The organism is Streptomyces radiopugnans (genome assembly GCF_900110735.1).
GTDB classification, from domain to species: domain Bacteria; phylum Actinomycetota; class Actinomycetes; order Streptomycetales; family Streptomycetaceae; genus Streptomyces; species Streptomyces radiopugnans.
This window is the reverse complement of record NZ_FOET01000004.1, coordinates 335,011-390,707: the sequence shown is the minus strand read 5'-3', so window position 1 is coordinate 390,707 and position 55,697 is coordinate 335,011. Positions and strand designations below refer to the sequence as shown.

The following is a 55,697-nucleotide window of genomic DNA, read 5'->3' as shown; positions in this document are numbered from 1 at the left end:
CCGTCGAGGGCCCACTTCACGAGCGCGGGGGTGAGGCGGGTGCGGACGCGCAGCTCGCGCGTGTTGCCGACGAGTTCGGCGGGCAGGGTCTCGTACGCCTCCGGGTGGGTGAGCTGCCCCGGCAGTTCGTAGGCGAAGGCGTGCGGTGTGGTCGGCCCCGACTGGAAGGCGTCGCCCAGGCCGGATCCCCTCAGCGCGACCCGTGACAGCTCGGTGAGGTGGGTCAGGTCGAAGCGGGTGTCGTCGTGGAGGACGCGCAGGGAGGTGAGCAGTTCGGCCAGCGGGGCGTTGCCGCCGCGCTCGCCGATGCCGCCCACGGTCGCCGAGATCCACCGCGCTCCCGCGCGGACGGCGGCGAGCGAGTTGGCGACGGCCATGCCCAGCATGTTGTGCGAGTGGATCTCGATCTCGGAGCCCTCGATCGCGGTGAGGTCGGCGATCACCTCCTCCATCTGCCACGGTGACAGGTACGCGACGGTCTCGGCGAGCCGGAACCGGTCGGCGCCGGCCTCGAAACCCGCGGTGACGTAGGGAACGAGCCGCTCCCTGGGCGTGCGGGCGCCGTCCTCGCCGCTGAAGGTGACGTGGAAGCCGCGCTCCTTGGCCTGCGAGATCGCCGAACGGGCCAGCGCGTGCAGAAACCTGGGGCTGGACGAGCCGAGCTTCAACGCGGCGTGCTGCTCGGACGTGGGTATGGAGTACATGATGTGGCGCACACCGAGCCGCTCGGCCTCGTCAAGGGCCTTGGCGACCTGCCGGCGGTCCCGCACCACCACGAGGGTCATGCTGCGCTCGGGGGTGACGGCCTCGTGGGTGGCGAGGACGAGGTCGGCGTCCTTGGAGTTCGGGCCGGACACCATGCCCACCTCGACCAGGGAGACGCCGGTCCTCACCAGCAGGTCGGCGATGACCGCGGCGTCCTCGGGGCCGAACTCGACGCCCGCCATGTGCGCGGAGTCCCGCAGGGTCGCGTCGGATATATGGGGCGCTCTCGGATATCTCTCAGGACTTTCCGAAGATGTCATTCTCCTCAACTCCTTCTTGCGGATTTGGCAGGTGAACCGAAGTCGGAGATTTCGGCGGGCGGCGCTCTACAGGATTCACCGGGCGGCGGTACGAGACAAGGCGGCCGAGGTCAGAACTCCGTAGGGAAGTGTCAAGGAATGTCAGACAGGAAAAGGACTGCAAGGCCGGTGTGCGCCGGACGTCATTTCGGCCGGCTCCGGCCCCCTCAGCCGCGGCGCGCCCCATACCGTGCCGCCATGGACCTTTTCTCGCTGCCCAGGCTCGGAGTCGTAGTCCCTCCGGAGAACCCCACCGCGGAACCTGAGTTCAACCAGTTGCTCGGTTCCCTTCTCAATGTGTACGCCTCCCGTTTTCCGGTGACGCCGGGAAAGAGCCTCAGGGCCATGCTGGAGACGTACAACCGCGTACTTCCCGATACGCTCGGCGCCTTCGGCGGCATGGAACTGGACGCCGCCGTGGTGGCCTGCAGCGCTTCGCACTACCTGCTGGACCCCGAGGGCGATCACGCGCTGTGCGAGGAGTTGTCGGCGCGCGCCGGCTTCCCCGTGCGTTCCTCGACGCAGGCGATACTCGCGGCCTGTGCGGCCCTCGGGGTGACCCGTCTGACGCTCGTCTCGCCGTACCAGCCGTGGCTCACCGACACCTCCCGCGCCTTCTGGGAGCGGGCCGGGCTCAAGGTCGACGGCGTGGTGACGGTCCCGGCGGCGCGGCACCCGGACCGTCAGGACCACTACGACCCGTACCGGGTGACCACGCGGGCGATAACGGAGCGGCTGCGCGAGCACCGGCTCCCCGACGGCTCCGCGCTGCTGTTCACCGGCACGGGCATGGGTACGCTCGCGGCCCTCACCGAGCTCGCCCGGGAGGACGCCTCCCGCCCCCTGCTGTCCTCGAACCTGGCATCCGCCTGGTGGGCGCTGCGTACGGCGGGGCGCGGCGCCGGCGCCGCGCATCCGCTGCTGCGGCGTCTGGAGGACCGGACGGCGTGACACGTCGCGGGGCCCCGGGCGGCATGCCGCCCGGGGCCCCGCGACGGGGTGCGCGGACGCTCAGCCCGCGGATGTCTCCGGCATCTGCCAGGCGTGGCCCATGCGGTAACCGACCCCGCGGACCGTGATGATCCAGCGGCTGGATCCGAGTTTCGCCCGCAGGCTGCTCACGTGGGTGTCAATGGTGCGGCTGGTCTGCACCCAGGAGCTTCCCCACACTCTGGCCATCAGCTCCTTCCGGGACACCACGGTCCCGGGGTCGGCGGCCAGGGCGTAGAGCAGTTCGAACTCCTTCGACGTGACGTTGACGACCCGGTCGCGCAGACGCACCTCCCGCGTCCGCGGATCGATGTGGAGCGGACGCAGGGAGATGGTCTCCGGTGTCGGCGGCTTGGGGCGGACACGACGCAGTACCGCCTCGATGCGGGCCCCCAGCTCCCGGTGACCCCAGGTGGTCGCGACGCAGTCGTCGGCGCCCGCTTTCAGGGCGAGGATCCGCTCCAGCTCGCTGTCGGTGTGGGTGAAGGCGATCAGGGGGACGTTGCTCTCGGCCCTCAGGGAGCGGCACAGTTCAGGGCCGTCGATGTCGGGCAGGTCCAGGGAGAGCAGCACCAGACCGGCGTCGTGGTGGGCGCGCAGGGCGCGTGCTCCCGTGTCGACGCTGTGGGCCGAGTACCCCTGCCGGCGCAGATCGCGCACCATGGCTTCGGCGGCGGAGGCCTCTCGCTCCACCACGAGTACGTTTCTCATGTGCCCAGAACCTCTCTCTCGGCGGCCGGTCAGCCGGCGGCTCTGGTCGGTGCCGCGTGCGGCACCGGGGACATGGCGAGGGAGCGGGCGGCGCCGTGGAGGTGCTGGTGGACGTAGGCGGCCGAAACCATGGTCATGTGGTGGTGCCAGCCGGGAAAGGAACGGCCTGCGAAGTCGAGCGCGCCGAACTGCTCCCGCAGTGTGGTGACGGCGGTGCGGACGGCGGCGCGGCTGCACACCAGTGCCATGGTCTCTTCCACACACCGGTCCGTCAGGCTGGTGATCCAGTACCGGGCGGGCTGCCGGCCGTCCGGATCGCGGAGCTCCAGGAGCCGGTAGCGTTGTGAACCGCCTTCTCTGTCGGTGTCGTGCCGTGGCAGACGCACCGTCCCGGCGTACGCGCGGATCGGCGCCGTCCTGGGGAGGCTGCCCGCCGCCTGGCGCTCCGCCGTGTACGGCCGCCGGGTGCGCCGCATCTCCAGCAACCGGCCGGCGGTGGTCACGGAGGACGCGTGGTGCCCGGCGAGCACGGGCTGGGCCGGTCCGACCTCGCACACGACGTCGAACCGGTGCCGGGCGAGCCCGGCCAGCAGCCCTCCCGCGTCCTCGCACCGGGCGAGGTCGAGGACCCAGGGGACGCGGGGCAGTCGTGGCTGCGCGGCGACGGCTGCCGCGTGGTCGAATATGTAGGAGCTCATGGGGCGCGCGGTCTCCGCCTCCGGAATGCGCGCCCGGCGTCTGCGCTGCCGGTCCCGGTCCCAGGCGTCGTCGAGAACCAGGCTCCAGCCCACCGGGAAGCAGTGGGCGTCGGCGGAGAGGAAGAGTCCCACGGCCTGCTGGCAGTTGATGAACCGACCGGTCGCGGCGTTCAGCCGGCGGTGCACCCCCACCGAGTGCACCCCGCGCTTGGGAATGGTCAGTTCGGCGACGACCCACGCGCGGGGGGTCGTGTTCGCGGCGACCCATAAGGCCAGTCTGCGGCGCACCGGTTCCCAGTCCCACGGGCTGGCGTTGATGAACTGGTGCAGGCCGTGCGCCGTCGCCGGAGGCATCAACTCGGTCCGCGCCATGCCCCGCGGCGTCTTCCTGCCGGACGCGTGGATCAGGCCCTGCAGGTACGCCCTTGCCCAGCGGCGCTGCTCCGCACGGTGGAGCGGTTCGAAGACCTCCTCCAGGAACTCCTGTGTGCGCGAGCCTCCGTCTGACACGGTCGTAGGCACTCCGCTTGACGACATGTAACGCTACGCCCCCTCATACTCGCGTCGTTCGCACCTGAAGCCGGTGCACGGCAGTCTGTACGAGGGATAAAAATACCTTCTCGAAGGAAAAATTTTCGGGCTGATCGCCGAGTTCGCGATTTCCTTCTCTGACCTGCCCGAACGCCGTCCGGTGGGGCGCCCGTCCAGAGGGCCCGGCCGCAGGAATCGGCGCCCTTCGAACGGAAGGAGGCGTATGCGGGGGCGAACCCGCCGAGGGGCCGCCCGCCCCGCACGCGGGCGGCCGCCGAAGGCCGGGGATCGGTGTGCCTTCGGCGGCCGCCCGGGAGACCGGAGCGGACCCGGTCTCCCTGCGAACCCGTCTTCGTCCGGAAGGGGACCACGGCCGACGGCCCCGGACCCCGCCGACCGGGATCCGGGGCCCGCCCTACGCGCCGGGCCGCTTGGCGGGGAAGCCGTGCTTGTGCGCCATGAGGACGACCGCGAGCACCGGTGCCAGGAGCAGCATCACGGCCCAGGGGAAGGATTCGCTGCCGACCACGTCGAGCAGGACGCCGCCGACGATGCCGCCGCCCGCCATGGCGACGTTCCACAGTGTCACCAGCATCGCCTGCGCCGCGTCGGCGGCCTTGCCGCCGGCGTCGCCGGCGGCCGTCTGCAGCAGTGTGGGCACGCCGCCCCAGCCCAGGCCCCACAGGGCGGAGGCGAGGTACACGAGGGCCGCGTTGTCGGCGACGACCGCGAGCAGCGCGGCGGCCACGGCGACCAGCAGGACGCTGGCGACCGTCAACGAGCGCAGCCGGTGGTGGATCTGCGCGCCGACGATCCAGATGCTGACCAGCGAGGCGCCACCGAAGACCAGCAGCACCAGATCGGTGTCGTCGCCCATGCCCAGGTCGTTGACGAACGTGGCGATGTAGGCGTACAGGATGGTGTGGGCCAGGACGAAGACCAGGACGACGAACAGCACCGGGGACACCCCCGGGACGCGCAGCGCCCCCAGCATCTTCGGCCGCTCACCGCGCGCCTGACCCGGATAGTCGGGCACGCCCATGAAGATCCACAGCAGCAGCACCACCGTGAGGGCCGTCATCGACAGGAACGCCGCGCGCCAGCCGAGCGCCGAGCCGAGGAAGGTTCCGGCAGGCACACCGAGGGAGAGTGCCACGGGGATGCCCGCCATGGCGATGGCGATGGCCCTGCCCTGCAGGCGGACGGGCGCCATGCGCCTGGCGTACCCGACGAGCAGGGCCCAGGCCAGACCGGCGGCGACGCCCGCGACGAACCGCGCCACCATCGTCAGACTGTAGACCGACGAGAGAGCCGTGACGGTGTTGGCGACGGCGAAGCCCGTCATCGACGTCAGCAGCAGCCGCTTGCGCCGCCAGCCCGCTGTGGCCGCGCTCAGGGGGATCGCGGTCAGAACGGTGCCGATCGCGTAGATCGTGACGGTCTGCCCGGCCGCCGACTCCCTGACGTTCAGCCCCTCGCTCATCGCGGGGAGGAGACCGGCGGGAAGGGTCTCGGTGAGGCTGGTGATGAAGACGGCCGTGGACAGGGCCAGCAGGGCGAAGAGAGGCAGCTTCTCCCGCTCCTCGCCCCCGCCGTTCGCAGGCGGCGCGGCACGGGTGCCTGGGCCGGGAGGATCCGCGATCTCGGGTGAGGTGCTCATGTGATGTGCTCCGGGTCTCGGGGAACGTGGATGTCTTTGAAGCGGAGTGCGGTCACGGATTGCCGAGGCCGCCGTCGACGGGGAGCCGGACGCCGGTCGTGAACGTCGCGTCCGTCGCCAGGAACAGCGCGGCGCGGGCCACTTCCTCGGCGGAGCCGAGACGGCCGAGCGGCGGCAGCGGCGCGGTATCGTCCGCCGATGCCTCGATGCAGCTCGGTGCCACCGCGTTGACGCGGATGCCGCGGGAGGCGAGCTCGGCGGCGAACTCGTGCACGGCGGCGGGGGTGGTCAGCACGACCCCGCCGCCGTCCCTGAGATACGGCAGCAGCGGGCGCGCCGTGGCCACGGCGTCGGCGAACACGAAGTCGACGCCCTGGCCGGCCGGCCAGGGGCCGTGCTCGACGGCGCCCGGGGCGACGACCCGGGCGGCGGAACCCAGCTCGGCGCTCGCGTACGCGCGCTCCCGAGGGGTGCGGGCGGTCAGCAGGACCTCCGCGCCCCCCTCCACGAGACGCTTGGCGATGGCCAGGTCGATACCGGTGGCCTGGCCGACGACGACCGCCCTTCTCCCCGCGTACCTGGTCATGCCCGCCGCTCCCTTCCGGCGCCCTGTACCTCGTACTTCCGGGAGCGCCACGTCATCCGGCGGACAAGACTGTGCGCGAAGGCGCTTCGGACGGGCTTCGGAGCCGCTGACGGTCCGCTGACGGCCTTCCCCGGATGGCGGGTGCGACGGGTGCGGGAGGGCCGGGATACGCGGGCGCGCGGCGCGGACCGGACGTGTACCGTTGCTCACATGCGGTTTGGGTTACTCGGGCCACTCGCGGTGTGGGACGACGAGGGGAAGGCGATCAGGGTTCCCGAGGCCAAGGTCCGGACGCTGCTGGCGGACCTGCTCGCGCACGGCGGGGACCCGGTGTCCGCGGACCGCCTCGTCCACGACCTGTGGGGCGACGAACCGCCGGGCAAGCCGGCGGGAGCCCTCCAGGCCAAGGTCTCCCAACTGCGCCGCGTCCTGGGCCGGGACCGCGTGGTACGGGAGGGGCCGGGCTACCGGCTCCGGCTCGACCCGGCCGCCGACGAGGTGGACGCCGACCGCTTCCGGGCACTCGTGGCCGAGGCCGGGCCAGTACGCGATCCCCGCGCACGGGCCGCGCTGCTCACCGAGGCCCTCGACCTGTGGCGGGGGCCCGCGTACGCGGACTTCGCGGACGAGGAGTTCGCGCGGGGGCCCGCGCACCGCCTCACCGAGCAGAGGCTGTCCGTTCTGGAGGAGCAGGCCGAGGCGCGGCTGGCGGCGGGAGACCATGTGCTCCTCGCGGGGGAGCTGGCCGACCTGGTGGCCCGGTACCCGCTGAGGGAGCGCCTGCGCGCCGTCCAGATACGGGCTCTCTACCTCGCGGGCCGCCAGAGCGAGGCCCTGGCGTCGTACGAGGACCTGCGGGCCCATCTGGTCGGCGAACTGGGCGTCGATCCCGGACCCGAACTCGGCGCGCTGCACCAGGCGGTGCTCCGCCAGGACCCGATGCTCCACCGGGATCCGCTCCCCCCGGTGCCGTCCGCGCCGGGCCCCGTCCGGGCGGGGACGGCTTCCGGGTCGGCTTCCGGGTCGGCCGGGCCGCCGCCCGCAGCGGGGCCCGACTCGAACCTGCCCGTCCCGCTCACCTCCCTCATCGGCCGGGACCAGGCCCTCGCCCGGCTCTCCCGGCTCCTGGGCGTCGCGCGCCTGGTGACCCTCACCGGGCCCGGCGGCGTCGGCAAGACCCGCCTGGCCGTGGCGGCGGCCGCCGCCACGGCGGCTGACGCCACGGCCGGCGGGCACCCCGACGGCGTCTGGCTCGTGGAGTTCGCCGGCGTTCGCGCCGGAACCTCCGCCGACCTCGCCCAGGTCGTCGCCGCCACCCTCGGCATCCGGGAGGACGCCCCCTCCGCGCTGCCGGGCAACGGGACCGGTGCCGGGGAGCGGCCACCCGCACAGCGCCTCGCCGCCGCACTGCGGGACCGCCGCGTCCTGCTCGTCCTGGACAACTGCGAGCATGTCGTCGACGCCGCCGCCGAACTGGCCGAGCTGCTGCTGCGCACCGCGCCCGGCCTGCGCGTGCTGGCCACCAGCCAGGAGCCGCTCGGCCTGGCCGGAGAGGCCGTGTTCCTGGTCGAGCCCCTGCGGACCGCCGACGCCGTACGCCTGTTCGCCGAACGCGCCGCCGCGTCCACCCCCGGTTTCCGCCTCGACCGGGAGGCGTCCGACCAGGAGGCCGTCGCCGAGATCTGCCGCCGCCTCGACGGCATCCCGCTGGCCCTCGAACTCGCCGCCACCCGCGTGCGCGCTCTGGGAGTGCGGGAACTGGCGGCCCGTCTCGGCGACCGGTTCCGGGTGCTGACCTCCCGGCAGCGGGGCGCGCCCGCCCGCCAGCAGACCCTGCGGGCCATGATCGACTGGAGCTGGGAGCTGCTCAGCGCACCCGAGCGGATCGTCCTGCGCCGCCTCGCGGTGCACAGCGACGGCTGCGACCTGGAAGCCGCCGAGGCGACGTGCGCGGGCGACGGCGTCGCCCGTGAGGAAGTGCTCGACCTGGTGACGCGTTTGGTCGACCGGTCACTGGTGGTCGTCGTGGACGGCCCCACCGGGCCGCGCTACCGGTTGCTGGAGTCCGTCACCGCGTACGCGGCGGAGCGGCTGGACGAGATGGAGGACCTCACCGCCGTACGCGACCGCCATCTGCGCTACTACCTCGCACTCGCCGAGCGTGCCGAGCCCGGGCTGAGAGGTGCGGACCAGCGGACCTGGCTCGCACGCCTGGACGCCGAGGCCGGCAATCTACGCGCGGCACTCGACGAGGGGATCCGCCGAGCGGCCGAGGGGCGGGCCGCCGAGGCGGTGAGGCTCGCCACCGCACTGTCCTGGTGGTGGCTGCTGTGCGGCCGCTTCACCGAGGCCCGCCGCAGCCTGGCGGCCGTCCTGGCCGCCGCCGGGGGCAACGCGCCGGAAACCGTTCTGCTGCACGCCGCGTTCGCGCTGCTCACCGGCGACCGCACCGAGGCGGACCTCGACGCGGCCGCCGACGCCGTCCCCGACCCCGTGCGCAGTGCCCGCGCCCTGTGGCTGTGCGCGTACGGGATGTTCAGCGCGGGCGAAGCCGCCGCCTGTGACGGACTGAACGCGCGCGCCCTCGGTCTCTTCACCGCAGCGGGCGACCGATGGGGGACCGCCGCCGCCCTCGGCCTGCGGGCGACACTCGCGCTGATCCGCGGCGACCTCGCGGGACTCGGCCGCGACGGCCTGCGCAGCGCCGAACTCTTCCGCGAACTGGGGGACCGCTGGGGGGAGTTGCAGACCGTCTCACCGCTCGCCGCACTCGCCGAGATCAGGGGCGACTACGACGACGCGGCACGCCGTCAGCGTGAAGGGCTGGGCATAGCGCGGGAACTGGGCCTGGAGACGGAGGTGTCGGCCCGGCTGTCCGGGCTCGGCCGGCTCGCGCTGCTGGCCCGCGACTGGGAGCGGGCCCGCGATCTGCACGAGCGGGCACGCCGCATCGCCGTGGAACAGGGCTACAAGTACGGCGAGATCCATTCGGAGATGGGCCTCGCGCTCGGCGCGCGCCGCTCCGGCGACCTCGACGGAGCCGAGGCGCACCTGATGCGCATCCGCGACGGCTACGCGGACGTGTCCTCGGAGGCGGGCGACCACCTGCTCCTCGCCGAACTCGGCTTCGTGGCCGAACTCCGCGGTGACGCGGACCGGTCCGTCGCCTGCCACCTGCGCGGTCTGGACATCGCCCGCTCCCTGGGCGAGCCCCGAGCTCTCGCCCTCTCCCTGGAAGGCCTCGCGGGGGCGGCGGCGCTGCTCGGTAACGGGAACGGGCAGGCCGCCGCGTGCGCGGCCGTGCTGCTCGGGGCGGCGAACGCGGCGCGGCGAGGCCTGGGAGCTCCGCTGCCGCCCGCCGAGCGCGGCGATGTCGACCGCATCGCGGCGGCGGCCCGGAAGACCCTGGACGAGCTCGCCTTCACACAGGCGTTCGAGCGCGGTGCGCGGCTGACCGCGGAGGAGGCGGTGCACCACGCGTGTACGGCACTCGGCTGGCCGACCGACGGGGCCGGGTGAGGACGCCCCGCGGCCCTGGACCGCTCCGCGCCCGGTGCCGCGTCCACTCGCGGCCGGGCCCCCCGCCCTTCAGCGGTGCGGGGCGGACGGGCACAGGTCGATGTCCTCCTCGGCGCAGGGGATGATCGTCCGCAGCATCGCGATGGTCCGCTCCGGGAGATCGGCGTGGTTGTTGAGCACCCAGGAGATGTGCTGCGCGCCGAAGAAGGCGGACACCAGGACGGTGGCGAGCGTGGTGGGGGAGGGGGAGCCGTCCCGCGGGCCCGTCCTCTCCTTCCTCGCCAGCCAGGAGGTGATCAGATCCGTGTACGCCTCGTACGGGACCGGGAGCCGGATGCCGACCAGCTGCCGCTCCAACTGCAGACGCGCCCCGGCCTGGAGCACGGTCTCGTCGCGGAAGGCCACGGCCGTCCGGACCAGGAGCTCGACGACGGAGCTGACCGGCGGGAGCCCCAACTCCTCGACGGAGTCCGCGATGGCTGCGATCCGCCGGTAGAACAGGTCGGTCACCGCGACCGCGAGGGCTTCCTTGTTGTCGTAGTGGAAGTAGACCGCGCCCTTGGTCATCCCCGCGGAACGGGCCACGTCCAGGATGGTGACGGCGGGATAGCCCTTGACGGCGAACGCCTTGGCGGCGGCGTCGAGCACGCGCTCCCGCGTCCGTACCGCGCGCTCCTGCTTGAGCGTCTTCTCCTGATGGGACGCCAGCGGCCACGGGGTCACGCGATTTACCATCCCGATGCTCTTCGCAGAAGTGATTTCCTGATGTCCGCCGACGCGATCCGGCGGGCTCCTGTCCGGCCGGCACACCGGCACCGTGCCGCCCCTCCCGGCCACCGCTCCGCCGGACGGAATCCGTACGGGCCCCGATGAGCCGCGGAGGCGGGGGCGGAACCGCCTTCCTCCCGTCCCCGCCCTGTGTGCGGCGGGGTGTTCGGGCCGTTGCCGCCCTCTCGTCGGGAAACAGAACAACCCATGCCTTGCCTCTCCCCAGGGTCTCGGGCATGGTCGGCGGTCCGGTTACATACCGTTGAGAAGGAATCTTACTTCAGAATGGCGGAAAACCGAAGGCTCCAGTATGGCGCGACCGCGGTGGGCTGTGGCGCCCGAAGTGCCCGCGCCGTCCCTCCGTTCACCGGATAGGCCGCTGTTCCGCGAGCCCACGGGCTTCACGCGGACATTTCGGTCCCCGGTCACGGAAGCCGGGAACGGACGGCCGATGACGCCCCGTGGGGCACGGGCGATGCCCGGCGTGACCGGAAGCTGACGGTAGGTGCGCGGTGGCGCCACCGTCCGGCGGGTGGGTTCTCCTCACGTTCGGGCCGGGGCCGTCCGCCGTTCCCGGGGTGCCGGAGTCGTCCGGCGCCCGACGGGCCGGTGCTCACCGGGCGGGGCAAGGCCCTTCGGGCCGGTCGGCCGGCGCCGCGGTGTTCCGCGAGAGCAACCGCAGCACCTGGCAGACCTGTTCGGCGCCGTCGCAGGGGCCGTTCGGCGGCGTCGTGTAGTACGTACCGAAGATCAGCGACAGGACCAGTGAGCTGATCAGCTCCGGGCTCTGCGCGGCGGTCAGCTCCTCCTGCTCCTGGGCCTCGCCGATGATCCGGGTCAGCACGGCCGACAGGTCGGCTATCACCACCGGGACCTTTCCCCGGGTGCACGCCTCCTCGCAGACGAGGCGGAGGCCGGCGCGGAAGCGGATGTCCGTGTGCATGCGATGCATGAAGCCGGCCGTGATGCGGTGCAGGTTCGTCAGCGGCGGGTCGCTGTCGCCTATCTCCTGCAGCAGTTCGCGCCATATCTGGTCGAACTCGGCGGTGAACACGGCGGCGAGGGCGTTCTTGGACGGGAAGTGGGCGTACAGGGCGCCCTTGGTCATGCCGACGTGGGCTGCGATGCGTTGCAGGTTGGCCCCCGCGTAGCCGTGCCGCGAGAATTCGTCGGCCGACGCGTCTAAGAACCTCTCCTGGGTCCTGAAGGCTCTCTCTTGTTTCGTCACGATGCCCCTCCGGAAACGCTTGATCACGCAGAATAACAGTCTATGGAGAATTTTTTGGCCCGGGGCTCCGAAGGCGACGGGGAGCGGTGCGGCCACAGCGGTGTGGCCGCATGGGCGCTCGTGTCGGCGGGAGTTCCCGAACGCGGTACCGGTGTGTGCGCGCCGCTGCCGGAGAGGCAGGGGAAGCCGAGCGTCGGCCGGAACTCCCCGGATTCTCCCCAGGGCTGATCGTGCTGGTGCCCTCGGGGTGTATTCGTCCGGAGTCGACCGTGGATTGCAAGGCCGGGGCTTCCGATAGCCTGTGAAAATGCTTCCCGAAGTCACCGCCACGCGCTACGTGACGCCCCTGCGCGAGGGCGGCTCGCTGCCCGGCATCGTCGAGGCCGACGACCTGGGCACCTATGTCGTGAAGTTCACCGGAGCAGGGCAGGGCCGCAAGACCCTGGTGGCCGAAGTGCTGTGCGGGCGGCTCGCCCAGCGGCTCGGCCTGCGCGTGCCCGATCTGGTGCGCGTGCGGCTGGATCCGGTGATCGGCCTGGGCGAGCCCGACCAGGAGGTGCAGGAGCTGCTCAAGGCCAGTGGCGGGCTGAACCTGGGGATGGACTTCCTGCCCGGCTCGATGGGCTTCGACCCGCTCGCCTACCGGGTGAGCGGGGAGGAGGCCGGGCGCGTGGTGTGGTTCGACGCCCTGACGGGCAACGTCGACCGCTCCTGGCGCAACCCCAACATGCTGGTCTGGCACGGCGACCTGTGGCTCATCGACCACGGTGCCAGCCTGATCTGGCACCACAACTGGGCCACCGCGGACAAGGCGGCCGACAAGCCGTACGACGCCTCCGACCACGCCCTGGCGCCCATGGGGCCGGACATCGCCTCGGCCGCCGCCGAACTGGCGCCGCGGGTGACCGAGGAACTGCTGGCCGAGTGCGCGGCCGACATCCCCGACGAATGGCTGGCGGACGAGCCCGGCTTCGACACACCGGAGGCGCTGCGCCGCGCCTATGCCGAGGTGCTGGCCGCCCGGGCCGGTACGGTCCACGAGCGGATCACCGTCGGCGCCCCGAGCCAGGACGGGCCCTCCCGGGCTCCCGGCTGGCTGAAGGACTGGGCGGACGCCGTCAGCGGGCTGAAGAAGGGCGGAGGTGCGCGGTGAGCGGGCGGTACAGCGGACGCGACGTCTTCGAGTACGCCGTGCTGCGCGTCGTCCCCCGTGTGGAGCGCGGCGAGATGATCAACGCCGGGGTCGTCGTCTACTGCCGTGCCCGGTCCTTCGTCGCGGCCCGCACCCATCTGGACGTCGGACGGCTGCGGGCGCTCGATCCGCACGCCGACGTCGAGGGGGTCCGGGCGGCCCTGCACGCGGTGGAGTGCCTGTGCCGCGGCGGGGCGGAGGCCGGGCAGGCCGCGGCCGACGACGCCGGGCGGCGCTTCCGGTGGCTGGTCGCCCCCCGCTCCACCGTCCTCCAGCCGGGGCCGGTGCACACCGGGCTGACCGCCGACCCCGAGGCGGAGACCGAGCGGCTGCTGGAGGTGCTGGTGCGCTGAGGGGCGCACCGGAAGCCCCGGCGCGCTCGGCGTACCGGGAGGCGCATAGGCCCGGACGTGGGCTGGGCCTCACCGCGCCTGTGGCCGTTGACACAGCGTGTCCGTGCTTCTAGCGTCACGTCTGCCGAAGGTACTAAGCGGTTGCTCACCCATTCGAGTGCGAGGAGAACCAGCATGCCCACCACCGAGCAGCGTGTCGCGATCGTCACGGGCGGAGCCCGGGGGATCGGCGCCGCCACCGCCGTCCGGCTCGCCGCCGAGGGCCGGGCCGTCGCCGTGCTCGACCTGGACGAGTCCGCCTGCGCGGACGTCGTGGAGAAGATCACCGCGGCGGGCGGCAGGGCGCTGGCGGTCGGCTGCGACGTGTCGGACACCGAGCAGGTGGAGGCGGCCGTCGCGCGGGTCGCCGACGAGCTGGGCGCACCGACCGTCCTGGTCAACAACGCCGGTGTGCTCCGCGACAACCTGCTGTTCAAGATGAGCGACTCCGACTGGGACACCGTCATGAACGTGCACCTGCGCGGTGCCTTCCTGATGTCCCGGGCCTGCCAGAAGCACATGGTCGACGCCGGCTTCGGCCGGATCGTCAACCTCTCCTCCAGCTCCGCCCTCGGCAACCGGGGCCAGGCCAACTACGCCGCCGCCAAGGCCGGTCTGCAGGGCTTCACCAAGACCCTCGCCAAGGAACTGGGCAAGTTCGGCATCACCGCCAACGCCGTGGCCCCCGGCTTCATCGTCACCGACATGACCGCCGCCACCGCCGCCCGCGTCGGCATGGGCTTCGAGGACTTCCAGAAGGCCGCCGCCTCCCAGATCCCCGTCCAGCGCGTGGGCAGGCCCGAGGACATCGCGAACGCCATCGCGTTCTTCACCGGCGAGGAGGCCGGTTTCGTCTCCGGCCAGGTGCTGTACGTGGCCGGCGGCCCGCTCGACTGACGGCCGCCGACGGCCGCACCGCAAACGACGGAACGGAAGAGAAGTTCATGGCAGTGCAGGACAGCGGCAGGGTCGCCCTGATCACCGGAGCGAGCCGCGGCATCGGCTACGGCATCGCCGAGGCGCTCGTGGCCCGCGGTGACCGGGTGTGCATCACCGGCCGCAACGAGGACGCCCTCGCGGAGGCGGTGAGGCGGCTCGGCGCGGACCGGGCCATCGGCGTCGCCGGGAAGGCCCACGACGAGGCCCACCAGGCGGAGGCCGTCGAACGCACCATGGAGGCGTTCGGCCGCGTCGACCACCTGGTCAACAACGCGGGCACCAACCCGGTCTTCGGGCCCATCGCGGAACTGGACCTGAACGTCGCCCGCAAGGTCTTCGACACCAACGTCCTCTCCGCGCTCGGGTTCGCCCAGCGCACCTGGGCGGCCTGGCAGAAGGAACACGGCGGCACCATCGTCAACATCGCCTCCGTCGCAGGGCTGTCCGCCTCGCCCTTCATCGGCGCCTACGGCATCAGCAAGGCCGCGATGGTCAACCTCACCCTCCAGCTCGCCCACGAGCTGTCGCCGGGCGTGCGGGTCAACGCCATCGCCCCGGCCGTGGTGAAGACGAAGTTCGCCGCCGCGCTCTACGAGGGGCGCGAGGAGGAGGTGGCCAGGCGCTACCCGATGGGGCGGCTGGGCACCCCCGAGGACATCGGCGGAGCGGCCGCCTTCCTCACCTCCGACGACTCCGGCTGGATCACCGGCCAGACCCTCGTGGTCGACGGCGGGATCTTCCTCAACGCCGGGGTCGAGTGACCCCAGGGCCTCCGCGCACCGCGACGGCGCGCGTCCCGGCCCGCACCCCTCCGGCGCCGTGCCGCCCCGCCGGGGCGGCACGGCGCCGGTCCGCGTCCTGACACGGCTCCCGCACTCTGCGCGACCACCGGGGCCCCGCCGGACGAAGTCCTGATCTTGCCCGGTCCAGAAGCCTGTCAGCCCCGTCATATGCTGCGGTAAGGTCTGCCACGTCCTCGGCACGACAGGCCCGTTGAGACCCTGCCGTACGTGTGGTGGCACGCGCTCCGCACCGTGGCGCGCGCTCCGTCCCGTCAGCCGATGGATCCCCCCACAGCAACCCAGGCAGTAGTGGCATCTAGTGGCATAAGTGGCATAGCCGACCGAGGAGCGTGCAAGTGTTCAGCCAGAACAAGCCTCTGAAGGGCGCAGTCGTGCTGGTGACAGCGACCCTGCTCGCCGGATGCGGCTCGCTGCTCGGTGACGGCGAGAGCGAGGAGGCGATCGTGGTCGGCACCACGAGCACGCCGAGCGTCCTCGACCCGGCCGGCGCCTGGGACGGTTCGTGGGAGCTGTACCGGAACATCTACCAGACCCTGCTGCACTTCCCGAGTTCCAGCGGCACCCCGGAGCCCGACGCCGCCCAGCGCTGCGGTTTCACCGACACCGTCAGCAGCGTCTACCGGTGTGTCCTGAAGAAGGACCTGACGTTCTCCAACGGCAACGTGCTGGACGCGGAGGCGGTCAAGTACTCCATCGAGCGCACCCTGGAGATCAAGGCGCCCACCGGCCCCGCCCAGCTGCTGCAGAGCATCGACCGCATCGAGACGTCCGGCGAGCGGACGATCATATTCCACCTCAAGCGGCCGGACGCGACCTTCCCGCTGGTCCTCGCCACCCCCGCCGCGTCCATCGTCGACCCCGCCGCCTATCCGGCCGACCGGCTGCTGGAGTCGGACAAGGTCAGCGGCTCCGGACCGTACCTGCTCGACGGCTACAAGGAGGACGAGCGGGCCGAGCTGGTCAGGAACCAGAAGTACAAGGGCTCCGCGGAGGTCAAGAACAACGCCGTGACCGTTCGCTACTTCAAGGACTCGGCCAAGATGGTCGAGCAGCTCAAGAGCGGCGAGGTCGACCTCACCTACCGCGGCCTGACCCCGGAGCAGATCGACGACTTCGGGAAGAACCGCAGCGACCACCCGGACATCAAGCTCAACGAGGTCTACGGCACCGAGATCCGCTACCTGGTGTTCAACCCGCACCACGAGTCGGTCGCCGAGCCCGCCGTCCGCAGGGCGGTCGCCCAGGTCATCGACCGCAAGGCACTGGTGCGCAACGTCTACAAGCGCACCGCCGCCCCGCTGTACTCCATGGTCCCCGGCGGGATCACCGGCCACACCAGCGCCTTCTACGAGGAGTACGGCGAGCCCAGCGTGGAGGCGGCCCGCACCACGCTCGGCCAGGCCGGGATCGAGGGGAAGGTGAAGCTGACCCTCTGGTACACCACCGACCGCTACGGCGCGACGACCGCCGAGGAGTTCGCCGAGATCGAGCGGCAGCTGGAGGCGTCCGGGCTGTTCGACGTCACCCTGGAGGGCCGCGAGTGGCGCGAGTTCCAGGAAGGCATCACCGAGGAGAAGTACCCGGTGTTCGGCCGCGGCTGGTTCCCCGACTTCCCGGACGCGGACAACTACATCTCGCCGTTCGTCGGCAAGGAGAACGCCCTGGGCACGCCGTACGAGCACAAGGTCCTGACCGGCACGCTGCTGCCCAAGTCCCGCAAGGAGAGCGACCGGGGCGCGGCCAGCGCCGCTTTCACACAGGCGCAGAAGATCCTGGCCGAGGACGTCCGGCTGCTGCCCCTGTGGCAGGGCAAGCTCTACATCGCCGCGCACAAGGACATCGCCGGTGTGGAGTGGAGCATCGACTCCTCGACGATCATGCGGCTGTGGGAGCTCGACCGCAAGAAGAGCTGGTGACCCGGGAGGGCGGCCGCCGGTGACCGCCTGCGCGGCGCGGCTGTCGGCGGTCACCGGTACGTTCTGGGGTACGCGCCCGGGTGAGGCGCGCGGAACCGACACCGGAGGTCTGTCTCACGTGAACGCCATGCTGCCCGAGTCCTGGCAGAAGGTCCTCGGCGACGAGCTGGAGAAGCCCTACTTCAAGGAGCTCACCGAGTTCGTCGAGGAGGAGCGGGCGCGCGGGCCGGTCTACCCGCCCCGCGAAGAGGTCTTCGCGGCGCTGGACGCCACCCCGTACGACCAGGTCAAGGTGCTCGTCCTCGGGCAGGACCCGTACCACGGCGAGGGGCAGGGCCACGGGCTGGCGTTCTCGGTGCGGCCCGGGGTGCGGATCCCGCCGTCCCTGCGGAACATCTACAAGGAGCTGCAGGCGGACCTGGGCTGCCCCGTCCCGGACAACGGCTATCTGATGCCGTGGGCGAAGCAGGGCGTACTCCTGCTCAACGCGGTGCTGACGGTCCGGGCCGGGGAGGCCAACTCCCACAAGGGCAAGGGCTGGGAGAAGTTCACGGACGCGGTGATCCACGCCGTGGGCGCCCGCCCCGACCCGGCCGTCTTCGTGCTGTGGGGCAACTACGCGAAGAAGAAGCTGCCGCTGATCGACACGGAGCGGCACACGGTGGTCCAGGGCGCGCACCCCTCGCCGCTGTCGGCGAAGAAGTTCTTCGGATCACGCCCCTTCAGCCGGATCAACGAGGCGATCGCGGCGCAGGGGCACACGCCGATCGACTGGTGCATCCCCAACCTCGGCTCCTGAGCCGTCTTCCGGACGGCCCGGGCGGCGTTCCCGGGCCGGCTCAGCCCAGACCGTAGTCGAAGGTGTAGGCGACGGACGGCTCGCCGTGCACGGCGGTGAAGCCGCCCGTCCCCCGCAGCCCGGCCAGCTCGCCGGTGGCCGACCCGGGCACCACCTCGAAGACGCAGTGCACGGTGCCCTTCTCGTCGAAGGTGCCGCGCTCGGCGAGCACGAAGGAGCCCGCGCGTCCGTCGAGGGTGCCGGAGACCAGCTCGTGGCCGGTGAAGCTGCCGGCGGAGCCGGACTCTCCCGTGGTGTAGACGATGGTGTACGCGCACGAGGTCCCGGTGGCCGCGATGCCGCCGGTGAAGTGGTTGGTGACGACGGCGGAGGCCAGTTTCGGGCCGCCGCCGTCGCCTTCGCCGCCGCCGGCCTCGGCGACGACCTTCTCCTGCCAGTCGGCGAAGGTGAAGCTGCCGGTGGTGTGCGTGGTCATGGGGCTCCTCACATGCGATGGCGCGGGCCCTCCCCGCGCCGGCCGCCACCACTGTCCCGCCCGTACCTGACATCTCCTGTCAGGTACGGGCGGCAGACTGTCGCCATGCGCGCCGACCGCCTTCTGCAGATGCTCCTGCTGCTCCAGAACCGGGGCCGGATGACCGCACCGGAACTCGCCGCCGAGCTGGAGGTCTCCGTCCGCACCGTCTACCGCGACGCCGAAGCGCTCATCGCCTCCGGCGTGCCGCTGACCGCCGAACGGGGACCGGAGGGCGGCTACCGCCTGATGGAGGGCTACCGCACCCGGCTGACCGGCCTCACCGGCGAGGAGGCCGACTCCCTGTGGCTCGCCGGGATGCCGGGGGCCGCGGCCGAGCTGGGGCTGGGCGCCGAACTGGCGACCGCGCAGCTCAAGCTGCGTGCCGCGCTCCCCGCGCAGCTCGCCGAGCGCACCCGGCGCGTCTCCGAGCGCTTCCACCTCGACGCCCCGGCCTGGTTCCGGGACGCCGACCCCGTACCGCACCTGGCACGCGTGGCCGAGGCCGTCTGGGAACAGCGGACGCTGCGCGTCCACTACCGCCGCTGGAAGGGCGAGGTGCGCCGCGAGCTGCATCCGCTCGGGCTCGTCCTCAAGGGCGGCATCTGGTACCTCGTCGCCCGGTCCGTCCACGGTCCGGACGGCGACGGCGGCGGGCCCCGCCCCCGGGAGGACCTGCGCACCTACCGGGTCTCGCGCATCCTCGCCCTCGAGGTGCCGGGCGAGCGCTTCGAGCGGCCGGCCGGCTTCGACCTCGCGGCGCACTGGGCCGAGGTCGCCGGCCGTCTGGAGGCCGGCCGCCTGCGGGACGAGGCGCTGCTGCGGCTCTCCCCGCGCGGCCTGCGACTGCTGCCCATGCTCTTCGGCGCGGTGGGCGCGCGGGCGGTCCGGGAGGCCCGGGAGACGGACGGGCCGGACGGGGACGGCTGGGTGAGGGCGCTCCTCCCCGTGGAGAGCACACCCGTGGCGGTGGGCGACCTGCTCCGGCTCGGGGCGGAGGCCGAGGTGCTCGGCCCGGCCGGACTGCGCGCGGCGTTCGCCCGGGAGGTGGAGGCGCTGGCACGCAGGTACGGACGGGGCACCGGTGAGAGCGCCTGAGCGCCGCGGCCGCCGTCGGCGGCTAGCGTCGGAGGACGGCGCGGGAAGGACGTCCGCGCCGCCGGCACCGACACCACCACACAGGAGAGCCCGTGGCGGAGCATCGGCAGGAGACGGGAGCGGCGGGGGAGGAGGGGAGTGCGGCGGGCGAGCCGCTGCCGACCAGGATCGGCCAGGCGGTCATCCTGCACCGGGGCGGGGACCGGGAGGAGGCGCGCAACCGGCTGGCGGGCCTGTGGGAGGAGACGGGCGAGGACGGGGACCCCTTCCACCGCTGCGCCATCGCCCACTACCTGGCCGGCACCCAGGACGACCCCGTGGCCGGGCTCGAGTGGGACCGGCGCGCGCTGGCCGCCGCGAAGGCCCCGGCCGGGGACCGGGCGGCCGTACGGGCCCTGCTCCCCTCGCTCCATCTGAGCCTGGCCGCCGGCCACGCCGGGCTCGGCGACCACGCCGCCGCCCGGCGCGAGCTGGCCCGGGCCCGCGGAGCTGCGGGGGAACTGCCCGACGACGCGTACGGCACGGGCGTCAGGGCCGCCATCGAGAGGCTGTCGCGGCGGCTGGCGGCCACCGGCGAGCCGCCGTGTCAGTCGCCGTAGACCTGCCGGCAGGTCCGCGCCGGTTCGCCGTCCGCGGCCCAGCCGCCGTACACCTCCCCGAGCCCGCACACGTCCGTGCCGGGCCACCGGGAGGAACCGCCGGGGGAGCCGCCGGAGGCGCGCTCCGGGCGGGCGGGGCCGGAGGGGAGGCGTTCGCGCCGCGGCGGGCGGGGAGCCGGACGCGTGGCGGGCGGGAAGGCGGGGGCCGACGCGGACGGCGAAGCGTACCGGGGCGGGGAGGGGGTGCCGGGCCGCTCCGGGCCCTCCTCCACCCTTGCGAGGGTCTCGTGTGCCGCCCCGGGGGTCCGGGGCGGTCCGGTGTCCTGCCGGGGCAGGGCGGGGCCCGTGGGAGGGGCCGGCGGTCCACCCTCCTCCGGCCGCTGGCCGCCCGCCACCGTGACGCACCCCGAGACGGCCGCCAGGGCGGCTCCGGCCAGCAGCAGGGCGCTTCGCACATGTCGCACCCGGCCAACTCTCCCGCACCGCGCGGCCGCCGGGAACTCCCCCCAGGAGTGACGCGGGTGGCCTCCTGCGCCTTCGCGCACCTCCTGTGCCTGACGGGGCCCGTGTGACCGGTGGCGGGGCCCGCCGGAGCGCCTCCCCGCCCGGCACACCGTGCCGGGGAGCACCGCCCCCGCCGCACCGTACGGCCGGCGACGGCACGCGCCACCCGGAAGCCGCCGCACGCCGCGTATGCTGCCGGTCCGCGGGGAACACGGGGCGGCGGCGCGGCGGACGCGCCCCGAGAGGCCCCGGACAGCACCGGGCGGCACCGGACGACGGCGAAACCAAGGGGGTTCCGTGAGGATCGGAGTGATCGGGCTCGGCGACATCGCGCAGAAGGCGTACCTGCCGGTGCTCACCGCCCAGCCGGGACTGGAGCTCCATCTGCACACCCGCACCCGCGCCACCCTGGAGCGGACGGCCGAGGCCCACCGGATCCCCGGCCCGCAGCGGCACACGGACCTCGACGGGCTGATCGCGGCCGGCCCCGACGCCGCGTTCGTCCACGCCCCGACGGCCGAGCACCCCGCGATCGTCGCCCGGCTGCTGGAGGCCGGGGTCCCCACCTACGTCGACAAGCCGCTCGCCTACACCCTGGCCGGGTCCGAGCGTCTGGTGCGCCTGGCCGGTGAGCGGCGCGTCCCGCTCGCCGTCGGCTTCAACCGCCGCCACGCACCCGGCTACGCCCAGTGCCTGGAGCACCCGCGCGACCTGATCCTGATGCAGAAGAACCGCATCGGGCTGGCGGCCGACCCGCGCGAGGTGGTCTACGACGACTTCGTCCACGTCGTCGACACCCTCCGGTTCCTGCTGCCCGGGCCGGCCGGGCACATCGACGTCCGCGCCCGGGTCAGGGACGGGCTCCTGCACCACGTGGTGCTCCAGATGTCGGGCGACGGCTTCACCGCGATCGGCGTCATGAACCGGATGAGCGGCAGTGCGGAGGAGGTCCTGGAGGTCTCCGGGCGGGACACCAGGCGCCAGGTGTTCAACCTCGCCGAGATCGTCGACCACAAGGGCCAGCCCAGCGTCCGCCGCCGCGGGGACTGGGTGCCGGTGGCCCGCCAGCGCGGCATCGAGCAGATCACCCTGGCCTTCCTCGACGCCGTGCGCACCGGGCGGCACCTGGACGCCGAGGACGCCCTGCGCACCCACGAGCTGTGCGAACGGGTCGTCATCGCCGCGCTGGAGCAGGCCCGGTAGCCGCCCTCCGCGCACCGGGCGGCCGCTTCCCCCACCCCCCGCGCCGCAATCCCCCGTGCCGGAACCGGCGCGCCGCCGCCACGGCCGCCGCCGACAGCAGCGAGCCCAGCGCGGCGGCGACGGCCCAGTCGCCGAACCGGACGTAGGCGGTGGTGCCCGAGGCGAGCGGCACCTCGTAGACGGCGGCCCCGCTCCGCTCGGTGCCCAGCCGCCCGCCCACCGGCTCGCCGCGCGGGCCGTGCACCGCGCTCACCCCCGTCAGCGTGGCGTGCACCATCGGCCGCCCGCCCTCCGCGGCCCGCAGCGCCGCCAGGGAGGCGTGCTGGGACGGCGCCCAGCTGTCCTGGAAGGTGGAGGTCGCCGACTGGGCGACGAGCAGCTCGGCGCCCTCGCGCACCAGCACCCGGCCGGTGTCGGGGAAGGCCGACTCGAAGCACACCAGCGGGCCGGTGCGCACCCCGACGCTCTCCATCACCACCGGCGCGTCCCCGCGCCTGCGGTCCTCCCCGGCAGCCCTGCCCACCGCCGTCGCCCAGCCCAGCAGGGAACGGGCCGGCACGTACTCGCCGAACGGCACCAGCCGCATCTTGTCGTAGCGCTCCCCGGTGGGCCCCTGCGGGCCCACCGCCACCGAGCTCTTGAAGATCCCCGGCCCGCCCGGCCGCCGGGCGTCCACGTTCACCAGCAGCGGCGCCCCGACCCGCGCGGACAGCGCCGCCAGCCGCTCGCTCAGGTCCGGGCGCTCCTCCAGGTCGTAGCCGACGCTGCTCTCGCCCCACACCACCAGGTCCACCTCCCGGTCCGCCAGGCCGCGGGTCAGCCGCTCGCCGGCGTCGAAGCGCGCCTCGGCCCCGGCGACCACACCGGGTTGCACCACCGCGACGCGGACCGTGCCCGACGACCGCGGCAGCGGCGCCCACGCCCAGGCCGCGGCCGGGACCAGCACGCACACCGCCGCCGCGGCCGCGGCGGCCCGCCGCGCGCCGGGCACCGCGACCAGTACCGCCAGCGCGGTGTTCGCCGCCACCACCCACAGGGTGACCAGCCACACCCCGCCCAGCGAGGCCAGCCGGAGCGCGGGCGGCACCTGCCACTGGCTCGCCCCCAGCAGAGCCCACGGCCCGCCCAGGTACTCCCAGGAGCGCACCAGTTCGATCACCAGCCACGCCGAGGGCACCAGCACCACCGCCGCCACCGCCCGGCCCGGCGCCGGCGACCCTGCCAGCAGCCGCCGCACCAGCCACCCCCACGGGGCCCACAGCAGCCCCATCAGGGCCGCCACCACCACGACGAAGACGTGCAGGCTCGGCGCCAGCCAGTGATGGGTGGCCAGCAGGAAACCGGTCCCGCCCAGCCACCCCTCCACGGCGGCACGCCCCCCGCTCCGCGCCGTGCGCAGCAGCAGCAGCCACGGGACCAGCGCGGCGTAGGCCCACCACCACAGCGACGGGGCCGGGAAGGACAGGGCGGGCAGCGCGCCCGCCGCCACCGCGAGCGCCCCGCGCCGCCACCCGGACCCTGCGGACACCCGCATGCCGCGCCTCCCTCGCCTCGGCCGGGCCGGTGTGCGGACCCCGCCGCGCCGGAGGGCCGGACGCAGGGCCGTGCCGCGGGACGGGCGGCCGAGAACCGCTCGCCGCGGGTTTCACCGGTCCGTATGCGGGTCACCGTTCCCAGGAACCGGCGGGTGAACCCGCGGCCCGCCGGCCGGAACGGGCGGCCCGGGACCGGGAGACCGCAGGAGGCCGGGACAAGGAGGTGGCGGCGGTGGAGCTCCCCCTGCTGGTGGGCGTCGACGGATCCGGGCCCGGCCTGCTCGCGGTGGACTGGGCCGCGGACGCGGCGGTCCGGCACTCGGCACCGCTGTGCCTGGTCCACGGCGTCGAGGACCGCGGGGAGGACGGCCCGGAGCCGGAGGAGCTGATGTCCGCCGCGGCGGAGCGCGTCCGCCTGCGCGCCCCCGGCGTACGGGTGACCACCGTAGTCCTCGACGAGGAGCCCGGAACCGCGCTGGTCCACGCCGGCCGCAACGCGTTCGCCCTCGTCGTCGGCTCACGGGGCCGGGGCGGGATCGCGGGCCTGCTGCTGGGCTCGGTGGGGCTGGAGGCGGCCGGCCGGGCCGACTGCCCGGTGGTCGTCGTACGCGGCGGGGAGACCGCCCGCACCGGCGGCCACGGCCGGATCGTCCTGGGCGTCGGGGACAGGGTGGACGGCTCGCCCGCCGCCCACTTCGCCTTCCGCGAGGCCGCCGCCCGGCACTGCCGGCTGCACGCCGTACGGACCTGGCGCCGGCCCGCCCACACGGCGGAGAACCACCTGCTGCTCCAGGGCAGTCCGGCCGGCGCCCGCCGCCGGGAGGCGATGGACCACCTGGACGGCGCCCTGCGGGCCGCGGCGCGGGAGTACTCCGGGATCGACCTGCACCTGCACGCGGTGGAGGGCTCCACCCGCGCGGTGCTGCTGGAGGAGTCGCGCCGGGCGGACCTGCTGGTGATCGGCGCCCACCGCCGGCAGGGCCGCCTCGGCCTCCAGCTGGGGGTGGTCGACCACACCGTCATCCACCACGCCGACTGCCCCGTGGCCCTCGTACCGGAGCACATCTGACCCGGACCGCCCCCGACGACCCCACTGGACGGAGTGACCATGCCGCCTGCCGCAGCCGCAGCCCGGGACCCGGAGGAGGACGCCGCGCCGGCACACCGCCTGCACGGCCTGAGGGCCGTGGTGTTCGACACCGACGGGGTGATCACCGACTCCGCCCGGGTCCACGCCGCGGCCTGGAAGGAGGCCTTCGACGACTGCCTGCGCGAGTGGCGCGAACGCGGCGGCGGACGGCCGGGGGAGGAGCCGCGGGACCGGTTCCGCCCGTTCGACGTCCAGGAGGACTACCGGCGGTACGTCGACGGCAGGTCCCGGCTGGACGGCGCCGCCGCCTTCCTCGCCTCGAGGGGCCTCGACCTGCCGCCCGGCGAGCCGGACGACCCGCCCGGCAACGGCACCGTCCGGGCCGTCGCCGCCCGCAAGGAGCGGCTGTTCACCGCCGCGCTGCGGCAGGGCGGCGTCGAGGCCTGGCCCGGCACACTGCGGCTGCTGCGGGTCCTGCACCGTGAAGGGGTGCCCATGGCGGTGATATCCGCCTCCCGGCACGCCAGGGAACTGCTCTCGGGCGCCGGGGTGCCGCAGGTGTTCGACGCCGTGGTGGACGGCCACGAGGCGGCCCGGCTGCAGCTGCCCGGCAAACCGGACCCCGCGGTGTTCCTGGAGGCCGTCCGGCGCCTGGGGGTGCCTCCAGGGCAGGCGGCCGTCGTCGAGGACGCGCTCGCCGGTGTCGAGGCGGGCCGCCGGGGCGGCTTCGGACTGGTCGTCGGGGTGGACCGGACGGCCGGCCCCACCAGCGCGCGGGACCTGCGCGACCACGGGGCCGACGTGGTCGTGACCGACCTGGCCGAGCTGCTGCCGCCCGGTCCCCGCGCCGGCCGGCACGACGAGGAGGGCTGACAGTGGTGGAGGGGACCGTGGATCGCTGGGAATGGGCCTACGAGGGCTACGAGCCGATGGAGGAGCGGCTGCGCGAGGCCCTGTGCACCCTGGGCAACGGCTACTTCGCGACCCGGGGCGCGGCTCCCGAGACGGACGCCGGAGGACCCCACTACCCGGGCACGTACGTGGCGGGCTGCTACAACCGGCTGGTGTCCACCGTGGAGGGCGGCGAGGGCAGCGCGGCCAGGGACGTCGAGAACGAGGACATGGTCAACATGCCCAACTGGCTGCCCCTGCGCTTCCGGATCCTCGACGGCGCCTCCGACGGCGGCCCCGGCGACCCTCCCGGCGGCCCCGCGGACAACCCCGCGGACAGCCCCGTGAGCGGTCTCGGAGACGGATCCGCCCCTTCCTGGTGGACCCCCGACGACGGCGGGCTGCTGGCCTACCGGCAGCGGCTGGACCTCAGGCACGGCGTCCTGGCCCGGATCCTGCGCCTGGAGGACGCCGCCGGCCGGCGGCTGCGCGTCGAGCAGCACCGGCTGGTCCACATGGGGCAGCCGCACCTGGCCGCGCTGCGCACCGTCCTCACGGCGGAGAACTGGACCGGCACGCTCGAGGTCGAGTCCGCTCTCGACGGCGGCGTCGCCAACGAGGGCGTGGAGCGCTACCGGGCCCTGAACGGCCGCCACCTGACCGGCCACAGCACCGGATCGACGGCGCCGGACACCGTCTGGGTGCGCTGCCGCACCACGAACTCGGAGATCGGCGTCGCCCTGGCCGCCCGCACCCGCCTGGAGAGCGGCGAGGCCGTCTCGGCGCGCACCGACCTGAGCGGAGTGCGGCCCGCGCGGCGGCTGACCGTCGCCGTCCGGCCCGGGCGGCCCGTCACCGTCGTCAAGACCGTGTCCCTGCACACCTCGCACGACATCGCGGTCAGCGAGCCGCTGCACGCCGCGCTGGAGGACATCGACCACGCGCCCGGCTTCCCCGACCTGCTCGACACGCACCGCGCCGCCTGGGACGAGCTGTGGCGGCACGCCGAGCTGGAGGTGCCGGGCGAGGCGGGCCACATCCTGCGGGTCCACCTCTTCCACGTCATGCAGACGCTCTCCCCGCACATCACCGACCTGGACGTGGGGGTCCCGGCGCGCGGACTGCACGGGGAGGCGTACCGGGGGCACGTCTTCTGGGACGAGCTGTTCGTCCTGCCCTACCTCAACGTCCACTTCCCGGAGGTCTCCCGGGCCCTGCTGGCCTACCGGCACCGGCGGCTGCCCGAGGCCGTCCGGGCCGCGGAGGACAGCGGCTACGAGGGCGCGATGTTCCCCTGGCAGAGCGGCAGCGACGGGCGCGAGGAGACCCAGACGCTGCACCTGAACCCGCGCTCGGGCCGCTGGCTGCCCGACCACTCCCGTCTCCAGCACCACGTGGGCTCGGCGATCGCCTACAACATCTGGCAGTACTGGCAGGCCAGCGGCGACACCGACTTCATGCACACCCGGGGCGCCGAGACGCTGCTGCGGATCGCCCAGTTCTGGGGGAGTGCCGCGCGGTACGACGCGGACCTGGGGCGCTACCGCATCCTCGGAGTGGTCGGCCCCGACGAGTACCACGAGGCCTACCCGGACAGGGAGCGGCCCGGCCTGGACGACAACGCCTACACCAACGTCACCGCCGCCTGGGTGCTCGGCCGGGCCCTGGAGACGCTCCGGACCGTCCCCGAACCGCTGTGCGAGGAGCTGTGCCTGAAGCTCGGCCTGGACGGGGAGACGCTGGAACGCTGGGACGACGTCTCCCGGCGGCTGCGGGTGCCCTTCCACGCGGGCGTCATCAGCCAGTTCGACGGCTACGGGGAGCTGGCCGAACTGGACTGGGAGGGCTACCGCCGCAGGTACGGGGACATCCGCCGGCTGGACCGGATCCTGGAGGCCGAGGGCGACACCGTCAACCGCTACCAGGCCTCCAAGCAGGCCGACGCGCTGATGCTCGGCTACCTGTTCCAGCCCGCCGAACTGGCGGGCCTGTTCGAGCGGCTCGGCTACACCCTCGACGACGAGCTGTGGCGGCGCACGGTCGACCACTACCTGCACCGCACCAGCCACGGCTCCACCCTCAGCTCCCTGGTCCACGGGTGGGTGCTGGCCCGGGTGCGGCGCCCCGAAGCCTGGCGCTACGTACAGGAGGCACTGGTCAGCGACATCGCCGACATCCAGGGCGGTACGACGGCCGAGGGCATCCACCTGGGCGCCATGGCCGGGACGCTGGACCTCGTGCAGCGCGGGCTGACCGGCCTGGAGACCCGCGGGGGCGCCCTGCGGATGGACCCCGCGCCGCTCCCGGAACTCTCGGAGTTCGGCTTCACCATCCGCTACCGGCACCACTGGGGGGTGGGGGTGCGGATGCGCTCGGACAGGATGCGCGTCAGCCTGCCCGGGTCGGCCGAGGCGCCCGTGCGCCTGGTGCTGCCCGACCGGACCGTCACCGTCGAGCCCGGCGAGTCGGCCTGGCTGGACCTGGCCGGCCGGTGAGGGCCGGCCGGTTAGGACCGGCGGGCGGCAGACGGCCGGGCCGCTCAGCCGGAGCCCGGCCCCGGCCGTCCGGGCCGGCGGCCCGCGCGGCGGCCGGCCCGGCCCGCCGCGCCCATGACCAGGGCGGAGAGGAACACCAGCAAGCCGACCGCCGGATGCAGCACCATCAGCGCCGGGACCAGGAAGAGGCAGACGCCGACGAGCAGCCACAGGCGGTGCGGTGTCCCCGGGCCGGCCTTCAGCCGGGTCTCCGCCGCTCCGGTCTCCGCCTCGCCGAAACCCCGGAACAGGGCGGCCAGGCGGGCGTCACGCAGCAGCGCCCGTTCGGTCTCGTGGAGGATGCGGAGCTCTCGTAGGGTGAGGCGACGGGATTCGTTCATGGTCTCGGTCCAGCTCGGTCGGTGCGGACTGCTGCGGTCTGTCCTCTGCCGGGTACCCCCTCCGAGCGGGTGAATCTTTCGAATTCCGGCGATCCGGCCGACGGTCCGGCCACCGGCCGGCGGTCCGGCCCGGCTCACACCTCGCGGTACCGCAGGAGCAGCATCGCCGCGTCGTCCTGCAGCGGCCCCCCGACGTGTGTGACCAGATCCCGGCACAGCGACTCCAGCCCGATGTCCGGGTTCGTCTCGCGCAGCAGGAAGGCGCGCCGGACCAGCGGGTAGAAGCGGTCGTCCGGATCGCGCGCCTCGGTCACACCGTCGGTGTACAGCAGCATCTGGTCGCCGGGGGCGAGTGACAGGCCGTACGGCTCCGGGGGCTTGAGGTCGAGGCCCATGCCCAGGGGCGGCGCGGTCTCGGGCGGCTCCGCCAGATGGGCCGTCCCGTCCGCGCGGACGACCAGCGGTGAGGGGTGGCCGTGGTTGAGCAGGGTCACCGAGCGGTCCTCGTGTGTCTCGGCCAGGACGGCCGTGACGAACCGCTCCTGTGTCATGTGCCGGTTGACCGACCGCTCCAGCCGGGCGCTCACCGCCGCCAGGTCCGGCTCGTCGTACGCGGCCTCCCGGAACGCGGCCAGGACGACCGCGGCCGTCTCCACCGCCTCCAGGCCCTTGCCCTGGACGTCGCCCACGATCACCCGGACCCCCGAGGGCGAGTTGACGACCTCGTACAGATCGCCCCCGATCCGGGCCTCGGCCACCGCGGAGGTGTAGGAGACCGCGATCCGCAGGTGCCCCGCGGCCCGGGGCACCGGACGCAGCAGCACCCGCTGCGCCACCTCGGCGATGGACCGCATGTTCGCCAGCTCGGCCTCGCGCCGCTGGCGGATGGCGGCCGCGACCAGCCCGGCCGCCGACACCCCGGCCACCGACAGGAGCGCCGTGTAGCCGCGCGTGGTCTCCAGCAGGCCGTCGTAGGAGGCCAGGCAGAAGCACAGGACCAGCGCCAGCAGCCCGATCAGCGCGGTGCGGCGCATGCCGCCGACCAGACTGGCGAAGGCGGGACCGAGCGACAGCAGCGGCAGGAACCCCACCCCCGGACCGGCCGTCACGTCCACCAGGGCGACGACGGTCATGGCCGCGAAGGGCAGCCCGGCCAGGAGTCGGTAGCTGTCGTCGTCGCGCTCGGCCAAGTTGAACTCCGGGGTTCGGTGCGGGTTCCCCGCGGTTGCCTGCGAACAGCTTCCCAGGCCGAGGCGGCGCGGAAAAGCGACCCGCGCGGTCGCGCCGTTTCCCGCGCCCCCGCGTCGTCCGTCACGTACCCCGTTCCGGCGTCCGCGCGATCCGTTCGCCCGGTCGGCTCAGCCGGGCGCCGCCGGAGGTGCCGCACACCCCGCCGCCGCCCACGCTGCCGGAGAGGAGCACGGCGCGCCCTCCCGGGGCGTCGTGCCGGGACGCACAGGAGGCGAAGGATGCGCCGGATCACACCAGTGGGGGCGGCAGCCGGACGGAGCGCACCGCGGACGACCGGACGCACGGACGCGGGCGGGGCGGCGAACCGGATACGCCGGATACGCCGCGGCCGCCCGATACGCCCCGCGGGCGCGGCCGCCGCGCTGGCGCTCGCCGCGCTCGCCGCGTGCACCGCGCCCGGCACCGCCCCGGGAGAGGACCGGGCGGCGCGGGCGGAAGGGGGCAGGCCGTTCACCGTGGTGGCGACCGGCGACATCATCCCGTACCCGTCGATCATCGAGCAGGCCCGGCGTGACGCGGGCGGCACCGGACACGACTTCACCCGCATCCTCGCGGGCGTGAAACCGGTGGTCGCGCCCGCCGACATCGCGCTGTGCCACATGGAGACGCCCTACGGCGACGAGGACGGCCCCTTCACCGGCTATCCGCTGTTCCGCTCCCCGCCCCAGCTCGCGCGGGCTCTGCGGACCACCGGCTACGACAGCTGCTCGACCGCCTCCAACCACAGCCTCGACGACGGCTTCGAGGGCGTGCGCCGCACCCTCGACGCGCTGGACGCGGCGGGAGTCCGGCACACGGGCACCGCCCGCAGCGCGGCGGAGGCCGCCCGCCCGGCGCTGCTGGAGGCCGGCGGCGCCCGGATCGCCCACCTGTCGTACACCTACGGCACCAACGGCATCCCGCTCCCCGGGGACCGGCCGTGGGCGGTGAGCCTGCTGGAGCCCGACCGTGTGCTCGCCGACGCCCGCGCCGCCCGCCGCGCCGGGGCCGACGTGGTGATCGTCAGCCTGCACTGGGGAACGGAGTGGCAGCAGGCGCCCGACGCCGCGCAGAAGGAGCTGGCCCGCAGGCTCACCGCCGCGCGCACCGGCGCAGGCAGGGACATCGACCTGCTGATCGGCACCCACAACCACGTGCCCCAGCCCTACGAGAAGGTGAACGGCACCTGGGTGGTCTACGGCCTGGGCGACCAGGTCGCCAGCTTCGTCCCCGAGGAGAAGCGCAGCGGCAACGAGGGGTCCATGGCCCGCTTCACCTTCGCCCCCGAGAACGGCCGCTGGAGCGTCGCGAAGGCCGAGTTCCTGGTCGGCCACTCCGACACCGGCCCGCCCTTCCGCGTCGTACGCGCCACCGCGGAGAACTTCCCCGAGGTGCACGCGCGGGTGCGCGAGGCGGTACTGAGCCGGGGCGCGGGCGAGGACGGTCTCACCGAGGGCCGGTGAGACCGGGCGGCGGCCCGGCCGGCCCGGCGGACGCCCCCGCGGACCTCAGCCCAGCGACTCGCCCGCGTGCGGGGAGACCGCCCCGGCCGCGATCAGGGCGAAGATCAGCAGGCCCAGCAGTATCCGGTAGACCACGAACGGCATGAAGCTCTTGGTGGAGATGAACTTCATGAACCAGGCGATGACCGCGTAGGCCACGAAGAAGGACAGGACGGTCGCGAAGATCGTCGGCGCCCAGGAGACGTGTCCCTCGCCGATCTCCGTCAGCTCGAACAGTCCGGAGGCGAGGACGGCGGGGATGGCCAGCAGGAAGGAGTAGCGGGCGGCGGCCTCACGGGTGTAGCCCATGAACAGGCCGCCGCTGATCGTCGCACCCGAGCGGGACACGCCGGGTACCAGCGCCATCGCCTGGGCCATGCCGAACAGCAGGCCGTCGCGCACGGTCAGCCTCTCCAGCGACTTGCGCTCGCGTACGGCGCGGTGGCGCCCGCCGGAGGTGTCGCGCGCCGCGAGCCGGTCGGCCACGCCCAGGACGATGCCCAGCACGATCAGGGTCGTGGCGATCAGCCGCAGGTCGCGGAAGGGGCCTTCGATGTGGTCCTTGAGGGTCAGGCCGAGGACGCCGATCGGGATGGAGCCGACGATCACCAGCCAGCCCAGTTTCGCGTCGTGCTCGCGGCGTGCCTGCCTGTCGTACAGCGAGCGGAACCAGGCGGAGACGATCCGCGCGATGTCCTTGCGGAAGTAGATCAGCACGGCCGTCTCGGTGCCGATCTGGGTGACGGCGGTGAAGGCCGCGCCGGGGTCCTCCCACCCCGCGAAGACCGCGGTCAGCCGCAGATGGGCGCTGGAGGATATGGGGAGGAACTCGGTCAGCCCCTGGACGAGCCCGAGGATGAACGCTTCGAACCAAGACATGTCGGGGTGTGCTCGTCCCTATTCGTGATCACCGGTCAGGTCGGGCAGATGCTATGGCCGGTCGGGAACGGGAAGGGAAACGGCGGGCGAACGTCGCGAGCCTGTGCGTACCGGCTCGGTGACCGCCCGGCTCGCGGCCTCCCGCGGCGCCCCGGGCCGGCGCAGCCGGGCGCGCCTGCGCCAGGCGACGGCCGCGGCGGCCAGTCCGGGAACGGCGATGAAGGCGGACGCGACCAGGAAGACGGGCGAGGTCGGCTCGGTGGCCTGGCTGCCCGCCACGGCGTACGCGGCGGTGTTGGGCACACAGCCCAGCGCGGTGGCCGACAGGAAGGCCGACCAGCGCATCCGGCTGACGGAGGCGCCGTAGTTGGAGACGGCGAACGGGATCCCCGGCAGCACCCGCAGCACCAGCATCGAGCGGAAGCCCCGGCGGCTGAGCTGCCGGTCCCCGGCCGCCAGCCAGCGGCCGCGCAGCAGCGGGCGCAGGGCGTCCTGCCCCAGCAGCCGTCCCAGCCCGAAGGCCAGCCCGGCCCCCAGCACCGTCCCGGCCACCGCCGCGACAGTGCCCAGGGCGGCGCCGAATAGGGCGCCCGAGGCCAGGTTCAGCACCGGTCTGGGCACGAGAGCCGCGGTGCACAGACCGTACGCGAGGGCGAACAGCGCCAGCGCGCCGCCGCCGGAGAGCTGGGGACGCCACCCCTGGGCGAACAGTTGCTGCGGTTCGTGGAGGGCCACCGTCGTGGCGGCGGCGGCCAGCAGCACGGCGAGGAGGGACAGACGGGACCACGGGGAGAACAGCACCGCGGAGCACCGGGCGGCGGGTCCGACGGGCCGGGGAGCGGGGACGGGCACCGGGCGAGCGTAACCGACGCGGGTGACATACGTCCCGGTGTGCCCGCTGTGAGGTCCGCGACCCGGCGGACGTCCCCCGCCCGGTGCTCCGCTCCCCGCGGCGGGCCGCGACAATGGGGCGATGGACGACGAGACGGCGCAGCAGGAGCCGGTGCCCGTGCGCCGGACCGTGGACCAGGGCACCGCGCGGCTGCTGCCGGACGTGGACCGGCCGCGCGCCCGGCTGCTCACCGTCGACGACGCACCCCAGTCGTACGTGGACCCGGGCGACCCGACGCACCTGGAGTTCGAGTACGTGCGCCGCATCGCCCACGTCCTGGACTGCGCCGCAGCCCCGGGCGCACCGCTGGACGTCCTCCACCTGGGCGGCGGGGCCATGACCCTGCCGCGCTACCTGGCCGCCACCCGCCCCGGTTCCCGTCAGGAGGTGGTGGACGCCGACCGGGCGCTGATCGGCCTGGTGGCCGAGCACCTGCCGCTGCCGCCCGGCAGCGGGATCGAGGTGCGCGCCGACGACGCCCTCACCGCGCTGCGGGACAGACCCCCCGGGGCGGTGGACGTCCTGGTCGCCGACGTCTTCGGCGGCTCCCGCGTCCCGGCCCACCTGACCACCCTGGCCTACGCCCGGGCCGCCGCCGCGGCGCTGCGGCCGGAGGGGTTCTACGTCGCCAACCTCGCCGACGCCGCGCCCTTCGGCTTCCTCCGCTCCCAGCTCGCCGGCTTCCGCGCCGCGTTCGGCGACGACCCGGGCCGGCTGTGCCTGATCGCCGAGCCCGCCGTGCTGCGCGGCCGCCGGTTCGGCAACACCGTGCTGGTCGCCTCCCGCGCCGGGCTGCCCGTGGAGCGGCTGGCACGGCTGGCGGCGGGCGACCCGTTCCCGGCCCGGGTGGCGCACGGCGCCGCGCTGGAGCGGCTGACCGGTCGCGCGCGCCCGGTTCAGGAGAGCGAGGCGGCACCCTCGCCCAGGCCGCCGGAGGGCTCCTTCACCGTCGGCTGACCGCCGGCCACCGCCGCCCCGTCCCGCCGGGTCAGGCCGCGCACCTCCGGCACGCACAGCACCGCGGCCGTCAGCGCCGCGACCAGCACCGAGCAGCCCCACAGCGCCGCCGGCCGGCCCACCAGCGACTCGACGGGGCCCGCCGCGGCCGTGGCGAGGGGCACCAGGGCGATCGAACCCAGCCAGTCGTAGGCCGAGACCCGGGAGAACTTCTCCTCGGGCACCTCCTGGTGCAGCGCCGTCATCCAGCTCACCCCGAACACCTCGAGCGTGACACCGGTCACGAACATCGCCGCGATCAGCCACCCCACGGACACCGGCACCGCCAGCGCCGCCGAGGGCAGCGCCAGGGGGAAGACGCACAGGGTGCCGGCGAGCAGGATACGGCGCGGCCGCCAGCGGGTCATCAGCACCCCGCCGCACACCGTGCCCGCGCCGAAGGCGGCCAGTGCGAGCCCCCACGGCCGGGCACCGCCCAGATGCTCCTCGGCGACCTGCGGCCCGTACACCGCCTCGGCCGCCGCGACCACCGCGTTGACGACCGCGAACTGCAGGACCACCGCCCACAGCCACGGCCGTCCCGCCACCTCGCGCCAGCCGTCGCGCAGATCGCCCAGCAGGCCGCCGCCCGGCGCCCGCTCGGGCATCCCGCGCAGATCCAGGAGGGCGCGCAGCGCCCCCGCGGCGGCGAAGGCGGCGGCGTCGATCGCCAGCACCCAGCCGGGACCGACCGCGGCGATCAGCGCGCCGCCGAGCGCCGCGCCGCCGATGGAGGCGCCGTTGACCCCCATCCGGAAGACGGCGAAGGCGCGCCCGGCCTGCTCGCCGCGGACGCTGGCGAGCACCATCCCCTCGGCGGCCGGGGCAAAGAAGGCGTGGCCGGTGCCGCCCAGCGCGGACAGCAGCACCATCTGCCACAGCTCGGCGCCGCCGGTGATCACCAGCGCCGCGAAGACGCCCTGGGAGGCGCAGTTGAGCGCGTTGGCCGCCACCATCACCCGGTGGCGGGGCAGCCGGTCGGCGACGGCGCCGCCGACGAGCAGGAACAGGACCAGGGGGACGGTGCGGGCGGCGGCGACCAGGCCCACGTCGGTGCCGTCGCCGCCCGAGGCGAGCACGGCGAACGCCGCCGCGATCAGCGCACCGGAGTTGCCCAGTCCGGTGACCACGGCGGCGGCCGTCAGCAGCGTGTAGTTGCGGCCCGCCCAGGCGGGGCGGGACGGCAGCCGCCCCGCCCCGCCCCCGGCGGGCCCCCCGCCGGTCAGTCCTCCTCCGCGTACGGCCGCAGGCTGCCGGTCATCTTGTCGATGGTGGCCCGGGACACCTCGTCATCGACCCCGGCGTCGGTGACCAGGACCCAGATGCGCAGGTCGTTGCTGCCGTCGATCCAGGAGACGGTCACGACCTTGCCGTCGGAGTCGCACTTGTTCTCCTTCTCGACCCCGATGGCCGTGGCGCTCGCTATGTGGCCGGTGATGCCGTGCTCGTTGGAGAACTTCTTCGCCTTGGTCAGCTTGACGGTGTCCTTCTGCTCGCCGTACGCGAAGTAGACGAAGTTCTCCGCGGCGATCTCGGCGCCCTCGGCGGTGTTGCGGGAGCCCTGGCCGCCCTTGCTGCCGACGATGGCCCGGGTGTACTTGCTGTTGCCGACCTTGCACCAGCTCTCCTTGTAGAAGGCCGGCGCGCTGAAGGCGACCTGGGGCCCGGAGAAGGGGTCGTCCTCGTCCTTCTGCCCGTAGCCGATGATCGTCGTCTCCGTGCCGACCTTCCAGTCCGCGGGCACGTCGAAGGCGTTGTGGTGCTTGGCGTTGGTGACGACCTTCCAGCCGGACACCACCGGGTCGGGCTTCTCCGGGGTGAGGCCGTCGCGCGGGTTGGTGGGGTCGTCCCGCTCGGCGCCGGCGTCCTCGCTCGGCTCGGCGGTGGAGGGCTCGGGGCTCGGCGAGACGCTGCTGCCGGGTCCCGCGGCCTTCTCGCCCTTGTCGTCGTCGGCGAGGACGAGGACGCCCGTCACCACGGCCGCGGCGATCACCGCGACGGCCGCGACGATGGCGATCGCCGCGTTCCGGCCCCCCTTGCCGCTCCTGCCGCCGCCCTGCGGAGGCTGCGGTGCGCCGGGCGCGCCCGGCTGCCCCCACTGGCCGCCGGGCTGCCCCTGGTAACCCGGGCCCCGGTAGGGGTTGGGCGCCTGGTACCCCGGCGTCTGGTAGGGGTTCGGAGTCTGGTAGCCCGGCGTCTGGTACGGGTTGGGCTGCTGGTTCTGCGGGTTCTGCTCGCCCCCGGGCGGCTGCTGTCCTGGCCACATGGCGAGAACACTAGAGCCGCCGCCGCGGCCGGGCCACGGCCGCCCCCGCTTCGGTACGCACCCGGTACACGCCCCCCCCCGGGCGGGGCCGTGCACCGCGCCCTCGGGGGCCGGGCTACCGGCCCGCGCCGTCCTCCGGGACGGCCAGCGTCTCCCGGTGCGCACCGGCCAGCCCCCGGTACGCCGCGGCGTTGACGCGGATGCCCTCCCGCTCCTCTTCGGTCAGCTCCCGCCTGACGCGGGCGGGGACCCCGGCGACCAGGGAACCCGGCGGTACCTCCATCCCCTGCGGGACCAGGGCGTGGGCCGCCACCAGCGAACCGGCGCCCACCCGGGCACCGTTGAGCACCGTCGCACCCATCCCGACCAGGACCTCGTCCCCGATCGTGCAGCCGTGCAGCACCGCGTTGTGCCCCACCGAGACGCGCTCGCCCACGACCGCCGGGAAGCCCGGGTCGGCGTGGACGGTGCAGTTGTCCTGCACGTTGCTGTCCGCGCCGACGGTGATCGCGTCGCAGTCGCCGCGCAGCACCGCGTTGTACCAGACGCTCGCGCCGGCCCCCAGCGATACCTGGCCGACCACCACGGCCGTCGGGGCGACGTACGCCTCCGGATCGATCTCGGGTTCCCTGCCCACCACGCCCGCGATCATCGCCCGCTGTTCCATCCGCGCCCTCCTCCGCCCGCCGTGCAGCGCACGGCCCGTGTGCCGAACAACTTCTCCAACGGCACCGTAAGGGATCGGGTGGGGCGGGAATCACAGCACGCCGGGCGGTGCGCCGTCCGTCCGGGCGTCTACCGTGATCGGGTGCCCAAGAACAGGAACGTGTTCTCCTCCCTGCTGTCCCGCGCGGCCTCCCGCGTCGTGCACGGGCTGTGGCGCCACGCGCAGCGGGCGGGCGCCGTCTCGGCCGAGCGCCCCGGGCCGTACGCGTTCCGCAGGATCGGGGAGGGCACCCGCCTGGCCTTCCCGCAGGGCACGCTGTTCGGCACCGAGTGGATCGAGCTGGGCGCGTGCTGCGTCGTCGGCGCCGAGGTCACGCTGACCGCCGGGATGATGCCCGACCTCGACCTCGGGCCGGACACGGTGCTGCGGCTGGGCGACGGGGTGGTCCTCGGCCGGGGCAGTCACGTGGTCGCCGACGGGGCCGGGGCGGGCGTGACGATCGGGAACGACGTCTTCTGCGGCCCGTACGTCTACATCACCTCCACCAACCACTCCTACGACGACCCCCACCAGCCGATCGGCAGGCAGTGGCCGCGCTCGGCGCCGGTGGAGATCGGCGCGGGCAGCTGGCTGGGCACGGGCGCGGTGGTGCTGCCGGGCGCGCGGCTGGGGCGGAACACGGTGGTGGCGGCCGGTTCGGTCGTCCGCGGCGAGGTCCCCGACCACGCCGTGGTCGCCGGCGCGCCCGCGAAGGTCGTCCGGCGCTGGGACCCGGGGGAGGGATGGCTGCCCCCGCTGCGCACCCCGCCGCCGGTGCCGGTGCCCGAGGGCGTCACCGGCGGGCAGCTGGCGGCGCTGGCCCGCCTCGGGGTCCCGGAGCCGGGGACGGCCGGGGCGGAGGCGGGCAGACTGGGCGGGGCGGCCGGTCCCGGACCGGTCCCGGCCCCGCCCGCCGACAGGGAAGGAAGCGACGACGGGATGCGTACGCCGTGAACAACCGGACCCTGCGCCTGCTGCTGCTGTTCGCCGTCGCCCTGCACGGCCTGGCACTGCTGCTGTACGTGGCCCGCAACCACTGGATCTGACCCCATCCGCCCGCGCAGCCGTCCGCTCCGCCGCTGAGTCCGCCCCGCGCGGAGGGCGTCCGGGCGGCTGCTACCGTGCACGCCATGCGCGCCCCCATCGGGAACTTCACCGACGCCTGGCCGGTCACCGACAAGCTCGACCTGCTGGCCCCGCCGGTCGCCGCCGCGCTGCGCGGCCCCGTGCCGGCCGACGGGGTCGTCTACGTCGACAGCGACCCGGACGACGCCGACACCGCCCGCTTCGGCGAGGTGCACGGCATCCCGCCCGAGCAGTCCGCCAACTGCGTGGTCGTCGCGGCCCGCCGCGGCCAGGAGACCACCCTGGCCGCCTGTGTCGTCCTCGCCCACACCCGTGCCGACGTCAACCGCACCGTCCGGCGCGAACTGGGCGCCCGCAAGGCCTCGTTCGCGCCCATGGAGACGGCCGTCGGCGAGTCCGGCATGGAGTACGGCGGCATCACCCCGATCGGTCTGCCCCAGGGCTGGCCCCTGCTGGTGGACGCCGCGGTCGCCGACACCCCGTACGCCGTCGTCGGCTCCGGGCGCCGCCGCGGCAAACTGCTGGTGCCCGGCGCGCTCCTGGCCGGCCTGTCCGGCGCGCGGGTGCTCGACGGTCTGGGCCTCCAGGCCGCCCGCACCGGCGACTGACCGCCGTGCGGGCGCTACTCTGCCCGCATGTCGAACCACGATGACCTGCTCGTCTCCATCGCCGAGAAGGTGGAGTCCGAGCGGAGCAACCAGATGCCCCTCACCGTGGTGGTCCCCGGCGCGGTCATCACCGGCAGGCTGGCGCCCGAGGCCGTCTGGAAGGCGCGGGTCGCCGAGGTCCTGCGGGACTCCGAGCGCCTGAAGCCGTTCGCCGAGCTGTTCGGACCGTCCGGGGAGGACGGCCCGAACGGCGGCGGCAGGCCCACCCACCTGCACCTGCACGTCGCGCGCATCCTCCAGGGAAGCTACGGCCTCCCCGACACCGGCGGCATGTACCGCGTCGCCATCGGCGAGGTGAGCGGCTGGACCCTGGGGGAACTCAGCTACTCCGACGAGTGAGGGGAGCGGCCCGGCACACGCCGTGTCCGGCCGCCCCTCCGTGACGAGGAGCCGACCGGCATGGCACGGATGACCCTGCGGGCGGCCGGGCGGGCCCCGGCCGGCGAAGTGTGGGAGCGCTACGCGCGGCCGGAGCTGTGGCACACCTGGTCGCCGCAGATCCGGTCCGTGCGTGTGCGCGGCGACCGCATCGAGCCCGGGATGGCGGGCGAGATCGTCTCGCTGCCGGGGGTGCCGGTCGCCTTCACGGTCGAGGAGGTCGGCGAGGCGCGGCGGCGGTGGACCTGGCGGGTCGAGGCCGGTCCCGTGCGGATGCGCCTGCACCACGCGGTCGTCGTCCTGCCCGACGGGCGGACCGGCACCGAGCTGCGCATGGAGGGGCCGTTGCCGGCGCTCGTCCTCTACGCGGGCCCGGCCCGGCTCGCCCTGCACCGTCTGGTGAGGGGCGGCTCAGGAGCATGACCCGTGCCGGAACGTTCCTTTATATTTGGATATCGACACCTCTGCCGGGCTCTGCGGCGCACCATCGCGCCGTGGGGATCTCCGGGCTGCCCGGTGACGGGCCGCCCCGAATCCGCGGAGGTTCCGGTGAGCGTTCCCGACTTCTTCTTCCCCTTCCGCGCGGACCGCGCGTTCCGTGCGGATCCGCCGCCGGCCGGTGCGCCCGGCGCGTACCGGGCGGTTCCCCCGCGGCCCTCCCGCTCCCGCCGGCCGCTGCGCTGACATGGGCTGGCGTGAGTCCGCGGCGTGCCGCGGCGAGGACCCCGAACTGTTCTTCCCCATCGGGGACGGCGGCCCGGCGGAACGGCAGACGGCGCGGGCGCGGGCCGTCTGCCTCGGCTGCCCCGTCATGCCCCAGTGCAGGGACTGGGCGGTCAGGAACGGAGAGACCGAGGGAGTGTGGGGCGGCACCACCGCGGCCGAACGGCGGCTGATCAGACGGCGCTTCGTGGGCCGGCTGCCCGACGGCTGACGACCGGGGCCGCCTCGGGGTGCCCCGGTGCGCCCCGAGGCGGCCCGAGGTGGCCTGAGGCGCACCGGAGGGCGGGGGTGTCGCAGATCACATCGACCTCGTACCTACTGGTCGGTACGGTGCAGGGAGTCTCGATCGAGCAGGAGGCCCCATGTCGGCGACCAACCGCCAGATCCGCCTGGCAGCCCGTCCCACCGGAGAGGTGAAGCCCGAGGACTGGGAGCACCGCTCGGTGCCCGTGGAGGACCCCGGACCGGGCTGCTTCGCGGGCCGCACCCGTGTCATCTCGCTGGACCCCGCCATGCGGGGGTGGCTCGACGACCGTCCCTCCTACCTGCCGCCCGTCGGCGTCGGCGAGGTGATGCGGGCCGGATCGGTCGTCGAGGTGACCGCGTCCAACCACCCCGACTTCCGGCCCGGCGACCACGTGGTGGGCACGTTCGGCGTCCAGGAGTACGTCGTCTCCGACGGCAGGGGCGCGATGAAGGTCGACACCGCGCTCGCCCCGCCCTCGACGTACCTGGGCGCACTGGGCATGCCCGGCATGACGGCGTACTTCGGCCTGCTGGACGTCGGGGCGCTCAAGGACGGCGAGACCGTGGTGGTCTCCGGAGCCGCCGGCGCGGTGGGCACCATCGCCGGGCAGATCGCCAAGGCGAAGGGCTGCCGGGTCGTGGGCATCGCCGGAGGGCCGCGCAAGTGCGCCATGCTCACCGAGGAGCTGGGCTTCGACGCGGCGATCGACTACCGGGCCGAGGACGTCCGCAAGGCGCTGCGCGAACACGCGCCGGACGGCATCGACGTCTACTTCGACAACGTCGGGGGCGACATCCTGGACGCGGCCCTCACCCGGCTGGCGATGCACGCCCGCGTGGTGATCTGCGGCGCGATCAGCCAGTACAACAACGCCACCCCGGTCAAGGGCCCGTCGAACTACCTGTCCCTGCTCGTCCGCCGCGCCCGGATGGAGGGCTTCGTGGTCTTCGACTACGCCAAGCGCTACGGGCAGGCCGCGCAGGAGATCGCCGGCTGGATCGGCGAGGGCCGCATCAAGGTCAAGGAGCACGTGGTGAAGGGCACCGTCGACGACTTCCCCGAGACGCTGCAGATGCTCTTCCGGGGGGAGAACGTCGGCAAGCTGGTGCTGGAACTGGCCTGACCCGATCCTGATCCCGGTCCTGGTTCCGGCTCCGTGGCGCGCCCCGCCTCCGGGCGGGGCGCGCCACGGGAGGGCGCTCAGCCCAGACGCGGGATCTCGATGGCCGGGCAGCGGTCCATCACCATCTCCAGGCCCGCCGCGCGGGTGCGCTCCCAGGCCGCCTCGTCGACCACGCCGAGCTGGAACCAGACCGCCTTCGCCCCGGCCGCCACCGCCTCGTCCGCGACGCCGCCGGCCAGCGCGGAGTTGACGAACACGTCCACCACGTCGACGGGGAAGGGGATCTCGGCCAGGGAGGCGTAGCCGCGCTCGCCGTGCACCGTCTCGGCCTTGGGGTGGACGGGCACGATCCGCTTGCCGAACCGCTGGAGCGCGGCGGCCACGCCCCAGGCCGCGCGGCCGCGGTTGGACGACAGGCCGACCACCGCCCAGGTGTCACCGGCCTCGGTCAGGATCCTGCGGACTGTCTCTGAGTCTCCGTACATGCCCCTGCCAACGGACGGCCCGGCCGGGCCATTCCCCGCGGTGGACCGTAGGGTGGGCGGAATGCGGGAGCAGTATGTGACGGTCGCGGGCGAGGGCGTGCACGAGACCGAGGTGAACAGGTCGCGCTTCATCTGCGCGCTCGCGCCCGCCGCCACCGAGGAGGAGGCGCGGGCGTTCGTCGCCCGGGTCCGCGAGCGGCACGCGGACGCCACCCACAACTGCTGGGCCTATGTCATCGGCGCCGACGCCGGTGTGCAGAAGGCGAGCGACGACGGGGAGCCCGGCGGCACGGCCGGCGCACCCATGCTCCAGATGCTGCTGCGCCGCGAGGTCCGCTACGCCGCCGCGGTGGTCACCCGCTACTTCGGCGGGGTGAAGCTGGGCGCCGGCGGGCTGATCAGGGCCTACGGCGGTGCGGTCGGCGAAGCCCTCGACGCGCTGGGCACCGTCACCCGGCGGCGGATGCGGCTGGCCACGGTCACGGTGGACCACCAGCGGGCGGGCCGGGTCGAGAACGAGCTGCGCACCGGCGGCCGGGACGTGCGGGGCGTGCGCTACGGCACCGAGGTCGCCATCGAGGTCGGGCTGCCCGAGGCCGAGGTCGACGCCTTCCGCTCCTGGCTCGCCGACGCCACGGCGGGCACCGCCCGGCTGGAGCTGGGCGGCGAGGCGTACGGGACCTGACGGGCCGGGCGGGCCTGTCGGGGAACAGGACCGAACACCCGCGGATGATCTCCGGGGCGTCATGTGAACGTGAAGCCGCAGACATCGACGACTTGGGTGAACGGCCACAGAAATCGGCAAGTGTGTTCTAGTCTTCACACTCGGTACGGAGGCGAATGCGGAGCCGGCACCGGCCGGCCGAGCGGGGGGAAGGGGACGCCGACCGAGTAGGGGGGCAGGGGTTTGTTCGAGGCTGCCGGAACGCGGGTCGCCGCCGCGCCCGCGGACTTAGCCGAGCCGTTACGCGTCCGCGCGCGGGACGGGAAACGGGAGACGAGGGGGAGATCCGGGGCCGGGCGGCGCCTTCCGCCGGCCCTGGCGGTGGACCTGCTGGGCGCGGCGTTGCCGGCCGGTGCGCTGGGCGCCGCGGGGGGAGGGCCGGGTCCGCTGCCGGCCGCCGCGGTCGTCGGCGCGGCCTGGCCGCTGATCGCGGCCCTGAGAGGGCGCTACACGGGGGAGCCGGGGGAGAGCGGAGCCGTACTGCCGGTGCTCCGCGACTGGCTGGCGATGCTGGGCCTGCTCGCCGCGGTGTGCGTCATGGTGCGGCTGGAGGTGTCGGCCGGGGCGTGGCTGCCCGCACTCCTTCCCTGTCTGGCGCTGACCGCCGCCCACCGCAGGCTGGCGTACCGGCGCACACTGGCGCTGCGGCGCCGGGCCCGGGGCCTGCGGCGGGTGCTGGTGGTGGGGGAGGAGGGAGCCGCGGACGGCCTGACGGCGCGGATGGGCGCACGCACCGACGACGAGTACGTGGTGGTCGGCGGCTGCGTGCCCGGGAGTGCCGAAGACGCCGTGGACGCGGCAAACGCCGTGGGCGCTGCGGACGCGGCCGCCGTCCTGCGGCGCGCGGCGGAACTCGACGCCGACACGGTCTTCGTCGTGCCCGGGCGGTGGACGACGGGGGAGGGGCTGCGCCGTCTGGCCTGGGCCCTGTACGACGACGGCCGGAGCCTGGCCGTCGTCCCCGGCCTCGTCGACGTCTCGCGCCACCGGCTGCGGCTGGCCCGGGCCGCGGGGATGACCGTGCTCCACGTGGAGCCGGCCGCCCGGCGGGGGCTGCCGGTGCTGCTCAAGCGGATCACCGACGGGGTGGGCGCGCTGCTGCTGGCCGTGCTGCTCTCGCCCGTCCTGCTGGGGGTGGCGGCGGCGGTGCGCCTGTCGTCGCCGGGACCGGTGATCTACCGGCAGGTCCGCGTCGGCCGGGGACGGGTGCCGTTCCGGATGTGGAAGTTCCGCACGATGGTGGAGGCCGCCGACCGGATGCGCCCGGCGCTGGAGGCGGCGAACGAGCACGACGGGGGGATGTTCAAGATCCGCGAGGACCCCCGGGTCACCCGGCTGGGCCGCGTCCTGCGCCGCTACTCCCTGGACGAGCTGCCACAGCTGTTCAACGTGCTGGCCGGCCACATGTCGCTGGTGGGACCGCGCCCGCCGCTGCCCGAGGAGGTGGAGCGCTATGACGACACCGAACTGCGCAGACTGTCGGTCAAGCCCGGGATCACGGGGCTGTGGCAGGTCAGCGGACGGTCCGACCTGTCGTGGGACGAGACCGTCGCGCTCGACCTGAGGTACGTGGACAACTGGTCCTACACCGGGGACGTCGGCGTCCTGGCCCGCACCTTCCGCGCCGTGGTGAGCGCCCGTGGCGCGTACTAGGAGCGGCCGGGCGGGCGCCGCGGCGGGCGGCGGGGCCGGGTCAGACCGGTTCCGCCGCGCCGAGCCGGGCGCGGTGGGTGGCGGCGATCCCCTCGGCCAGGCCGATCGAGGGGGACCAGCCCAGCGCCCGCATCCGGCCGGTGTCGAGCAGCTTGCGCGGGGTGCCGTCCGGCCTGGAGGAGTCGAAGGCGATCCGGCCCTCGTAGCCCACCACCGAGGCGACCAGCTCGGCCAGTTCGCGGATCGTCAGGTCCTCGCCGCAGCCGACGTTGACCGGCTCGTCGCCGTCGTAGCGGCGCAGCAGCACCTCGCAGGCGGCGGCCAGGTCGTCCACGTGCAGGAACTCGCGGCGGGGGCTGCCGGTGCCCCACAGCACCACCTCCTTCGCGCCCTTCTCCACCGCCTCGTGGAAGCGGCGGATGAGCGCGGGCAGGACGTGCGAGGTCTCGGGGTCGAAGTTGTCGCCGGGCCCGTAGAGGTTGGTGGGCATCGCCGATATGTAGGAGGCGCCGAACTGCCGCCGGTAGGACTGGACCTGGACGATCCCGGCGATCTTGGCGACGGCGTACGCCTGGTTCGTCGGCTCCAGCGGGCCGGTCAGCAGGGCGCTCTCGGTGATCGGCTGCTCGGCGTGCTTGGGGTAGATGCAGCTCGACCCCAGGAAGAGCAGCCTGCGCACCCCGGCGGCGTGGGCGCCGCTCACCACGGCGAGCTGGATGCGGAGGTTGTCCTCCAGGAACTGCACGGGGCGGGTGCTGTTGGCCATGATCCCGCCCACCCTCGCGGCGGCCAGGACCACGGCGTCGGGCCGGGCGCCGCGCAGGTACGCGGTGGTGGCGGCACCGTCGCGCAGGTCGAGTTCGGCGCGGGCGCGGGTCAGCACCTCGTAGCCCCGGGCGGACAGGCGCCGGGCGACGGCGGAGCCGACCAGGCCGCGGTGTCCCGCGACGAAGACGCGGGCGGGCGGGGGCAGCAGATCGTCCATGGCGCGCATTCTGTCAGTGAGAGGCTCACTTTCTCCCGACTTCTGCTGAAACATGGCCAGTTGTCGTCGAGATCCCGTCCCGCCCCGGCGTCCGGCCGGACACGGGCCGACACCAGACCACCTGTGGGGGGAACACCATGCCGCGTACCGCTGTGATCACGGGCATCACCGGGCAGGACGGCTCCTATCTGGCCGAACTGCTGCTGGACAAGGGCTACACCGTGCACGGTCTGATGAGACGCTCCTCCAGCTTCAACACCGAGCGCATCGACCACATCTACCAGGACCCGCACACCCCCGGCCGCCGGCTCGTCCTGCACCACGCCGACCTCTCCGACGGGGTGGCGCTGGTCAACCTGCTGCGCGACGTGAGGCCGGACGAGGTGTACAACCTGGGGGCCCAGTCCCACGTCCGCGTCTCCTTCGACGCCCCCCTGTACACCGGCGACGTGACCGGGCTCGGCGCCTTACGGCTGCTGGAGGCCATCCGGGCCGGCGGCGTGGAGACCAGGCTGTACCAGGCCTCCTCCTCGGAGATGTTCGGCTCCACCCCGCCCCCGCAGAACGAGACCACGCCCTTCCACCCGCGCAGCCCGTACGGCTGCGCCAAGGTCATGGCGTACTGGGCCACCGTCAACTACCGCGAGGCGTACGGCATCCACGCCGTCAACGGGATCCTCTTCAACCACGAGAGCCCGCGCCGCGGCGAGACCTTCGTCACCCGCAAGATCACCCGTGCCGTCGCCCGCATCCGCGCCGGCCTGCAGGAGCACCTCTACCTGGGCAACCTCGACGCCGTCCGCGACTGGGGCTACGCGCCCGAGTATGTCGAGGCCATGTGGCGCATGCTCCAGCGCGACGAGCCCGACGACTACGTGGTGGCCACCGGAGTGGCCGCGACCGTCCGCGACTTCCTCACCGCCGCCTTCGGCGCCGCGGGGCTGGACTGGGAGCGCCATGTGCGCTTCGACCCCAAGTACGAGCGCCCCACCGAGGTGGACGCCCTGATCGGCGACGCCTCCAAGGCGCGGAAGCTGCTGGACTGGGCCCCGAAGGTGCACTACGGCGAGCTGGCCCGGATCATGGTCGAGGCCGATGTGGCGCAACTGGAGGCCGAACTGTCCGGCCGCCGCGTGCGGGTGGACCGGTGAGCGCCCCGGCCGCCGGGCGCCGGCTGCGCGGCTTCACCGGCGCCGGCTACGACAAGCAGCGCGGCCTGCTGACCCAGGCCGCCTGGTTCGCCGCGCTCAACCTGCTCTTCGTCAAGTGGTGGTTCCCGCCGCGCTGGCGCCCGGCCCTGCTGCGGGCCTTCGGCGCGCGCGTGGGGCAGCGGGTCCTGATCCGGCACCGGGTGCGGGTGCAGTGGCCCTGGAAGCTGGCCGTCGGCGACGACGTGTGGATCGGCGAGGGTGCCTGGCTGATCAATCTGGAGCCGATCACCATCGAGAGCGATGTGTGCGTCTCCCAGGAGGCGGTGCTGTGCACCGGCAGCCACCAGCGGCACTCGCCCACCTTCGAGTTCGACAACGCCCCCGTCCGTCTGGAGCGAGGCTCCTGGGTGGCCGCCCGCGCCCTGGTGCTGCGGGGCGTCACCGTCGGCGCGGGCGCGGTGGTCGGGGCCGGGGCGGTCGCCCACCGCGACCTCGCGCCGGGAGCCGTGCACACCGCCGGAGGCACACGATGAGGGTCGTCCACACCGTCACCCTGACCGGCGACGACGGGGCCTACGGCGGCCCGGTGAGCGTGGCCACCGGGCAGCTGGCCGAGCTGGCCGCACGCGGTCACGAGGTCGCGCTGGTCTCCCTGTGGCGCGGCCGCGCCGCGCCGCCGCGCACCCTGGACGGCGTGCCGCTGCGCGCCCACCGCGCCCGCACGCTGGTGCCCGGCCGGGGGTTCCTCGGGCTGTTCCACCCCCGGCTGGCCCTCACCCTGTGGCGGCTGGCGGGCCGGGCCGACGTGCTGCACGTCCACGCCGGACGCGATCTGGTCTCCCTCGCGGCGCTGGCCGCCGCCGTACTGCGCCGCCGCCCCTTCGTCGTCCAGACCCACGGCATGGTCCAGCCGCGCCGCTCGGCCGCCGTGCACCTCTTCGACCGCTGCTATGTGCCCCTGCTGCGCAGGGCGCGCGCCGCGCTGGTGCTCACCGAGGCCGAGGAGACCGGGCTGCGCAGGGTGCTGCGGCCGGGCGGTCCGACGACGGTCCGGCTGCCCAACGGAGTGAGGCCGGCCGCGGCCGGACCGGGGGAGCGGCCGCGGGAGGAAGCCGGACCGGAGGAGCGGCCGGACGAGGCGGACGTCCTCTTCCTCGCCCGGCTCCACCGGCGCAAGCGCCCCGAGGCGTTCGTGCGCATGGCCGCGCTGGTGCGCGCCAAGCACCCCGAGGCGTCCTTCACCCTGCACGGGGCCGACGAGGGCCGACTGGCACCGGTGCGCCGGCTGATCGCCCAGGAGGGGCTGGACGAGGCGGTGGGGTACGGCGGGCCGCTGGACCACGCCGCCGCGGTACGGCGCATCGCCCGCGCCACCGTGTACGTCCTGCCCAGCGTGAACGAGCCGTTCCCGATGAGCGTGCTGGAGGCGCTGGCCGCGGGCACCCCCGTGGTCTGCACCGACAGCTGCGGGATCGCCGCCGAGCTGGAGCGGCGCGGGGCCGCGCTGGTCACCGACGGCTCCCCCGGGGCGCTGGCCGGCGCGGTGCTGAGCCTGCTGGAGGACCGCTCACTGCGCGAGCGCACCGCCGCGGCGGGCCGTGCCGCGGTACGGGAGCGGTTCTCGCTGGCAGCCGTGGCCGACCGGCTGGAGAGGCTGTACGGGTCCGCCGCCCGCGCCGCCCGGCCCGGAGCACGGTGAGGTGCCGCAGGCGGCCCGCGCCGCCCCCGCACCGCACCGCGCCCCGAGACCGCCCCTCAGCCGGCGGCCGACGCCTCCCGCAGCAGGGCGGTGATCCGCTCCAGACCGGCCCGGCGGCTCAGCCGCCGCTCGACGTACTCGCGCCCCCGCGCGCCCAGTTCGGCGCACCGCCCGGGATCCCCGGCCAGCCGGCGGACCGCCCCCAGCAGCGCCTCGGGGTCCTCCGGCGGCACCACCACCCCGGCGCCGGAGCGCTCTACCTCCCGCGCGGTGCCGCTGCCGGCCGCGACGGAGGCGACCACCGGACGCCCGGCCGTGAAGTACGAGGTCAGCTTGGACGGCAGGCTCATGTCCAGCACCGACGCCCGCTGGGTGACGGCCAGTACGTCCGCCGCGGCCAGGATCTCGGGGAACTCCTCCGCGTCCGCGGGCGGGAGGAAGTCCAGCGACTCCACGCCCCTGGCCATCTCCCGCAGATGTCCGCGCCGGTGCCCCTCACCCATCAGCACCACCCGCACCGTGCCGCCCGAGCCCGAGCCCGAGCCCGGGCCGCCGTCCCGGCCGGCCAGGCGGGCGGTCTCCACCAGCACCTCCAGCCCCTGCTTGAGGCCCATGTTCCCCGAGTGCAGCACCACGGTGGCGTCCTCGGGCCAGCCCAGCCGGGCCCGGGTCCGCGCGCGGTCGCCGCCGGGGGCGCGCACATGCGTCCAGTTGGGCACCACCCGCACCCGCTCGCGCGGCACGCCCATGGCCGCCACCCGGTCGGCGAACGACTCGTGCACCACCCCCACCAGCGCCGCCGAGCGCAGTACCCGGCCCTCCACGCCCCCGGCGAACGAGGCGACCCGGCCGCCGCCGCTCATCCCGCTCTGCCCGGCCGCCGCGCCCATCAGATCCTGGACCACCACCGCGTGCGGCGCCCCGGCGCGCCGGGCGATCCGGGCGCCGAGCACACCGCCGGCCAGGCTGGGCATCTGGGAGAGCACCACGTCCGGGCGGACGCGCGGCGGCGCCGCGATGCCGTGCGCCAGGACACTGGCCTCGAACAGCCCCCGGCGCAGCGCCGTCTGACGCCGCGGCACGGTGTGCCGGCGGCGGTGGACGGTGACGCCCTCGCGCACCTCGCGCACCCGCCACCTGCCGCGGTACTCCTCGTGCACGCGCCACGCCGGGTAGTGCGGCATCCCGGCGAGCACATGGGTGTCGGCGCCCAGCGCGGCCAGGTGCTCGGCGATCTGCGCCGAGTACGGTCCGATGCCCGCGTGCTCCGGCGCGTAGTTGGTCGAGACCACGAGCACACAGCGGTCCTTGAACGAGTCCAGCACAGCCGTTCCCCCTTCGAAGACCCGGTCATCGTAGGGGCGTTCGGCCTCGTCCACAGCCAATTCACGACAAAAGCCCGGAAACACGGGAAACCGGAGCAAACCGAGCCCGGCCGAACGCGTCACGGACCCGGCCGAGCACACGACCCCGCACGTACCGCCCCGGACCGGGGCCGGCGCGGAAGGGTAGGAGGAGAGCGGGTCATGCCCGTGAGGGAACAGTCCCCGGCGGTGGAGCGGGCCGAGCCGCGCAGCGTCCCCGCGCTGTGCCTGTGCGCCGTCCTGCTCGTCCTGCTGCTGCCCGCGCTGGTGCTGTACGGACAGGACGTGCGCACCGGCGCCGCGTTCGCGGTGCAGTGCGTGGTGGTGGCCCACACCGGAGGGGCGCTGGCACGGGTGCTGACCGATCCCCTGATACGGGTGGTCGGCTTCGGCTTCTGGCTCTTCTGCTACGTCTGGCTGGGCCTGGCGCCGCTGGCCATGCTGGCGACCGACTCCTACCCGTGGGGCTTCGCCGTCGACGCCGGCACCGCCTTCACCTCGGCGGTCCTGACGGAGACCGGACTGCTCGCCTACAGCGCCGGATCGGCGCTGGCGGGACGGCGGACACCCCGCACCCGCCCCGTGCTCGAACCGCTGCTCACCCGCCGGATCACCCCCGTGCGCACCCTGCTGCTGTGCGGAGCGGCCCTGGCGCTGGCAGCCGTCCTGGTACCGGCCCAGGGCGGCCCGGCGGCGTTTTTCCAGAGCCGCCAGGCCGTCAACGAGGCCGCCGCACAGGGGGATCCGGGCGGGGCCGCGGACCAGGCCCTGGCCGCCTGGAGCCTGTCGGTCCCGGCCTTCTGGGCACTTCTCGCGCTGCTGTACGTGCCCCGCACGCCCGGCGGCGACCGTACCCTGCGCGGAGTGCGGTGGATCCTGCTGCCGGTGCTGGTCGCGGTGAACGCCGTGGTGAACAACCCCGTCAGCCAGCCGCGATTCTGGGCGGGGACGGTGCTGCTGACGCTCGTCTTCGCCGCTCCCGCGCTGCGCCGGCCGCGCGCCTTCCGGGCGGGGGCGGCGGCCGTCACCGCCGCGGTGCTCCTGGTGTTCCCCTACAGCGACTACTTCCGCCACGACAAGCGCGAACCGGTCGAGGTCCTCTCGCTCGCCGAGCAGTTCACCTCCAACGGCGACTACGACGCCTTCCAGCAGATCGCCACCGGTGTCGACCACGTACGGGAGAACGGCCACGAGATCCGGGACGCGCTCGGGCCGCCGCTGTTCTTCGTGCCGCGCGCCGTCTGGCCCGGCAAGCCCGACGACGCGGGCGTCGCCCTGGCCCGGCACGCCGGCTACTCCTTCGAGAACCTCTCCGCGCCGCTGTGGATCGAGAGCTACATGTGGGCCGGCTTCCCGGGGGTGGTCGCGGTCTTCTCCCTGTTCGGTGCCGCGGGACGGCGGATCGACGGCGTACGGCACCGGCTGCGGGAACACGGCGGTACGCTCGCGGCCCTGGCCGTGACCGCGTTCGGCTTCTACCAGATCATCCTGCTGCGCGGCAGTCTGCTGTTCGTGATGGGACCGCTCACCCTGCTGCTCCTGGTGCCCGTGCTGACCACCGGAAGACCGGGCCGGACGGTGCCCGAGCAGCTTCCCGAACCGCATCCCGAGCCGCCTGCGGGTGCGGGGCCGGACACCGGCCCCGCACCCGCGAGCGCCGCGCCCCGCACCGCCGTCTCGACCACCTCCACAGGAGAAGCACGCACGTGAGCGCCTACGACCCGTCCTCGCGGGAGCCCGACCAGCTCCGCGACCAGCTGCGCCGGCTCTTCCGCCACCGCGCCCTCATCGCCTCCGGCCTGCTGCTGGGCGCCGCCTGCGGCGGGGCCGTGTCCACCGCGGGCGGCGCGGACTACACCGCCACCGGCGAGGTCGTCGTACAGGCCATCAGCACCGCGCCGTTCGAGGCCGGCGGGGTCTCGGCCGACAAGCAGATCAGCATGGGCACCGAGCGGCAGATCGCACGGAGCGCCGCGGTGGCCGGACGCGCCGCCGGGGAGCTGGGCGGGGGAGCCGACCCGGCGCAGCTCCAGCGCGGTCTGCGGGTGAGCAACCCTCCCGACACGCAGATCCTGGAGTTCGAGTACACGGCCGACTCGCCGCAGGAGGCGGCCGAACGCGTCAACGCCTTCGTACGCGCCTATCTGGACCACCGCGAGGCCGCCGTCGTCCGGCGCATCGACAACACCGTCGCCGAGCTCAACGAGGAGCTCGAACCCCTGGTGGAGCAGCGCGAGGAGCTGGACGAGAAGATCGCCGGAGCGTCCACCGAGTCGGCCCGGCAGACCGCCGAGTCCGAGCGCGCGAACCTCACCGCCCGCATAGCCGACCTCCAGGGACGTGTCACCGGACTGAAGACCCTGGACACCTCGCCCGGCGACGTGGTGCGCCGGGGCGAGGCGCCCGAGGCGCCCTCCGGCCCCGGAATCGGGGTGCTCGTACCGGTCGGGTCGGTCGCCGGCCTGGCCGGCGGACTGCTCGCCGCCTGGATCCGCTCCCTGCTGGACCCGCGGGCGCGCTCGGCCGGCGAGGTGCGCGCCGCCCTGCGCGCGCCCGTGCTCGGCGCCCTGCCGCGGCGGCGCGACGGCGCGGGGATCCTGGAGGTCGGCCCGTCCCGCGGCGGGGAGCGGGCCGAGGAGTTCCGCACGATCGCCCTGCGCGCGCTGCGCCACCCGCGCCTGGCGGAGCCCGGCGGCCTGCTGGTCGTGTCCGCCCGGGAACACCCCGGGACCCTGCCCGCCGCGGTCAACCTCGCCGCGGCCCTGGCCGAGACCGGCCGCGACGTGCTGCTGGTCGAGGCCGACCCGCGTACGCCGCGCCTGGCGGGGGAGCTCCCGGTGCGCGGCGCCGCCCGTGAGCCCGTGCCGGGCCGCTGGCCGGACGGCGCGCGGGCCACCGTGGACGCCGGCACCGCCGGGTACCTCGGACTCGTCCCCGGGTGCCGGGTGCCCGACGCCGCGCGGGCGCTCAACTCACCGGGCTTCACGAGGCTGCTGACCGGAGCCGCCGAGCGGGGCGAGTACGTCGTGGCCGTCACCGCACCGCTGCTGTCCCACGCGGACGGCACGGCCGTCGCCGGACTGGCGCGCGGGGTGCTGGTGGTCTGCGATCCGGACACCACCCTCAGGGACGATCTGGACCGGGTGCGGGACCTGGTCACCTCCGTCGGCGGGCACGTCCTGGGAGCGGTGCTGTACGAGAGCGGCCGGAGGCGCCGCCGCGGCCCCTCTTCCTCCGTGCCCGTCGAACCCACCGCGCCCGCCGGGGCGGGCGGGATGGGCGGCAGCGGTCCCGGCTCCGGCCGGGGCACCGGAGACGGCCCGGGCTCCGGTGCCGGCTCCGGCACCGGCGGTACGGGTGAGGACACCGTGGCGCTCAAGCGGCTCGAACCGAAGCCGTCCGGCACCCGCCAGGACACCGCCTACGGCTCGTACGGCCGGTACCGCCGCACCGGCGACGGCACCGCCCCGCGCCCGTGACCGGCGCACGGCCCGCCGCGCACGGCGCGCGGGGAAGCGGAGCGCGGGGCAGCGGCGCGGCGGCCGGGGCACGCGCCCGGGGGGTCGCCGCGACCGTGCGCGGCGGATGGTTCGGTTTCGCGGGCTCCGCCGTCAACGCGCTGTTCGGCTTCCTCCTGGTCGCCGTCGTCACCCGAGGGCTCGGCGCGGAAGGGGCCGGCGCGGTCTTCGCGGGCGTCGCCGCGTTCACCATCGTGAGCAACGCCTGCAAGCTGGGCGCCGACACCGCGCTGGTGCGCTTCGTCTCCCGCGACCTGGAACTCACCGGCGGAGCCGGCGTACCCGCGCTGCTGCGCACCGCCGTGCCGCCCGCCCTGGCGGCCGGCACGGCGTGTGCGGCGCTGCTGTTCCTCTCTCCCGCCCTGGCGGTCTGGCTGCTGCCCGGCCTCCCCGCCGGGCAGGCCCTGGCGGTGATGCGGCTGTTCGCGCTCTTCCTGCCGGTGGCGACCGTCTCGCTGGTACTGCTGGGGGCCACCCGCGGGTACGGCTCGGTGGTCCCCTTCGTGGGCGTGGAGCAGATCGGCAAACCCGTGCTGCGGGTGGCGCTCGCCCTGCCCCTGGTCCTGCTCGCGCCGGGCGTGCTCGCGCTGTCCGCGGCCTGGCTGGCCCCCGCCCTGCTGGGAGCGGTGGCGGCCTGGGCCTCGCTGCGCCGCTCCCGCGCGGCGCGGCGTGTCGGGGCAGGCGTGCCGGACGGACCGGGGGAGGGGCGGCTCGTCGGCCCCGGCGAGTTCTGGTCCTTCGCCGGCCCCCGCGCCCTGTCCTCGGTCTTCGACATCGCCGCCGTCTGGATCGGGGTGGTCCTGCTGTCGGCGCTGGGCACCGGCGCCGAGGCCGGGATCTACACGGCCGTCGGCCGCCTGGTGACCGCCGGCACCCTGCTCCAGCTCGCGGTCCGCCTCGCCGTGGCCGCGCAGATCAGCAGACTGCTGGCGGGCGGCCTGAAAGGGGAGGCGGAGCATCTGCACCGGCTGTCGACCCGGTGGATCGTGCTGTTCTCCTGGCCCCTGTTCGCGATGCTCGCGGCCTTCCCCGCCACCGTGCTCTCCCTGTTCGGGCCCGGTTTCGGCCAGGGCGCGGCCGCGCTGGTGGTGCTGTCGGCGGCCTGCGTGGTCAACGTCGGCGTCGGCAACGCGCAGACCGTCGTCCTGATGGCCGGCCGCAGCACCTGGAACCTGGCGACGGCGGGCGCCGGTTTCGCCGTCCAGCTCGGCGCCGGGATCTGGCTCGCCCCGCGGTACGGGGTGACGGGGGCGGCCCTGGCATGGGGGCTGGCGATCGTGGTGGACAACACCGCCTCGGCACTGCTGGTGCGGCGGCTGGGTTTCCGCACCGTCGACCGCGGTTACCTCCACGCCGCGGTCGTGGCCGTGGCCGCCGCCGCACCGCCGGCGTTCGCCGCCCGCGTGCTGTGGGGGGACACCGCGTGGGGTGCGCTGCTGGGTGGCGCTTTCGCCGTCTGCGGGTTCTGCGCGGCCGTGTGGCGCTATCGTGTGCCGCTGGGGGTGGGGGAGTTCTTCCGGGTGCTGCGCAAGGGCAGCGAGGGGAAGTCGCGCCGAGCAAGCTGAACAAGGGGTGGCCGCCGCGTGCGCCGACCGGCGCGGGGCCCTCCCCTCCCCGGCTCGTCCCGTCCGCGCTCATGCGTTTCCAGGGGGGAATCCATGCGCAGAAGAAGACCCGTCAGACTCCTGCTCGCCGCCGCCGTGCTCGGCCTGTCGTCCACGGCCTTGGGGGCCGGGCCGGCCCAGGCCGCGGGTGAGACCACCCTGACCGCCGATCCGCTGGGCACCTGGCAGACCGACGGCATCGTGTGGGCCCTGGCATACGCCAGGGGCGTCGTCTACGCGGGGGGCACCTTCGAACACATCCGCCCGCCGGGCGCGGCCGTCGGCACCGGTGAACTGCGGCGGAAGAACTTCGCCGCCTTCGACGCGGTGACCGGCGAACCCCTGCCGTGCGCACCGGAGTTCACCGGAGGAGTGGAGACGGTACGGGCCTTGAAGGCGTCGCCGGACGGCTCGCTGCTCTACATCGGCGGCTCCTTCGGCAGCGCCGGGGGAGAGGGGCGGTCCAACACCGCCAGCCTGAACACCGAGGACTGCACCATCGGATCCGACTGGAAACCGGTGGTCTCCTCGACCGTCCGGGCCATCGACGTGACCGACGACGCCGTCTACATCGGCGGGCAGTTCACCACCGTCCAGGGGCAGACGCGCGAGCGCGTCGCGGCCCTGGCCCCCGACGGCACCCTGCTGCCCTTCAACGTCACCGTCCGGGGATCGTCGATCTCCAACGACCCCATCCCCGGCATCAACGCCATCACCGTCGCCCCGCACCTGAACAAGGTCATCATCGGCGGCCGGTTCACCTCCATCAACGGCAGCCTCCTGAACAGCGTGCACGGACTGGTCGGCCTGGACGCGACCACCGGGCGGATCGTCAACCACTTCACCGGCTGGATCCCGCGCAAGTCGGCGGTGAAGTCGCTGGTCAACGACGGCACCAACTTCTATCTGGGCGCCGAGGGCACCGGCGGCGGGGTCTTCGACGGCCGCGCGGCCGGCCGGCTCGCGGACGGAGCGATGCTGTGGAAGGACACCTGCCTGGGCGCCACCCAGGCCGTGGTGCCCTACCGGGGAGTGCTCTACAGCGGCTCGCACGCGCACAACTGCGGTGACACACCCGGCGGTTTCCCCGAGCACCGCAACCGCCAGCACCTGCTGGCCCAGTCGATCTCCGACGAGACGATCCTGCCGTGGTTCCCCGACACCAACGACGGCATCGGCGAGCAGATCGGCCCGCGCGCCATGGTCATGGCCGACGGAATCCTGTGGACGGGCGGGGAGTTCACCACCGTCAACGAGAAACCGCAGCAGGGGCTGACCCGCTTCGCGGCCGAACCCGACACCGGGGCGCCCCAGGTGCCGCTGATGAGCGGCGCCACCGGCGCCAGGGGGAAGATCGAACTCAGCTGGAAGGCGTCCTGGGACCGGGACGACGGCGTCCTGACCTACCGGCTCTACCGGGACGGTGTCTTCCTGACCTCCATCGAGCAGGACTCCCGCTACTGGGACCGGCCCATGATGGGCTACACCGACACCGTGGAGCCCGGCGCGACGCACCGCTACTCGCTGGAGGTCACCGACGGCACCAACCTCTCGGGGCGCAACGGCCCCGTGTACGTGACAGCCGGCAGCTGACCCGACCGCACGCCGAGGAGGAGCGGATGACGCACCGAGTGGGCTACGCGCCCGGGGTGTACGACTTATTCCACGTCGGGCACCTGAACATCCTGCGGCACGCCAGGAGCCGCTGCGACT

Annotated in this window: 52 protein-coding genes (2 of these 52 only partly in view); 32 read left to right on the top strand and 20 right to left on the bottom strand. The window is 74.2% G+C overall.

The genetic code is table 11. The features are described from left to right. Window positions 1-1,025, bottom strand: partial view of a LeuA family protein gene (locus tag BMY40_RS11995; protein WP_093658471.1) — the 5' portion only. Its footprint begins 127 nt before the window's first position; 1,025 of the gene's 1,152 nt are visible here — the first part of the coding sequence; its start codon is at window positions 1,023-1,025; its stop codon lies off the left edge, out of view. A 237-nt stretch (window positions 1,026-1,262) separates the two neighbouring features. Here BMY40_RS11995 and BMY40_RS11990 point away from each other — a divergent pair, with 237 nt between their 5' ends. Next, entirely contained in the window at window positions 1,263-2,015 is a 753-nt protein-coding gene (locus BMY40_RS11990; protein ID WP_093658469.1) for a maleate cis-trans isomerase family protein, read from the top strand. A gap of 60 nt (window positions 2,016-2,075) precedes the next feature. Here BMY40_RS11990 and BMY40_RS11985 read toward each other — a convergent pair whose 3' ends face one another. From BMY40_RS11985 to BMY40_RS11970, 4 genes are all read right to left on the bottom strand, one after another. Beyond that, window positions 2,076-2,765, bottom strand: a complete 690-nt coding sequence (locus tag BMY40_RS11985; protein WP_093658467.1) for a response regulator transcription factor — start codon at window positions 2,763-2,765, stop codon at window positions 2,076-2,078. 29 nt (window positions 2,766-2,794) lie between these two features. Then, window positions 2,795-4,000: an IS701 family transposase gene (locus BMY40_RS11980; RefSeq protein WP_093658465.1), complete on the bottom strand. Its 1,206-nt coding sequence runs from the start codon at window positions 3,998-4,000 to the stop codon at window positions 2,795-2,797. Window positions 4,001-4,409: 409 nt separating this feature from the next. Next, the gene (locus BMY40_RS11975; protein WP_093658463.1) at window positions 4,410-5,654 is read right to left on the bottom strand and encodes an MFS transporter; all 1,245 of its coding nucleotides are present in this window, start codon (window positions 5,652-5,654) and stop codon (window positions 4,410-4,412) included. Between the two features lie 52 nt (window positions 5,655-5,706). After that, the gene (locus BMY40_RS11970) at window positions 5,707-6,240 is read right to left on the bottom strand and encodes an SDR family oxidoreductase (RefSeq protein ID WP_093658461.1); all 534 of its coding nucleotides are present in this window, start codon (window positions 6,238-6,240) and stop codon (window positions 5,707-5,709) included. A 210-nt stretch (window positions 6,241-6,450) separates the two neighbouring features. On the opposite strand from BMY40_RS11970, the gene BMY40_RS11965 reads away from it, so the two are divergent. After that, entirely contained in the window at window positions 6,451-9,759 is a 3,309-nt protein-coding gene (locus BMY40_RS11965) for an AfsR/SARP family transcriptional regulator (protein ID WP_177213971.1), read from the top strand. Between the two features lie 69 nt (window positions 9,760-9,828). On the opposite strand, the gene BMY40_RS11960 is transcribed toward BMY40_RS11965, so the two are convergent. Both BMY40_RS11960 and BMY40_RS11955 read right to left on the bottom strand, forming a co-directional pair. After that, the gene (locus tag BMY40_RS11960; protein ID WP_245770026.1) at window positions 9,829-10,482 is read right to left on the bottom strand and encodes a ScbR family autoregulator-binding transcription factor; all 654 of its coding nucleotides are present in this window, start codon (window positions 10,480-10,482) and stop codon (window positions 9,829-9,831) included. 658 nt (window positions 10,483-11,140) lie between these two features. Then, window positions 11,141-11,755 (bottom strand): TetR/AcrR family transcriptional regulator, encoded by a 615-nt coding sequence (locus BMY40_RS11955; RefSeq protein WP_245770025.1) that lies wholly within the window; start codon window positions 11,753-11,755, stop codon window positions 11,141-11,143. Between the two features lie 307 nt (window positions 11,756-12,062). On the opposite strand from BMY40_RS11955, the gene BMY40_RS11950 reads away from it, so the two are divergent. The 6 genes from BMY40_RS11950 (at window position 12,063) to BMY40_RS11925 (ending at window position 17,796) form a co-directional block, all read left to right on the top strand. After that, a complete protein-coding gene (locus BMY40_RS11950; protein ID WP_093658455.1) occupies window positions 12,063-12,908 on the top strand; it encodes a HipA family kinase in 846 nt (281 codons plus the stop codon). Then, window positions 12,905-13,300: a DUF3037 domain-containing protein gene (locus tag BMY40_RS11945; protein WP_093658453.1), complete on the top strand. Its 396-nt coding sequence runs from the start codon at window positions 12,905-12,907 to the stop codon at window positions 13,298-13,300. The genes BMY40_RS11950 and BMY40_RS11945 overlap by 4 nt, the downstream gene beginning before the upstream one ends. A gap of 174 nt (window positions 13,301-13,474) precedes the next feature. Then, complete coding sequence (gene fabG, locus BMY40_RS11940; protein WP_093658451.1) at window positions 13,475-14,236, top strand: 3-oxoacyl-ACP reductase FabG; 762 nt, start codon at window positions 13,475-13,477, stop codon at window positions 14,234-14,236. Between the two features lie 47 nt (window positions 14,237-14,283). Next, on the top strand, window positions 14,284-15,039 hold the full coding sequence (locus tag BMY40_RS11935; RefSeq protein WP_093658449.1) for an SDR family oxidoreductase: 756 nt from the start codon (window positions 14,284-14,286) through the stop codon (window positions 15,037-15,039). A 377-nt stretch (window positions 15,040-15,416) separates the two neighbouring features. Then, window positions 15,417-16,997, top strand: coding sequence for an ABC transporter substrate-binding protein (locus tag BMY40_RS11930; protein ID WP_093658447.1), 1,581 nt, complete (start codon window positions 15,417-15,419; stop codon window positions 16,995-16,997). Between the two features lie 127 nt (window positions 16,998-17,124). Then, window positions 17,125-17,796 (top strand): uracil-DNA glycosylase, encoded by a 672-nt coding sequence (locus BMY40_RS11925; protein ID WP_093658632.1) that lies wholly within the window; start codon window positions 17,125-17,127, stop codon window positions 17,794-17,796. Window positions 17,797-17,836: 40 nt separating this feature from the next. Here BMY40_RS11925 and BMY40_RS11920 read toward each other — a convergent pair whose 3' ends face one another. Next, on the bottom strand, window positions 17,837-18,271 hold the full coding sequence (locus BMY40_RS11920; RefSeq protein WP_093658445.1) for a DUF3224 domain-containing protein: 435 nt from the start codon (window positions 18,269-18,271) through the stop codon (window positions 17,837-17,839). A 105-nt stretch (window positions 18,272-18,376) separates the two neighbouring features. Here BMY40_RS11920 and BMY40_RS11915 point away from each other — a divergent pair, with 105 nt between their 5' ends. Both BMY40_RS11915 and BMY40_RS11910 read left to right on the top strand, forming a co-directional pair. Continuing rightward, entirely contained in the window at window positions 18,377-19,408 is a 1,032-nt protein-coding gene (locus BMY40_RS11915; RefSeq protein WP_093658443.1) for a helix-turn-helix transcriptional regulator, read from the top strand. 92 nt (window positions 19,409-19,500) lie between these two features. After that, on the top strand, window positions 19,501-20,007 hold the full coding sequence (locus BMY40_RS11910) for a hypothetical protein (RefSeq protein WP_093658442.1): 507 nt from the start codon (window positions 19,501-19,503) through the stop codon (window positions 20,005-20,007). On the opposite strand, the gene BMY40_RS11905 is transcribed toward BMY40_RS11910, so the two are convergent. Further along, window positions 19,995-20,471 (bottom strand): hypothetical protein, encoded by a 477-nt coding sequence (locus BMY40_RS11905; RefSeq protein WP_143071765.1) that lies wholly within the window; start codon window positions 20,469-20,471, stop codon window positions 19,995-19,997. The genes BMY40_RS11910 and BMY40_RS11905 overlap by 13 nt on opposite strands. Window positions 20,472-20,808: 337 nt before the next feature. Between BMY40_RS11905 and BMY40_RS11900 the strand changes: the two genes are divergently transcribed. Further along, window positions 20,809-21,714 (top strand): Gfo/Idh/MocA family protein, encoded by a 906-nt coding sequence (locus BMY40_RS11900; protein WP_245770024.1) that lies wholly within the window; start codon window positions 20,809-20,811, stop codon window positions 21,712-21,714. Here BMY40_RS11900 and lnt read toward each other — a convergent pair. Beyond that, complete coding sequence (lnt, locus tag BMY40_RS11895; RefSeq protein ID WP_093658436.1) at window positions 21,686-23,248, bottom strand: apolipoprotein N-acyltransferase; 1,563 nt, start codon at window positions 23,246-23,248, stop codon at window positions 21,686-21,688. The genes BMY40_RS11900 and lnt overlap by 29 nt on opposite strands. Before the next feature lie 233 nt (window positions 23,249-23,481). Here lnt and BMY40_RS11890 point away from each other — a divergent pair, with 233 nt between their 5' ends. Genes BMY40_RS11890 through BMY40_RS11880 form a run of 3 tightly spaced genes read left to right on the top strand, consistent with a single transcriptional unit; the run spans window position 23,482 to window position 27,725 of the window. After that, entirely contained in the window at window positions 23,482-24,318 is an 837-nt protein-coding gene (locus BMY40_RS11890; RefSeq protein ID WP_093658630.1) for a universal stress protein, read from the top strand. Window positions 24,319-24,357: 39 nt separating this feature from the next. Further along, window positions 24,358-25,212 carry an HAD family hydrolase gene (locus BMY40_RS11885; protein WP_093658434.1) on the top strand — a complete coding sequence of 285 codons (855 nt, stop codon included), beginning with the start codon at window positions 24,358-24,360 and terminating at the stop codon, window positions 25,210-25,212. 17 nt (window positions 25,213-25,229) lie between these two features. Next, on the top strand, window positions 25,230-27,725 hold the full coding sequence (locus BMY40_RS11880) for a glycoside hydrolase family 65 protein (RefSeq protein WP_093658628.1): 2,496 nt from the start codon (window positions 25,230-25,232) through the stop codon (window positions 27,723-27,725). Between the two features lie 44 nt (window positions 27,726-27,769). Here BMY40_RS11880 and BMY40_RS11875 read toward each other — a convergent pair whose 3' ends face one another. Both BMY40_RS11875 and BMY40_RS11870 read right to left on the bottom strand, forming a co-directional pair. Continuing rightward, window positions 27,770-28,105: a hypothetical protein gene (locus BMY40_RS11875; protein ID WP_093658432.1), complete on the bottom strand. Its 336-nt coding sequence runs from the start codon at window positions 28,103-28,105 to the stop codon at window positions 27,770-27,772. A 134-nt stretch (window positions 28,106-28,239) separates the two neighbouring features. Continuing rightward, window positions 28,240-29,238: a PP2C family protein-serine/threonine phosphatase gene (locus BMY40_RS11870; protein ID WP_093658626.1), complete on the bottom strand. Its 999-nt coding sequence runs from the start codon at window positions 29,236-29,238 to the stop codon at window positions 28,240-28,242. A 435-nt stretch (window positions 29,239-29,673) separates the two neighbouring features. Between BMY40_RS11870 and BMY40_RS11865 the strand changes: the two genes are divergently transcribed. Beyond that, entirely contained in the window at window positions 29,674-30,798 is a 1,125-nt protein-coding gene (locus BMY40_RS11865; RefSeq protein WP_425443102.1) for a CapA family protein, read from the top strand. Between the two features lie 45 nt (window positions 30,799-30,843). Here the strand turns inward: BMY40_RS11865 and BMY40_RS11860 are convergent, their stop codons facing one another. Both BMY40_RS11860 and BMY40_RS11855 read right to left on the bottom strand, forming a co-directional pair. Further along, a complete protein-coding gene (locus BMY40_RS11860) occupies window positions 30,844-31,716 on the bottom strand; it encodes an undecaprenyl-diphosphate phosphatase (protein WP_093658428.1) in 873 nt (290 codons plus the stop codon). Between the two features lie 51 nt (window positions 31,717-31,767). Further along, a complete protein-coding gene (locus tag BMY40_RS11855; protein ID WP_093658426.1) occupies window positions 31,768-32,568 on the bottom strand; it encodes a TVP38/TMEM64 family protein in 801 nt (266 codons plus the stop codon). Between the two features lie 121 nt (window positions 32,569-32,689). Here BMY40_RS11855 and BMY40_RS11850 point away from each other — a divergent pair, with 121 nt between their 5' ends. Next, window positions 32,690-33,565, top strand: coding sequence for a spermidine synthase (locus BMY40_RS11850; protein ID WP_093658424.1), 876 nt, complete (start codon window positions 32,690-32,692; stop codon window positions 33,563-33,565). Here the strand turns inward: BMY40_RS11850 and BMY40_RS11845 are convergent. The 3 genes from BMY40_RS11845 to BMY40_RS11835 form a co-directional block, all read right to left on the bottom strand. Continuing rightward, window positions 33,505-34,830, bottom strand: a complete 1,326-nt coding sequence (locus tag BMY40_RS11845) for an MFS transporter (protein WP_093658422.1) — start codon at window positions 34,828-34,830, stop codon at window positions 33,505-33,507. The two genes, BMY40_RS11850 and BMY40_RS11845, sit on opposite strands and share 61 nt — an antisense overlap. Further along, on the bottom strand, window positions 34,827-35,870 hold the full coding sequence (locus tag BMY40_RS11840; protein ID WP_093658420.1) for a DUF8017 domain-containing protein: 1,044 nt from the start codon (window positions 35,868-35,870) through the stop codon (window positions 34,827-34,829). The genes BMY40_RS11845 and BMY40_RS11840 overlap by 4 nt, the downstream gene beginning before the upstream one ends. A gap of 115 nt (window positions 35,871-35,985) precedes the next feature. Next, entirely contained in the window at window positions 35,986-36,537 is a 552-nt protein-coding gene (locus BMY40_RS11835) for a gamma carbonic anhydrase family protein (RefSeq protein ID WP_093658418.1), read from the bottom strand. 141 nt (window positions 36,538-36,678) lie between these two features. Between BMY40_RS11835 and BMY40_RS11830 the strand changes: the two genes are divergently transcribed. The 6 genes from BMY40_RS11830 (at window position 36,679) to BMY40_RS11805 (ending at window position 40,801) form a co-directional block, all read left to right on the top strand. Further along, on the top strand, window positions 36,679-37,530 hold the full coding sequence (locus BMY40_RS11830; protein WP_093658416.1) for an acyltransferase: 852 nt from the start codon (window positions 36,679-36,681) through the stop codon (window positions 37,528-37,530). Between the two features lie 176 nt (window positions 37,531-37,706). Next, window positions 37,707-38,270 carry a YbaK/EbsC family protein gene (locus BMY40_RS11825; RefSeq protein WP_093658414.1) on the top strand — a complete coding sequence of 188 codons (564 nt, stop codon included), beginning with the start codon at window positions 37,707-37,709 and terminating at the stop codon, window positions 38,268-38,270. Between the two features lie 27 nt (window positions 38,271-38,297). After that, a complete protein-coding gene (locus BMY40_RS11820) occupies window positions 38,298-38,669 on the top strand; it encodes a hypothetical protein (RefSeq protein WP_093658412.1) in 372 nt (123 codons plus the stop codon). Window positions 38,670-38,729: 60 nt separating this feature from the next. Next, a complete protein-coding gene (locus BMY40_RS11815; RefSeq protein WP_177213970.1) occupies window positions 38,730-39,131 on the top strand; it encodes an SRPBCC family protein in 402 nt (133 codons plus the stop codon). A 262-nt stretch (window positions 39,132-39,393) separates the two neighbouring features. Further along, window positions 39,394-39,642, top strand: a complete 249-nt coding sequence (locus BMY40_RS11810; protein ID WP_093658410.1) for a WhiB family transcriptional regulator — start codon at window positions 39,394-39,396, stop codon at window positions 39,640-39,642. 151 nt (window positions 39,643-39,793) lie between these two features. Continuing rightward, window positions 39,794-40,801 carry an NADP-dependent oxidoreductase gene (locus tag BMY40_RS11805; protein WP_177213969.1) on the top strand — a complete coding sequence of 336 codons (1,008 nt, stop codon included), beginning with the start codon at window positions 39,794-39,796 and terminating at the stop codon, window positions 40,799-40,801. A 77-nt stretch (window positions 40,802-40,878) separates the two neighbouring features. Here BMY40_RS11805 and BMY40_RS11800 read toward each other — a convergent pair whose 3' ends face one another. After that, window positions 40,879-41,286, bottom strand: coding sequence for a CoA-binding protein (locus BMY40_RS11800; RefSeq protein ID WP_093658408.1), 408 nt, complete (start codon window positions 41,284-41,286; stop codon window positions 40,879-40,881). Between the two features lie 61 nt (window positions 41,287-41,347). Between BMY40_RS11800 and BMY40_RS11795 the strand changes: the two genes are divergently transcribed. Continuing rightward, window positions 41,348-41,971: a YigZ family protein gene (locus BMY40_RS11795; protein ID WP_093658406.1), complete on the top strand. Its 624-nt coding sequence runs from the start codon at window positions 41,348-41,350 to the stop codon at window positions 41,969-41,971. 360 nt (window positions 41,972-42,331) lie between these two features. After that, a complete protein-coding gene (locus BMY40_RS11790) occupies window positions 42,332-43,663 on the top strand; it encodes an exopolysaccharide biosynthesis polyprenyl glycosylphosphotransferase (RefSeq protein WP_245770023.1) in 1,332 nt (443 codons plus the stop codon). Window positions 43,664-43,703: 40 nt separating this feature from the next. On the opposite strand, the gene BMY40_RS11785 is transcribed toward BMY40_RS11790, so the two are convergent. Then, window positions 43,704-44,648, bottom strand: a complete 945-nt coding sequence (locus tag BMY40_RS11785) for a GDP-L-fucose synthase family protein (protein ID WP_093658403.1) — start codon at window positions 44,646-44,648, stop codon at window positions 43,704-43,706. Window positions 44,649-44,785: 137 nt separating this feature from the next. Here BMY40_RS11785 and gmd point away from each other — a divergent pair, with 137 nt between their 5' ends. Genes gmd through BMY40_RS11770 form a run of 3 tightly spaced genes read left to right on the top strand, consistent with a single transcriptional unit; the run spans window position 44,786 to window position 47,498 of the window. Continuing rightward, window positions 44,786-45,799, top strand: coding sequence for a GDP-mannose 4,6-dehydratase (gene gmd / locus BMY40_RS11780; protein ID WP_093658401.1), 1,014 nt, complete (start codon window positions 44,786-44,788; stop codon window positions 45,797-45,799). Then, window positions 45,796-46,332, top strand: a complete 537-nt coding sequence (locus BMY40_RS11775; RefSeq protein ID WP_093658399.1) for an LbetaH domain-containing protein — start codon at window positions 45,796-45,798, stop codon at window positions 46,330-46,332. The genes gmd and BMY40_RS11775 overlap by 4 nt, the downstream gene beginning before the upstream one ends. Beyond that, window positions 46,329-47,498: a glycosyltransferase gene (locus BMY40_RS11770; RefSeq protein WP_093658397.1), complete on the top strand. Its 1,170-nt coding sequence runs from the start codon at window positions 46,329-46,331 to the stop codon at window positions 47,496-47,498. The genes BMY40_RS11775 and BMY40_RS11770 overlap by 4 nt, the downstream gene beginning before the upstream one ends. Window positions 47,499-47,554: 56 nt before the next feature. Here BMY40_RS11770 and BMY40_RS11765 read toward each other — a convergent pair whose 3' ends face one another. Next, window positions 47,555-48,790, bottom strand: a complete 1,236-nt coding sequence (locus tag BMY40_RS11765) for a glycosyltransferase (RefSeq protein WP_093658620.1) — start codon at window positions 48,788-48,790, stop codon at window positions 47,555-47,557. A gap of 234 nt (window positions 48,791-49,024) precedes the next feature. Here BMY40_RS11765 and BMY40_RS11760 point away from each other — a divergent pair, with 234 nt between their 5' ends. The 5 genes from BMY40_RS11760 to BMY40_RS11740 form a co-directional block, all read left to right on the top strand. Then, complete coding sequence (locus BMY40_RS11760) at window positions 49,025-50,572, top strand: hypothetical protein (protein ID WP_245770022.1); 1,548 nt, start codon at window positions 49,025-49,027, stop codon at window positions 50,570-50,572. Then, on the top strand, window positions 50,569-52,341 hold the full coding sequence (locus tag BMY40_RS11755) for a hypothetical protein (RefSeq protein ID WP_093658395.1): 1,773 nt from the start codon (window positions 50,569-50,571) through the stop codon (window positions 52,339-52,341). The genes BMY40_RS11760 and BMY40_RS11755 overlap by 4 nt, the downstream gene beginning before the upstream one ends. Continuing rightward, a complete protein-coding gene (locus tag BMY40_RS11750; protein ID WP_245770021.1) occupies window positions 52,338-53,945 on the top strand; it encodes a lipopolysaccharide biosynthesis protein in 1,608 nt (535 codons plus the stop codon). The genes BMY40_RS11755 and BMY40_RS11750 overlap by 4 nt, the downstream gene beginning before the upstream one ends. A gap of 93 nt (window positions 53,946-54,038) precedes the next feature. Next, window positions 54,039-55,577 (top strand): fibronectin type III domain-containing protein, encoded by a 1,539-nt coding sequence (locus BMY40_RS11745; RefSeq protein ID WP_245770020.1) that lies wholly within the window; start codon window positions 54,039-54,041, stop codon window positions 55,575-55,577. Window positions 55,578-55,603: 26 nt separating this feature from the next. Next, on the top strand, window positions 55,604-55,697 hold the 5' portion of the coding sequence (locus BMY40_RS11740) for an FAD synthase family protein (protein WP_093658393.1). Its footprint extends 335 nt past the window's final position; only the first 94 of its 429 coding nucleotides appear in the window; the start codon lies at window positions 55,604-55,606; the stop codon falls past the right edge of the window.

What these genes read in the sequence shown, in the direction of transcription:
- BMY40_RS11800 (WP_093658408.1), bottom strand. Translation starts at nt 41,286, where the DNA reads ATGTACGGAGACTCAGAGACAGTCCGCAGGATCCTGACCGAGGCCGGT.
- BMY40_RS11760 (WP_245770022.1), top strand. Translation starts at nt 49,025, where the DNA reads ATGCCCGTGAGGGAACAGTCCCCGGCGGTGGAGCGGGCCGAGCCGCGC.
- BMY40_RS11915 (WP_093658443.1), top strand. Translation starts at nt 18,377, where the DNA reads ATGCGCGCCGACCGCCTTCTGCAGATGCTCCTGCTGCTCCAGAACCGG.
- BMY40_RS11950 (WP_093658455.1), top strand. Translation starts at nt 12,063, where the DNA reads ATGCTTCCCGAAGTCACCGCCACGCGCTACGTGACGCCCCTGCGCGAG.
- BMY40_RS11920 (WP_093658445.1), bottom strand. Translation starts at nt 18,271, where the DNA reads ATGACCACGCACACCACCGGCAGCTTCACCTTCGCCGACTGGCAGGAG.
- BMY40_RS11875 (WP_093658432.1), bottom strand. Translation starts at nt 28,105, where the DNA reads ATGAACGAATCCCGTCGCCTCACCCTACGAGAGCTCCGCATCCTCCAC.
- BMY40_RS11835 (WP_093658418.1), bottom strand. Translation starts at nt 36,537, where the DNA reads ATGGAACAGCGGGCGATGATCGCGGGCGTGGTGGGCAGGGAACCCGAG.
- BMY40_RS11820 (WP_093658412.1), top strand. Translation starts at nt 38,298, where the DNA reads ATGTCGAACCACGATGACCTGCTCGTCTCCATCGCCGAGAAGGTGGAG.
- BMY40_RS11860 (WP_093658428.1), bottom strand. Translation starts at nt 31,716, where the DNA reads ATGTCTTGGTTCGAAGCGTTCATCCTCGGGCTCGTCCAGGGGCTGACC.
- BMY40_RS11850 (WP_093658424.1), top strand. Translation starts at nt 32,690, where the DNA reads ATGGACGACGAGACGGCGCAGCAGGAGCCGGTGCCCGTGCGCCGGACC.
- BMY40_RS11795 (WP_093658406.1), top strand. Translation starts at nt 41,348, where the DNA reads ATGCGGGAGCAGTATGTGACGGTCGCGGGCGAGGGCGTGCACGAGACC.
- BMY40_RS11885 (WP_093658434.1), top strand. Translation starts at nt 24,358, where the DNA reads ATGCCGCCTGCCGCAGCCGCAGCCCGGGACCCGGAGGAGGACGCCGCG.
- BMY40_RS11965 (WP_177213971.1), top strand. Translation starts at nt 6,451, where the DNA reads ATGCGGTTTGGGTTACTCGGGCCACTCGCGGTGTGGGACGACGAGGGG.
- BMY40_RS11745 (WP_245770020.1), top strand. Translation starts at nt 54,039, where the DNA reads ATGCGCAGAAGAAGACCCGTCAGACTCCTGCTCGCCGCCGCCGTGCTC.
- BMY40_RS11805 (WP_177213969.1), top strand. Translation starts at nt 39,794, where the DNA reads ATGTCGGCGACCAACCGCCAGATCCGCCTGGCAGCCCGTCCCACCGGA.
- fabG (WP_093658451.1), top strand. Translation starts at nt 13,475, where the DNA reads ATGCCCACCACCGAGCAGCGTGTCGCGATCGTCACGGGCGGAGCCCGG.
- BMY40_RS11935 (WP_093658449.1), top strand. Translation starts at nt 14,284, where the DNA reads ATGGCAGTGCAGGACAGCGGCAGGGTCGCCCTGATCACCGGAGCGAGC.
- BMY40_RS11810 (WP_093658410.1), top strand. Translation starts at nt 39,394, where the DNA reads ATGGGCTGGCGTGAGTCCGCGGCGTGCCGCGGCGAGGACCCCGAACTG.
- BMY40_RS11985 (WP_093658467.1), bottom strand. Translation starts at nt 2,765, where the DNA reads ATGAGAAACGTACTCGTGGTGGAGCGAGAGGCCTCCGCCGCCGAAGCC.
- BMY40_RS11870 (WP_093658626.1), bottom strand. Translation starts at nt 29,238, where the DNA reads ATGACCGTCGTCGCCCTGGTGGACGTGACGGCCGGTCCGGGGGTGGGG.
- BMY40_RS11975 (WP_093658463.1), bottom strand. Translation starts at nt 5,654, where the DNA reads ATGAGCACCTCACCCGAGATCGCGGATCCTCCCGGCCCAGGCACCCGT.
- BMY40_RS11825 (WP_093658414.1), top strand. Translation starts at nt 37,707, where the DNA reads ATGCGCGCCCCCATCGGGAACTTCACCGACGCCTGGCCGGTCACCGAC.
- gmd (WP_093658401.1), top strand. Translation starts at nt 44,786, where the DNA reads ATGCCGCGTACCGCTGTGATCACGGGCATCACCGGGCAGGACGGCTCC.
- BMY40_RS11925 (WP_093658632.1), top strand. Translation starts at nt 17,125, where the DNA reads ATGCTGCCCGAGTCCTGGCAGAAGGTCCTCGGCGACGAGCTGGAGAAG.
- BMY40_RS11815 (WP_177213970.1), top strand. Translation starts at nt 38,730, where the DNA reads ATGGCACGGATGACCCTGCGGGCGGCCGGGCGGGCCCCGGCCGGCGAA.
- BMY40_RS11970 (WP_093658461.1), bottom strand. Translation starts at nt 6,240, where the DNA reads ATGACCAGGTACGCGGGGAGAAGGGCGGTCGTCGTCGGCCAGGCCACC.
- BMY40_RS11785 (WP_093658403.1), bottom strand. Translation starts at nt 44,648, where the DNA reads ATGGACGATCTGCTGCCCCCGCCCGCCCGCGTCTTCGTCGCGGGACAC.
- lnt (WP_093658436.1), bottom strand. Translation starts at nt 23,248, where the DNA reads ATGCGGGTGTCCGCAGGGTCCGGGTGGCGGCGCGGGGCGCTCGCGGTG.
- BMY40_RS11840 (WP_093658420.1), bottom strand. Translation starts at nt 35,870, where the DNA reads ATGTGGCCAGGACAGCAGCCGCCCGGGGGCGAGCAGAACCCGCAGAAC.
- BMY40_RS11980 (WP_093658465.1), bottom strand. Translation starts at nt 4,000, where the DNA reads ATGTCGTCAAGCGGAGTGCCTACGACCGTGTCAGACGGAGGCTCGCGC.
- BMY40_RS11770 (WP_093658397.1), top strand. Translation starts at nt 46,329, where the DNA reads ATGAGGGTCGTCCACACCGTCACCCTGACCGGCGACGACGGGGCCTAC.
- BMY40_RS11990 (WP_093658469.1), top strand. Translation starts at nt 1,263, where the DNA reads ATGGACCTTTTCTCGCTGCCCAGGCTCGGAGTCGTAGTCCCTCCGGAG.